We start from the raw sequence: 57,092 nt of genomic DNA on the forward strand, positions 1-57,092 counted from the left end.
ATTCATTTCCCACAACTGGCCGTTGGCGATGTAAGTGATTTTTTGTCCGTCCGGTGTCCATTTCACTTCGGATTCATTTACTGCCGTATTGGTAATTTGTACGGATTGGTTGTTGCTCAAATCCATGACATAAATATCGCTGTACGAGCGGTCTTCTTCCTTGTTGAAATAAGTTACCGTATACACCAACCTGGATTGGTCGGGAGAAAGGGAAACATTGCCGATTCTTCCGAATGACCATAACACTTCCGGAGTCATGACATCGGAAGTCAGTTTTTGCAGAGGTGTCTTGTAACTTTTACCTGCCGCTTCGGCTGCTTTTTTATTATCACAGGCCATAAGGGATAATAATAAGATTAAAACGGGATAAACAATGGGTTTCATATAAACTTTGTTGTTACTAGATTAGTCTTCCGTTATTTCGCCTTCCGGTTCATGATATTCGGAACCGTTCATGGCAGCGACGATTTTCTGCCGGATCTCGTCTGCCAGTTCCGGATTGTCCATAATCAGCTGGCGGACCGTTTCGCGTCCCTGTCCCAGTTTGCTGTCGCCGTATGAAAACCAGCTTCCGCTCTTCTTGATAATATTATACTCTACGCCCAAGTCCACGATCTCTCCGGAGATGGAGATGCCTTCTCCGTACATGATGTCGAATTCGGCTTTGCGGAAGGGGGGAGCTACTTTGTTCTTCACCACTTTCACGCGGGTGTGGTTGCCTAAAATATCCTCTCCGTCTTTGATAGGCCCGATTTTGCGTATGTCCAGACGTACAGAGGAGTAAAATTTCAAGGCGTTTCCACCGGTAGTTGTTTCCGGATTTCCGAACATAACGCCGATTTTGTCTCTTAACTGGTTGATAAAAATGCAGCAGGTGTTGGTCTTGCTGATTGTTCCGGTCAATTTCCGCAAAGCCTGGGACATCAAACGGGCTTGCAACCCCATGACGCTGTCGCCCATTTCACCTTCGATTTCAGCCTTGGGTGTCAGGGCGGCCACAGAGTCGATGACGATGATGTCGATAGCGGCGGATCGGATGAGCTGATCGGCGATTTCGAGTGCCTGCTCGCCGTTGTCCGGTTGGGAGATAAACAGATTCTCGGTGTCTACGCCCAATTTTTCGGCATAAGAACGGTCGAAAGCATGTTCCGCGTCGATGATGGCGGCAATGCCTCCCTGTTTTTGCGCTTCGGCGATAGCGTGTATCGCCAGCGTGGTTTTACCGGAAGATTCCGGTCCGTAAATCTCGATCACCCGGCCTTTGGGATATCCGCCTACGCCTAACGCCTTGTCCAGTGCGATAGAGCCGGAGGGGATAACCGGAATATCCTCCACTTCATTGTCACCCAATTTCATGATACTTCCTTTCCCGAAGTTCTTTTCGATTTTGTCGAGCGTTAATTGAAGTGCCTTTAATTTGTCCTGGTTAATTTCTTTTGAAGCCATTTCTACTTATTAATAATTTGGTTAACATGATTTTTCGTATCTACTTTCGTAATGATGTGCCGGATGACTCCTGCTTCATCGATGATAAAAGTGGTGCGCAGCACACCCATGTATTTTCGTCCGTACATGGACTTCTCCGCCCAGACGCCATAAGTTTCCAGTATCTTTTTCTCTGTATCTGCGATTAGATTAAAGGAGAGATTGTATTTCGCAATAAACTTCAGGTGCGAAGCGGGTGAGTCGGGACTGACACCGACGACTTCGTAGCCTGAGGCGGTCAGCTGTGCGTAATTGTCGTTCAGATTGCAGGCTTCTGCCGTGCAGCCCGACGTATTGTCCTTGGGATAAAAATAGAGTATCAGTTTTTTCCCTTTGTAATTATTCAGGGAAATTTTTTCCCCGTCCTGATTGATTCCCTCGAAATAGGGAGCTTTTTCGCCTTCTTTCAATAATGCCATGATGTGTAAATTATTGCAACATACCTTCTTCTGTTCCTAGGATAAAGAATCACCACCTCATACAAAAGTACGAATATTTTATTTGAAATCGATGGATGTGGAGAGAATACTTTAAATTGGAAGAAAAAAATCGACCATTTTACAGTACTCCGTTATAGGCGGAATAAAGTAAAATGGTCGTCAGTCGAATTTTTAAATACTTATTCTATGAGTATTTTGTCATTGAGATATATAAGAAATAATTTATTTTTTCCATTCTTGTGGAGTAATTTTGGAAATAATATAATTCCCGATTTTCCGTTCCATACCACTTCGAGTAGTAGGAATACCTGTTTTGGCTGCAATTTTTTGCTTTAATCCGCTAATTCCGATAGCTCTCTTCAATGAGAAACTCAAGCCTTTGATGAATGCCATGATTAATACGGTAAATTAATAATGAATAATTCGAATAAAATATTTTCTAATAATTGGTAAAGCACATATAACAATCCTAATATCATAACAACAGCAGGAATAAATCCCCACGGATTCATGGCTATTAATGCTTTAGATAATGCTGATACTAAAACAAAACCAATTCCTACGACAACAAAAATAATGACAGCCAGGGTAATACCTAATGATTCAAAAATGCCAAGTGAGAAAAATACATTTTCGTTTGCAGATAATAATTCTCGATAGATATATCCCTCAACTATTCTGCAATTATCATCTGTTGTAAAGCATTTTACCCATTTTGGATTCTCTGAATAATCGTCAATAACAACAGACTGTCCTGCCTTGACTTTACCTATTATCGGATAATTTTCTCCCATATCTTCCCTGATATTTATGCTTTTTATTGTGCTATCTCGTATAGTTGCCAATTTTAGATTTTCTCCTTTGATATTTGCCCAATTAAAAGATAATTTATCTCCTTTAAGTGTTTCTCGAATATAAAATGTATCAACAACCATTCCGGAAGGTTGTAATAAATGAAGATTCTCCATGTAATTATGATAATATGGAGAAGAATTTTTGCATTCAAATGTTGCAACTACACCTGGAATCCCATTACATTTTACATTTTTTTTCTTTTTTAATTTCAAAAATAGATTAGGATTTTTTTCTAATACTTCTGCATATATCTTTAATTTAGCATGATCACCAGGATAAATATATTTTGAAGCTGCATTAATTTCACGAGCATTCATACGTGATAAGAATTTCTTAACCTTACGACCATCATTACTACACGAGCTAAGTGAAATTACGCAACAAATGCAGATGAGTAATTTTATGAATATCAGTTTCATCTTGATTTTTTTTATTTGTTTTGGAATAATTATTTGAATAGTTTATAGAAGAGGTATTTCAAAGTACCGGTTCCTTTTAGTTTTTCTGGTTTATCCAAACTAATATAAATAGATTCTTCGTCGTATGGCAAAAGATAAATAGTCATCGAATCTTTTTCGAATATGTTAATTTTTAATCGAGTAATAGGTACTAAATAATGTATTTCTTGTTGACAAATTAAATCACTTCCGGATGTAAATCGTCCAAACATTTTAAAGCCCTTTTCTGCGTTTTTATTATTTTGTTCATAGTAATCACGTATTTTGTTTGCTTCCATTTCTTGAATAATTTGTTGAGAATTATCTACAATAACCTCTTTCCTGTTCTTTTTCAAAAAACGAATCGTTTCTTGATTATTAAATACTTTGTAAAGTCTAGTGTCGTCATTGCACATTCCTATATGAGTTCTCCATGTATGTTTGCAAGTAGGCACAATCCTTTGTAAATAGACTTCTTTTACGGATTTTACGACAGAATAATGTGGAGCAAAAATTTCTATTTTTCCTTGTCCATTACATTCTGGACAATTGATTTTACCATATCCTTGACATTCTGAACAATGTCCTGTTTTTATTCTTTTTTCACCGGAGGCATAATATCCATCTGTATATTGCTCGCGTCCGGAACCTCCGCATACGGGACATTTTATTTTCCCTTCTCCATTGCAATTTGTACACAATACATAAGGTTCTTCATATTGTCTTTTATTAACTACAGAAAATCTACATTCGCCTTCTAAGCCTTCCCTAAAATATTGATCATTATATGACTCCAAGAAATCAAGACAATAATCTATATTTTCTGGTGCATCGTTGATTACCGGAATCTCCTCATTTATGGTTTGTGTAAAAACATCCTTGTCACGTTTACAATAAGTATTTAAATAATAACTGACCAACATTTGACCTTGTTCTATTTCTGTCTTACGAATAATTTTGTCAAGAATATTGATAGTATGTCTTTGTTTCTTTCCTAATAAATTACCTTCTTTTAATAATGCTTCTTTTATTTGAGTGATTGATTCATTTTGTTGTGTATCAGTCGTATACGGTATTTCAATAATCCTATTCCTTGAAAATGCGTACCCTGGAATTTCCTTTAAATAAACCTTTTTCATAATACTTTATTTAATTGTTTTATTATTAAGATCTTATTTTTCTATCATATTGTTTGCTCAACAGTATTCTATGAATTTACTGAGAATCGGATACCAATAATCCCATGAAAACCCGCTGGAAGGGTGCTGGATTGGCAGCACGCTTATCTCGTGTCCGTCGCTTAGGAAGTATTTCCACGTTTCCACTTCCTCCGCTGATTGCACGATAATGCTATCGCCTTGCTGTCCGCATTGGGGAAGGGCGTTGTACAGGCGTTCGCTCCAGACTATCACCCCGTCCGGATGAAACTCCTCTAATATTTCGATGAATGGCTCTTGGGCTGCAATGTACTGTTCACGAGTAGGCTTTAGGCGGGGACCGCAGAGAGGCTCCTGGATATAATTGTAAAACATGATGGAATCCCAAAACTCCATTCTTTCCTCCTGCGATAATTCCCGTCCGAGCATGGCACGCTCAAATTTTGTGTAAGTGTTCATCCATCCCTTGCGTTCTACTTGAGGGTTTAGAAAATTATCCGCAACGATTTCGCTCGTAAAATTTTCTCCGCACGGATGATCTGCATAATGGCTTTCGCCCAACACCATGATTTTCCTGCCTTGAAAACCTTGTCGGTAGTTTTTGCCTACCCACGGTTTTAATTTGACATTTTTCATACTAATTAGTTATTTAGATTATAATTATTGCTCTTGTCCGCGATAAAGGCAGACAATTACTTCATTTAGATTATTCGTAGACATTTGTTTAAGTTTCCCCAGTTCCAAAGGAAAGCACGTGATTTAGCACACATAAAAAGAAGATGCGCAAAACTGCTGCTGTATTCCTATCAAACTACCAACATGAAAAAAAATAGTTTTTTCATTGTAAATGGTTTTGTATCTTCAATACCCGAAAAGAAGTGTGTTATTACATCAAAAGGAAAGCGCAGGTATTGTAAACCTATTTTAGATAGTGGGTTCTGACAAAACCTTGAAGATAAAACAAGTTACAAACCCACGCTATATGTACGTGAAATGAATCCATGCGCACATATAAACGCAAGTGAATCAACTCGTTCTCTCTTCTAAATTTGTCAGATTTACTATCAAGAACAAGTTTAAACGCTTCCGTTTAAAACTAATATGTCCGTCCATTTTTCAGATGAACAGCACAAATATAAATGTTTTGTTCCGGATAACAGATGAACGTGGAAAGAAAAATACCAATTCAGCGTTGAAATGCGGAGTATAAAGCAATCAGGAGAGTGGTGATGCTTCCGGTCAGAATGATGACGGAACAGTGCCGCAAGGGGTATGCAGGATGCAGTTTTTTATCGATGAATCGATTTAAAGCATATCGGTAAAGAGTGTATATAAGCAAGGCTCCGCTTAATCCGACGAGCATGCCTGCGAGCAGGTCTCCGGGATAATGTACGCCGATGTATATGCGTGAATAGGAGTTGAGGAACGCCCATGCCAAAATAAAAAAGCTCAAGAGTTTATTTTTGAATAGCAGCATGACGAAGAAGGACAGACCGAAAGAATTGGCGGCATGACAGGAGGGGAAGCCGTATCTTCCTCCGCGTTTCCCATGAACGATGTGTACTAATTCGGAAATGGGATTGTTTGGATTGGACGGGCGCATGCGTTCGACGAAGGGACGGATAAATGTAGCACAGACTTGGTCGGCATATACAATGGTTAGGGTGATGGCTATGACCGTAAATAAGGTTACTGTCGGACGGAAGTTTTTGCATATAACGTACAAAATGGCGGCATACATGGGTACCCATGTCAGTTTGGCCGTGAAAATCCACCAGAAAGAGTCTCCGTAGGAAGTGTACAGGCTATTTAGGAATAGAAAAATGTGCGTGTCGATATTTTGTAATGCTTCCAACATAGGTATATTGTATTTCCTGCTTAAAAGCCCACTTGAAAATACAAGTGGGCTGAAATAGGAAAACAGGTGTATTTTTTATTTCTTCTTCGTCGGTGCAGGTGCCAATAAATTTTGATTGATAATCTGTACCAGTTGTTCTTTCGGGCGTAAACCGGATAATAGGAACGGATCTCCTTTTTGAGGGATGAATACCATCAACGGAATGCTGGTTGCATTGAAAAGGCGTGCCAATTCTCTTTCTTTGTCCGTATCCACTTTGTATATCTGGAGTTTGTCTCCGTAATCCTGTTGTATTTCGGAAAGAATGGGAGCCAGGCGTTTGCAAGGACCGCACCAGGTGGCATATAAGTCGATGATGACGGGTTTTTTGCCGATGAATTTCCATTCCTTGTTTTCATCATAGTTCCAAATCAATTTTTTAAATTCCTGTGTGGTAAGTTCTTTTACCGCTTGGGCTTTTACAGAAAATCCAAGTCCGGAAATCATGACGATTAGCAGAAGTATGAATTTGTTTTTCATATGTGTGGTATTAGGTTTTTGTATTAACTTGTTTTCTTTCTGCAAAGATACGAATTAAAAATGAGAGTAAATCTTATTTCTGTTCGTATTTCTTTTCAAATAGCGTTTGATTTTTTTCACCCCATGCAATCATGGCATCCAGAATAGGAAGGAGTGATAAGCCCAATGGTGTGATTGTATATTCCGAACGGGGAGGCAGTTCCGGATAAATGGTTTTCTCCACCAGGCCGTCGTCTACCAATTCTTTTAATTGCAAATCCAACACACGTGGTGTGGCTTCGGGTAAGGCTTTGTGCAATTCATTCGGGCGCATGGGGGCATGGCGCAATTCGTCTAAAATGCAGGATTTCCATTTGGAATCTATCAGGCTCATTGTCAGTCGTAGCGGACAATTGAGATCTACGGGTATTTTTCTTTCGTACATGTTTTTTCGTTTTTACAGATACAAAGGTAGGTATAATTGTCCGGAATGGGGGTATATTGAAAAATTATTCGTATACCGAAAAATTTATCGGTACTTGTGTTAATAGATACTACCTTGTATTTTTGTAACGGAATTATAAAATACAGTATTATGAGAGATTCAATCAAAGAATATGAGGCAGTGCAAGAAGCTGCCATGAAGTTTGTCAAGAGTGTGGCAGAAGGTAATAGTAAGTATGCCCGCGAGTTGTTTACGGAGGATGCCGTGCTTTTCGGAATTCTTGACGGGAAGATGGAACGTGGTTCTATCGAACAGTTTTATCACAATGTCGATACCGTTAATGGCGGTGAAGCGTTTAAAGCGCGTATTGATGTGGTAACTGTTGAGGAGACGTTGGCTGTTGTTCGTGTTCTTGAAGAGGGATGGGGTGGTCGTATTGATTTTACCGATTACCTTTTGTTGTTGAAAATAGGTGGAGAATGGAAGTGTGTCGCCAAAGCGTATAATCAGAATTCAAATACCATTAAAAAATAGGAGAGTGAAATTATGAAGATAGTTGTTGTAACAGGAAGTCCTCGCAAGAATGGCAACAGTTTTGCCATGACCGATGCGTTTATTAAGAAGGCTGAATCGTGCGGGCATTCCGTGCAGCGGTTTGATGCTGCTTTTATGAATATTGGAGGGTGTCACGCTTGTGAGACTTGTTATAAAACGGGTAAAGCGTGCTCATTTGATGATGATTTCAATATTATAGCACCGGCTTTGCTTGAGGCTGATGCTGTGGTTTACACTATGCCTCTTTATTGGTATTCCATACCGGCACAGATTAAGGGTGTTATAGATCGCATTTTCTCGTTGGTCATAGGCGGTAAGAATGTGGCAGGCAAAAAGTGCGGGTTGATTGCTTGTTGCGAAGAGGAAGATGCTACTCTCATGGATGGAATACGGTTGCCTATAGAACGTTCGGCAGCACTGTTGAAATGGGAAATGGTGGGCGAGGTGCTTGTCTCCGGAGTATTCAAAGCGGGAGATATAAATAAGACGGATGGTTGTAAACAGGCGGAAGCCCTTGCGGAGAAGTTTTTTTAAATAATTTCAGTTTTTTATCTTTTTCATTATACTTTTGCCTCTCAAAGAATCTAAAATTTGCAGAGGTATGTTTGCATATCCGAATGCTAAAATTAACCTTGGTCTTTTTGTGACGGAGAAAAGACCGGACGGTTTCCATAATCTGGAATCCGTGTTTTATCCGCTATCCTTGTCGGATGTCTTGGAGGTTAATCGGACAGAGCAACCGCAAGGAGAGTGTGTGTTTCGGAATACGGGCATCTCTGTGGATTGTTCTGCCGAAAAGAATTTAGTAGTAAAAGCCTATAAGTTATTGGCGACAGCTTATGATTTACCGGCAGTGGAGGTGAAGTTGCATAAGGTGATTCCTTACGGAGCGGGACTGGGGGGAGGTTCTTCCGACGCGGCGTTTATGCTGAAAGTGGTAAATGAATATTTTGAGTTGGGTATTTCAGAGCGGGAGTTGATGACGTATGCCATGCAGCTGGGAAGTGACTGTGCTTATTTTATTCGGAGTACACCTGCTTTTGTCAGTGGACGGGGAGAGTTGCTGGAGGAAATAGATTTGTCGTTGAAGGCGTATAAAATCGTTCTTGTAAAGCCTGATTGCGGGGTGTCTACGGCAGAGGCTTATCAAGGAATTGTCCCGAAAAAGGCTCCGTTTGATTTGTATCATCTACCGGAGTTGCCACTGGAAGAGTGGGAGGGAAAGATTGGGAATGATTTTGAAAAAACGATTTTTGCTGTGCATCCGGAAATCCGTGAGGTGAAGCAGGCTTTGTATGAAGCGGGTGCTTTGTTCGCTTCTATGACTGGAAGCGGTTCCGCTGTGTATGGTATTTTTCCGGAGGATGTGAAGATTCCGGAGAATTTGAAAGGAAAGTTTATATGGGAAGAATAAACGAAATTATTAAATAAAATAAAACTATGAGAAGTAATTTGATTATGATATTGATAGGAATGGTGTCCGGATTTATGGGGATTATTCCTTTACTGCGGCAAAAAGCGGATAAATATTGGGTGTTTGCCTTGTTCCTTTTTTATTTCATGATGCCGTATGTGATATTTCATATTGCATTGCCGGGTGTGCAGTGGTGGCTAAAGGGAAGTATTGTCAGTCTGTTTTTGGTGCTTCCGTTGGTTATTGCTGCCGGTAGAGGTTATAAAAGATGCGTGTTCCCGATATTGATAACTTCTGTGTTAGTCGGTTTGTTTATAAGCCTTTTAGGGCATTATCTGTTATAATAGAATAGTGAGGGACAGCATGGTGGCTGTCCCTCTTGCTTGTATTGTTATTTTCGTACGGTCAGGGAGAAGATAACGGATGACAATCCTCCGAATATGAAGGCTAGTCCCGTCCAGATGATGATATTGAATATCCCGAATAACGGGTGAAAAATAATCAGGAATGCGAAAATAAGTGTCAGTATTCCCCCTGTCAATACCCATCCCCAGTTTGTTATTTTGTGTGTTTGCATTTGTGTGGACCAGCCGATAAAGTCAATGCCGAGGAACATGAGAATGAACCCGACGGCATAAGGTAGAATGTCTATGGCCCAGTTTAGGTTTGACAGGAAAATAAGTCCGATGATGAGGTCGATGATGCCCATGGCTAAGCTCCAGCCCCAGTTCTTTACTCTTTGATAGGAGGTGGCGTTTATGATTTCGCTGATACCGAAAAGAATAAACATGATGCAAAAATACATAGCTAAGGCGAAATAGGATTGTACGGGATGCCTGAATACCCATATACCGCAGAGTATAGACAATATACCTACAATAAGCATTAGCCACCAATACTTGTGACTTCTGTAATTTTCCATTGTTTCCATTATTTCTTGTTTTATAAGTTAATAATGGTTTTAACGCCGGAGAGGGAAAGAAGTTTATTTTTGAATGGAATTTAGGAAAAAGATATATCCTCTTTGAAAAGGAGTGATGAGGCCTTTTTAAAGAGGATATAACGAAGCTTGTATTATTTATTTCTGGATCAGATGTACGTCCATTTGCGGGAACGGGATGTTGATTCCTTCCTGAGAGAAGGTTTTGTAGACGTTCTCATTCATATCGAAGAATACACCCCAGTAATCCGCTGCGTTCACCCATGCCCGGACAACAATGTTTACGGAACTTTCTCCCAGAGAGGTCAGGGCGATGAAATGAGCCGGATCTTTTAAAATGCGTTGGTCTGCGGCAATCAGTTTGTCCAAAACGGCTTTGGCTTGGTCGTAGTTGTCGCCGTAAGCGATTCCGAATTCCCAGTCTACTCGGCGGATGGCTTCTTTGGAGTAGTTTTTGGTAATGCCGGTGGACAGTCCTCCGTTGGGGATGATGATGATTTTATTATCGGCGGTGGAGATAATGGTGTTGAATATCTGGATTTCCTTTACGGTACCGCTTTGTCCCTGTGCTTCAATGAAGTCTCCGACTTTGAAGGGTTTGAATAATAAAATCATTACTCCGCCTGCGAAGTTCTGCAGGGTTCCGCTTAATGCCATACCGATGGCGACACCGGCGGATGCGAAGAGGGCGATGAATGAGCTGGCTTCGACGCCTAATTTGCTGACAATGACAATAACCAGCAAGAGGTTAAGGGTGATTTTGAAAAAGCTTTTGACAAAAGAGGACAAAGAAGCCTCGGCGTGTCTTTTTTCCAGTATGGTTACTACCAGACGGTTGATTTTTCGGATGATCCAGCGGCCGATGATGAAAATGATGACTGCCCCTATTATTCTGGAACCGAAAGAGGTACCCAAATCGATGACTTTGTTTAGAAATACATCCCATGAAATGCTGGATGTCGCATTGAAGAGTTCTTTCATAATTATAAGATTTTTTGTTTGTTGGGTACAAAAGTAGGAAAAAACATGTCTTTTTGTCCTTTTCGCCAAATAATTGTATTTTTGTCGTCAGGCTAAGCGGGGAGGGCTTTGTGGGCGGCGGCTGAAATCATTTAAAGTTTGAAATAATGAGTATTGAAAGTTTATTGACGGCAAAGGTAATAGAAGCGGTAAAACAGTGTTACGGCGCAGCGGTGGAAGCAAAGGATATACAGTTGCAGCCGACACGCAAGGATTTTGCAGGCGATCTGACAGTGGTGGTTTTTCCGTTTACGCGTTATTCTCATAAGTCTCCGGAGGAAACCGGCAAGGAGCTGGGAGAGTATCTGAAGCAAAATATAGAGGAAGTACAGGATTACAATGTTATCAAAGGTTTTTTGAATGTAGTCATTTCTTCGGCTTACTGGCTGGGAATTTTGAATGAGGTGGCAGGCGAGGAGAGGTACGGTTATGCCAAGCAGGCCAGCGGGAAGAGCTATATGATAGAGTATTCTTCGCCGAATACCAACAAGCCTTTGCATCTGGGACATATCCGGAACAATTTGTTGGGCTGGTCGGTTTCCGAGATACAGAAAGCCAACGGGCATGAGGTGAAAATGGTGAATCTGGTGAATGACCGGGGAATCCATATCTGCAAAAGCATGATTGCCTGGCAGAAGTATGCGGAAGGGGCTACTCCCGAATCTACGGGGATGAAGGGGGACCATTTTGTCGGAGATTACTATGTCCGTTTTGACAAGGAGTATAAAGCTGAGATAAAGCAGTTGATGGAGCAGGGAATGGAGGAAGAGGAGGCTAAAAAGAGTGCGCCGATATTGCTGGAGGCACAGGAGATGCTTCGCAAATGGGAGGCGGGGGATGAGGCAACCGTAGCATTGTGGCGCAGGATGAACGATTGGGTGCTGAAAGGGTTCGATGAGACTTACCGGTTGATGGGGGTCGGGTTCGACAAGGTGTATTTTGAGTCCCAGACTTATAAGAAGGGGCGAGATATCGTGTTGAAAGGACTGGCGGACGGCGTATTGTATAAGAAAGATACGGGGAGTGTCTGGGCGGATCTGACCGGTGACGGACTGGACCATAAATTGTTGCTGCGGGACGACGGAACGTCCGTATATATGACTCAGGATATCGGGACTGCCTATGAGCGGTTCAATGAGTTCGATATGGATGAAATGATTTATGTGGTGGGGAATGAGCAGAATTACCATTTTCAGGTATTGTCGTTGATTTGCGGAAAATTGGGATTTTCGTGGGCGAATAAGATCAAGCACCTGTCTTACGGTATGGTGGAATTGCCGGAGGGCAAGATGAAATCGCGCGAGGGTACGGTGGTGGATGCCGACGACCTGATGCAGGAGATGATCAATACGGCACGTGCCACCTCGAAGGAGCTGGGGAAATTGGAGGGCTATACGGAGGCCGAGTCGGAAGAGGTGTACAGAAAAGTGGCTTTGGGGGCGTTGAAGTATTTTATACTGAAAGTGGACCCGAAGAAGACCATGATGTTCAATCCGAAAGAGTCCATCGATTTTAACGGAAATACGGGGCCTTTCATTCAATATACCTATGCCCGTATCCAGTCCATATTGCGCAAGGCGGTGGAAAACGGAACTGTCATTGGTGACAGCGATCTGCATATCACCATTTCGGACAAGGAGCAGGATCTGATTAAGTTGATCGCCAAATTGCCTGCGGTGGTGAAAGAAGCCGGAGATAATTACAGTCCTGCGCTGTTGGCAAATTATTCTTATGATTTGGCCAAGGAATTCAATCAGTTTTATCATGATTTTTCCATTTTGAAGGAGGAGGATGACAAGGTGCGCAATTTCCGTCTGTTATTGGCTAAAGAGTGCGGTACTGCCATTCGGAATGCGATGGGTATGTTGGGAATCGAGATGCCCGAAAGAATGTAAAATTAATGGTATGACGGGGATGACGAATGCGACCAATTACCACAGTCACTGTTCTTTTTGCGACGGGAATGCTCCGATGGAGGAGTTTGTCAAAGCCGCGATAGAGGCCGGTTTCATCGCTTACGGTTTTTCTTCCCACGCACCGCTGCCGTTTTCCGCCCGCTGGACATTGGCGAGGGAGGAGATGCCGGCTTATTTGGCGGAGTTTGAGCGGTTGAAACGGGAATATGAAGGAAAGATTGAACTATATGTCGGTCTGGAAATAGATTATCTGAACGAGGCGTCGAATCCGGCTTCTGTTTATTTTCAACAGCTTCCGTTGGATTTCCGGATAGGTTCCGTGCATTTGGTGTATGCTCCTGACGGAGAAATTGTGGATACGGATACCGGTGCGGAGAATTTTAAACGTCTTGTCGATGCGAATTTTCATGGAGATCTGAAAGCGCTGGTGGGAGCGTATTTCGAAGCGTCTATGCGAATGCTGGAGAAAGGCGGGTTCGATATAATCGGGCATACGAATAAAGTCTGGTATAATGCGGAGCAGTGCGAGACCGGAGTTACGGATTCGGCATGGTATCAAGCAAAATTGGCGGACCTGTTCGCTTTAATTGCGGAAACGGGAGCGATGGTGGAAATTAATACGAAGTATTTTCATCGGAACGGCAGTTTCTTCCCCAATGTAAAGGATTGGAAGTATATAAAGCGATGGAATTTGCCGATAGTTGTGAATTCGGATGTGCATTTCCCGGAATTGGTGAATGCAGGGCGTTCGGAGGCATTGAAATTATTGAAGGAAGCGGGATTCCGCACCGTCCGGCAATTGATGGGAGGGAAATGGCAGGAGGTGGAAATCGGGTGAGATATGATTTATTGTATATAAAGACATAATTTTATGAAGAAGACGATACATTATACAACGAAAGGAGTATGTTCGGTGTATATCGACATTACGGTGGAAGATGAGATTGTTCGGGACGTGTATTTTGAAGGGGGGTGCAACGGGAATCTGCAAGGAATTTCTGCACTGGTAAAGGGGATGAAGGTGGATGATGTGATTGCCCGTCTGGAAGGGATACACTGTGGCTATAAAGGCACTTCCTGTCCGGATCAGTTTGCCCGGGCTTTAAAGGAACTTAAATCGGAATGTTGATATGGAAAACGGATTTTCAGCGGAAGAAGCCCTGCGCAAAGCTGTGGAATGGGCGAAAGAGGCGGGACGGATCCAGCTGTCTTTTTTTCGGGGAAATGACCTGGGAGTAAGTACGAAATCGAATGTCTACGATGTGGTTACCCGGGTGGACAAAGAGTGTGAGGCCTATCTGTTAAAACAGATTGAATCCGTGTATCCGGGACATGCCGTTTTGGGGGAGGAAAGCGGAAAACACGAAGGAACGGGGGATTTTTGCTGGGTCATAGATCCGCTGGACGGTACGAATAATTACAGCCAGGGGCTTCCCGTGTTTACGGTTTCCATCGGACTGCAATATAAAAATGAAACGCTGCTGGGAGTCGTTTATGCGCCTTATTTCAACGAATTATATACGGCTTGTCGCGGACAAGGAGCTTTTCTGAATGACAAGCCTATCCGGGTCAGCAGCAAGGGCGATCTGGAGCATTCGGTATTGGGGACGGGATTCCCCTATGATAAGGATGTAAATCCGGATAACAACGTACGGAATGTCGCCAGTATTTTACCCCATTTGAGGGGATTGAGGCGGATGGGATCTGCTGCCTACGATCTTTGTTGTGTGGCTGCCGGTTTTCTTGACGGTTATTGGGAGTTCAGCCTGAATCTGTGGGATATGTGTGCCGGTGCACTGATTGTGGAAGAGGCCGGGGGAATCATCCGGCATTTCCGGCAGAACCGGAATATTTCGATTATAGCGGGAAATCCGCAATTGGTGGAGAAAATAGGGGAAAAAATTAAGTAATCTGTTTTACTTTTTGGTATGTGTAAATATTGTATTTGTTTTTTGTTGTGGTTAGTGTGTGTTGCAGTTCAAGCAGAACCATTGGGGAAAAATCCGACAGATGCGAATATCTACGGGCATGTGGTGGATAAACATTCCCGGGAGCATTTGCCTTTTATGACGATAGCATTGAAAGGGACGACTTTGGGTACGGCAACGGATGCTACGGGACATTATTTTTTGAGGAATTTGCCGGAAGGGAAGTTTGTTGTTGTTGTAACTGCTGTTGGTTATAAAACTCAAGAGCTGGAAGTGGATTTAAGGAAGGGAAAAACATTGGAGATTAATTTTGAAGTGGAGGAGGATCAGGTTTCTCTGGATGAGGTCGTGGTTTCGGCGAATCGAAATGAAACAACCCGTCGTCAGGCGCCGACATTGGTAAAAGTACTGGATTCAAAATTGTTTGAAACAACCAGTGCATCCTGTTTGGCAGAGGGATTAAACTTTCAGCCCGGAGTGAGGGTGGAAAATAATTGCCAGAATTGCGGTTTTCAACAAGTGCGAATAAATGGTCTGGATGGCCCTTATACGCAGATATTGATTGATTCACGTCCGGTATTTAGTGCTTTGAGCGGGGTATATGGTCTGGAACAGATACCGGCGAATATGATTGAACGGGTAGAGGTGATGCGTGGAGGAGGGAGTGCTTTGTTCGGCTCTTCAGCGATTGCCGGCACAATCAATGTAATAACGAAAGAACCGCAATATAATTCGGCACAGGTATCGCACGCAACTAATATGATAGGTGGGAAGTCGGTATTTGACAATGTGACTTCGTTGAATGCTTCGCTCGTCAATGATAACCATCGAGCGGGGATATATGTTTTTGCACAATCGCGTTTTCGTCCGGGATATGACCATGATGATGACGGATATACCGAATTACCGAAATTGAAGGGAAAAACAGTCGGGATGAGGTCATTTTTGAAAACCGGTACTTATACCCGTTTGACGGCAGAGTATCATTCTATACATGAGTTCCGGCGGGGTGGAAACTTGTTGGACAGACAACCCCATGAGGCTGATATTGCGGAACAGGTGGAGCATGATATTAATACGGGAGGATTGAAGTTTGATTATTTTGCACCTAATGAGCGTTTGCGTGTCAGTTTGTTTTCTTCGATGCAGCATATTGACCGCCATAGTTATTATGGTGTAAAACAAGATCCGAATGCATACGGAAAAACCAATGACTTGACTTATGTTGGCGGCGGACAGCTTTTTTATCATTTTAACCGGTTGTTATTTATGCCTTCTGACTTGACTGTTGGGGCAGAGTTTAATTATGACCAACTGGCGGACAGGATTAAAGGATACGGGCGGGATTTTTCCCAAACTACCCGGATTTATAGTGCCTTTTTACAGAATGAATGGAAGAATGAGAAATGGAGTTTCTTGTTGGGCGGGCGTCTGGATAAGCACAATATGCTCTCTAAAGCGATTTTTAGTCCCCGGGTGAATTTGCGTTTCAATCCGACTTCCGATTTAAATTTTCGGGTAAGTTATTCCGGAGGATTTCGGGCACCGCAGGCATTCGATGAAGATTTGCACATAGCGGCAGTCGGAGGGGATGTTGCTATTATTCAATTGGCGCCGGACTTGAAAGAAGAAAAATCGCGCAGTGTGAGTGTATCGGCGGATTTATATCATCGTTTCGGACAAGTGCAGGTGAACTTTTTGGCGGAAGGTTTTTATACGAATCTGAAAGATGTATTTGTACTGGAGGATATTAGCAAAGAAGATGGGATTATCACAAAAGAGCGGCGCAATGGTGCGGGTGCGGAAGTAATGGGAGTGAATCTGGAAGCCAGAGCGATATTTACCCGTTGGTTTGAATTGCAGGCAGGGGCAACCTTGCAGAAAAGCAGATACAAAGAGCCGGAGGTATGGAGTGAAAATCCGGAGGTTCCGGCAGAGAAGAAGATTTTTAGAACTCCGGATATATACGGATATTTTACAGCCTTGCTGAAGCCTTTGAAATCTTTTTCCGTTTCTTTGTCAGGTACGTATACTGGAGAAATGTTAGTGCAGCACATGGCGGGAGTGATAGAAACGGATAGGGCGGAGAAAACACCGGATTTTTTTGATTTGGAAATGAAGATGGCTTATGATATGCGATTGTCTAAAAGCCTTACCTTGCAATTGAACGCGGGAATACGCAATCTATTTGATGCTTACCAGAAAGATTTTGATTGCGGACCGGACCGGGATTCCGGATATATGTACGGTCCCGGCATGCCGCGGAGTTATTTTGCCGGTGTGAAACTGATGTTTTGATAGACATGTCCTAAAACATTTTTTGCCGAATTACGTTACGGTGAACAATGAAAATAAAAGGCCATGTCAATAAAAGAACGTTATTGGAACTATTCCCTGATTGTAATTATATTGTTATTGGGAACATTGATTTTCTTGAAAATCATACCCTTTTTAGGGGGAATACTGGGGGCATTGACCGTTTATATCCTCGTACGTCCTCAAATGATTTGGCTTAGCGAGCGAAAAAAATTTCGGCGTAGCTTTATGGCAATTCTGATATTGTGTGAGACAATCTTTTTCTTTTTGATACCTTTATCTTTGGTGATATGGTTGTTGATTACCAAATTGCAGGCAATCAACTTGCAGCCCCAAAATCTGTTGAACGGTATAGAAAACGTAGCCGATATGATTCGGGAGAAAACGGGATACGAATTATTGAGTAAGGGAAACGTCAGTACGATACTCTCGATTTTGCCTCGTTTCGGGCAGATGCTGATGGAGGGAATAACCAGTTTTGCCATTAACGTGCTTGTGATGCTTTTTGTACTTTACTTCATGTTGATAGGAGGGAAAAAAATGGAAAAATACGTCAATGGTATTTTGCCGTTTAACCGGGAAAACAAAAAAGACATATTGCAGGAATTTCACCGGGTAGTCCGTTCCAATGCGATAGGCGTGCCGTTATTGGCAGTCATTCAGGGAGGGGCTGCTATGCTGGGATACTTTATATTCGGGGTGCCCAGCGCATTTCTTTGGGGAGTACTTTCGTGTTTTGCAACTATAATACCGATTATTGGTACGGCTATTATTTGGATACCTCTGTTCCTGTACCTGGGAGCGATAGGACATTGGGGGAATGCGATAGGATTGGTTATTTACTCGGCCATCGTCATTGGAAACGTCGATAATCTGATTCGCGGGATACTTCAAAAAAAGATGGCGGATACACATCCGTTGGTAACCATTTTCGGTGTGGTTATCGGTTTATCTCTTTTCGGGTTTATGGGAGTTATTTTCGGACCGCTACTTTTGTCTCTTTTTATTCTTTGTGTAGAAATATTCAGAGAAGACTATCTGAAAAATTAACAATCATTCCACTTCGCTTATATCGAGTAAATTATTTAAAATAGCGTACACTGTCAAACCGGAAACAGATTTAATCCCTGTTTTGCGGCTGATATTCTTACGGTGGGTAATGACCGTATGAATTGAAATATGGTGCTCCTCTGCAATCTCTTTATTGATTTTCCCTTTGGCGACGGATACCAGAATTTCCTTTTCCCTTTCCGAAAGTTCGGCTGCATCCGGTTGTTCGGAAGATACCGTGGCTGTATTGGCAACCGATTCAATTTTCTTGATAATTTTATCCTTGCTATCCCGGATATCAATCGTTGTGTGGTAATGTTTTAAAACTTCCGGCTCGACATATTGGTAAACTAAAGCAATCAGGCTGCAACTCTCTGAAGAATCAAAAAGATCTTCGAGGCAATGCCGGTGTCTGAAATCTATGACGGCCGGATTTATAATGAGAATATTTGGATGAAGGCGGGTGATATGTTCGCTGTAATGTTCACAATCGGCAAAAACACCGATTATCTCAAAATCCTTGTAGGATTTTAGCAGTTCCTGCAAGCCCGTGGCAATAATAGCGGAAGGTTCAATCAGGATAATCTTGTATTTTTTATTTGTCATGATGTCTTTCCTGTTTTTGAACCAACGGAATCAATATTTTATCTTCGATAAGCGCATGCTTGTTCAAATCTTCCTCCAGCGAAAAAATATTGAACAGTATATCTGTTTTTTCAGATAATAACTCCGTGCCGGGCAAATACTTGATGATAATATTCTTCAAATCGTTCAGTTTCTCCTCGATATTCGTATGGTTTTCTTCAAAACTCTCAATTGAATAACCTGCTTTGGCCGCATCCTGTTCTATATTCAGAACATAAGGGAAAACCGTATTCTCTTCGTATTCAAAATGCTTGACAACTTCCTTCTTGTATTCTTCAAAAAAGCGGTCTAAAATATGGCGTTGTTTTACCGCGCCCTTCTCCGAGATGGTCGTCAATTGATGTTGGATAATTTGTATGCGGTTATTCAGATAATACGAATGGGAGCGTTGCAGATACAGAATCAGCTGTTTGATATCCACTTGATTCAACTCTTTTTCTCCGGGTAGATAATAACTGAAGGCATATACATTGCAAATCATGGTAAACAGTGTATCCGATATACCGTTTTGTTTGCAACATTCCTGTACGGATTTTTCTCCGAAACCTAAATTTAAACCAAATCGGGGAAGGAGTAAAAGCAACTTGTAATCCGTATGAATCAAGTCTGCCAACTTCATTTGAGGGGTAAAAAGAAACGTATCCATACCGTTGTATTTATTTTCAGGCCTCTAAATTAGAAGATACGGATGATATCCGCAATCCCCATTTATGATGAATTTTACAATTATTCATATTCAATTGAAAAGGAAACTTTAAAAGAAAAGCGGCCGTATATCGGGAAACTTTAAATAATAAATAATATGAATTACGGTATAAGTGTTTTATTTCGGGCAATCCCTGTCATGATGGCACTCATCTGCTTTTTTCTCGGGGGATTTATTTTTACGTACGGAAACGATGCGGCGCGTGAAGTGGCCGGCCCTGTCGTATTCTTTTTGGGGGCAATATGTCTGGCGTTGTATGCGACAGCCGCGATAATTATCCGGCAGCTGATTCATAAATTTCATACCCTTCAGAAATATCTTATTCCTTGTTTCGGGTACGCAGTCGCCTTGACGACTTTCATACTGGGACTTTGGATTATGAGACAAGGCACGAGCAATTACCTTCTTTCCGGTCATGTCGTATGCGGTATTGCTTTGATAGCGGCATGTGTCTCTACAGCGGCCACCTCTTCGACCAAATTCTATTTGATACCCGTGAACTCCGCTTCAACCGGTAAAGACATCAACAAAGAAGGTTTTTCCAAAGGCACCGAACGTCTGTTGATAACCCTTACCGTATTATTTTCCCTGACGGCGTGGATATGGTGTATTGTATTACTTTCCCGGAGTTCCTGGGGAACAGTGTATTTCGTAGCCGGAACAGTCATGGGAGGATTAGCTTGCATCTGTTCCAGTTTAATCGCTTTGGTGGCAAGTATTTCCCGGCAAATTCGGAATGATTACGGAGGAAGAGACCGGTGTAACTGGCCTAAAGTCGTATTCTTTTTCGGAACGCTTGCTTTTGTGTGGGGACTGCTTGTCGTATTGACCAAAGTGGGAGAGGTTGCCCATACAACCGGATTCATTATGCTGGGCTTAGGACTTGTCTGTTTCAGTATATCCAGCAAAGTATTGTTATTGGCAAAAGTTTGGAAGCAACAGTTCGCCCTGGCAAACCGTATCCCTTTGATACCGGTCATGACCGCGCTTTTCTGTCTTTTCACGGCGGCCTACCTCTTTGAAGCGGGCACGATAAATAACGCCTACTTCGTACCGGCGAGGGTATTGGCGGGCTTGGGGGCCATCTGTTTCTGTCTTTTCTCTATCGTTAGCATATTGGAAAGCGGAACTTCAAAAAAATAACACAGCCAATCCGCCCGCAGGCTTGGCATTGTTTCCAACTTCCACTATCTTTGTCCACGGATAAGGACTTTTAGTATGGAAAACAAACCCCTTGCGGAGCGGATGCGCCCTAAAACTCTGGATGATTATATCGGGCAGAAACATTTAGTGGGAGAAGGCAAAGTATTGCGCAAAATGATAGAATCGGGCGCAATCTCCTCGTTTATCCTGTGGGGGCCTCCGGGAGTCGGCAAAACCACTCTGGCCATGATTATAGCCGAACAACTGCAACGGCCGTTTTATGTATTGAGCGCTGTTAGTTCCGGAGTGAAGGAAGTAAGGGAAGTTATTCAAAAAGCCGAAAATCAGCGTTTTTTCAACACGCCAAATCCCATATTATTCATCGATGAAATTCATCGTTTTTCCAAAGCGCAGCAAGATTCCTTGTTGGCTGCGGTGGAAAAAGGAACGGTTACCCTTATTGGTGCGACCACCGAAAATCCTTCTTTTGAAGTCATATCCCCGTTGTTATCGCGTTGTCAGGTATATGTTTTGAAAGCGTTGGAAAAAAATGACCTGGAAGAATTAATCGAATTGGCGCTGACACGTGACTATTATCTGAAAGAAAAGAAAATCACCGTCAAAGAGAAAGAAGCGCTCATCTCCTTTAGCGGGGGAGACGCCCGGAAACTTCTGAACATACTGGACTTGGTCATTCACGCCCAGCGTTCGGAGGAAATCGTTATTGACAATGAAACGGTCCGAAAAGAATTGCAGGAAAATCCCCTGATGTATGACAAAGACGGAGAGCAGCACTACGATATCATCTCTGCCATGATAAAATCCATTCGGGGAAGCGACCCCAATGCGGCTCTTTACTACATGGCACGGATGCTTGAAGGGGGAGAAGACCCGAAATTCATTGCCCGGCGTTTGATTATTTCCGCTTCGGAAGACATCGGATTGGCCAATCCGAATGCCATGCTGATAGCCAACGCCTGCTTTGAAGCCGTGCACAAAATCGGTATGCCCGAGGCGCGCATCCCTCTTTCCGAATGTTTAATCTACTTGGCAACTTCACCCAAAAGCAACTCCGCCTATCTGGCGATAGGGGAAGCCATGGCTTTGGTGAGGCAGACGGGTAACATACAGGTACCTTTGTATTTGCGGAATGCTCCCACCAAGTTAATGAAAGAGCTGAATTACGGCAAAGACTATAAATATGCGCATGATTTCCCCGGCAATTTTGTCGAACAGGAATACATGCCCGAAGAATTGAAAAACAACATATTTTATCAACCGCAAAACAATGCCCAGGAATCGAAAATACTGGAGCGGTTGAAAATATGGTGGAAAAAGAAATACAAATAAACGATAGGATATAACACATACATCATGAATATCATTGAAAAAACGGCAAATTCGGAAATGTTCTTCCTTTTGGCAGGGCCTTGTGTCATAGAAGGGGAAGAAATGGCGCTTCAGATAGCGGAACATGTGGTACGCTTGACTGAAAAATGGAATATACCCTATGTGTTTAAAGGGTCATTTAAAAAAGCCAACCGTTCGCGTTTGGACTCCTTTACGGGCATCGGAGATAAAAAAGCCCTGGAAATACTGGCGAAGGTAAAACGGGAATTCAACATACCGGTAGTTACCGACATACACAGTCCCGAAGACGCCCTCATGGCGGCGGAATACGTGGATGTATTGCAGGTACCGGCATTCCTGTGTCGTCAGACCGACCTGCTGGTTGCGGCAGCCCGCACGGGAAAAACCGTAAACATCAAGAAAGGGCAATTCCTTTCCCCCGAATCCATGCGTTTTGCTGTAGACAAAGTACGTGAATCGGGCAATGAAGCGGTTATGGTAACGGAGCGGGGAACCACTTTCGGTTATCAGGACTTGGTCGTAGATTACCGGGGAATCCAAATCATGCAGCAGGCATGTGGGTGTCCGGTAGTTGTCGATATTACGCACTCATTGCAACAGCCCAACCAGACATCGGGTGTCACCGGCGGACAACCGGCACTGATAGAAACCATTGCCAAAGCGGGCATAGCGGTCGGCGCTGACGGAATCTTCCTGGAAACCCATCCTAATCCGTCTGTAGCCAAATCGGACGGCGCCAACATGCTTCGTTTGGATTTATTGGCAGGTCTTTTGGAAAAACTGGTGCGTATCCGCCAAGCCGTATTATAAAAGAAAAGGACTGAAATATGAAGGGAAATCAAGTAGAAGAAGGAAATATTGTTATTTACGGTGCACGTGAGCACAATCTTAAAAATATAGATCTGACTATTCCCCGTAATAGTCTGACCGTGATAACCGGATTGAGCGGAAGCGGAAAATCTTCCCTTGCTTTTGATACGATTTATGCGGAAGGACAAAGGCGCTACATGGAGACTTTTTCCGTATATGCCCGGCAATTCATGGGAGGATTGGAACGTCCGGACGTGGATAAGATTACCGGATTGAGTCCGGTTATCTCCATAGAACAGAGAACAGTCAATAAAAATCCCCGTTCTACTGTCGGCACTACGACCGAAATTTATGACTTCCTGCGTCTGTTGTATGCCCGGGCGGGAGAGGCATACTCTTATGAAACGGGGAAGAGAATGGTGAAATACAGCGATGAGAAAATCGTCGAATTGATACAGAGTGATTTTGTCGGCAAAAAAATACTCTTGTTGGCACCGGTTGTAAAAGGACGAAAGGGAAACTATAAAGAACTGTTTGACAACCTGCGCAAGAAAGGTTTCCAATTGGCACGCATAGACGGAGAATTGCGTGAAATTACGTACGGGTTGAGCGTTGATCGCTACAAAATTCACGTCATAGAACTCGTTGTGGATAAAATGATTGTGGACAACCTGGATGTTAAGCGTTTGAAAAACTCGGTCGCGATGGCCATGAAGAGCGGTAAGGGGGTGATGATGGTGAAAGACTACGAGAGCGACGAGATGAAATTTTACAGCCGGAACCTGATGTGTCCCGATACCGGTATTTCATATAAAGACCCTGCTCCGCACTCTTTTTCATTCAACTCTCCGCACGGAGCCTGCCCCAAATGCAAAGGGTTGGGGTATATTACGGCCGTTGATTTGGATAAAATTGTGCCGGACAAATCATTGTCCATTTATGAGGGAGGCATCCTGCCTTTGGGGAAATACAAAAACGGCATCCTCTTTTGGCAGATAGATACAGTGTTGAAAAAATGCGGGGCGGACTTGAAAACCCCGATTGAAGACCTCTCCGAGGAGGCTTTGACAAACGTACTCTACGGGTATCCCGGCCAGTTCCGGCTTGAAAACAAAGAATTGGGCGTGATGTCCAACAGTCTCTATACTTTTGAGGGTATCATAAAATACATCATGATGCAGGAGGAAAACACTACCTCCAAAAAAGCGAACAAATGGGCGGAACAATTTGTGAAAGTTGTAAAATGTGATGCCTGCAACGGGCAACGGTTGAACCGGGAAGCCTTGCATTTCAGGATTGCGGGGAAAAACATTGCCGAATTGGCGGACATGGAATTGGGAGATCTGTATGCCTGGATATGCGAAGTGGAAAAAAATCTGGAGGAAAAACAGAAGCGGATAGCCGGAGAAATATTTAAAGAAATACGCACCCGCCTGAAATTTTTGCTGGATGTCGGATTGGAATACCTGTCATTGAACAGATACTCCATGACCTTAAGCGGCGGAGAATCCCAGCGCATCCGTCTGGCAACCCAAATAGGCTCGCAATTGGTCAATGTACTTTATATCCTGGATGAACCCAGTATTGGATTACACCAAAAGGATAACCGGAAACTGATTCGTTCCCTGCAACAGTTGAGGGACAATGGCAATTCCGTCATTGTTGTCGAACACGACAAGGAAATGATGGAAAATGCGGACTACATCGTTGATATGGGGCCGAAAGCCGGAAGGAAAGGCGGGGAAATCATGGCAATCGGCACTGTTGATGAAATCCGGAAAAGTAACAGCCTGACAGCCCAATACCTTAACGGGGAAAAAGAGATACGGGTTCCGGAAGTGCGCAGGACAGGAAACGGGAATTTTTTAACCTTAAAAGGGTGTTCCGGAAACAATCTGAAAAACGTAAATATAGCGATACCTCTGGGAATGCTGGTATGTGTGACCGGAGTAAGCGGGAGCGGCAAATCCTCTTTGATAAACGGTACCCTGCGCCCGATATTGCGGGAGAAATTTTATCGTTCCGTCGAAGCTCCCTTGCCGTACAAGAAAATAGAAGGCATTGAAAATATTGATAAAATCGTTGTCGTAGACCAAAGTCCGTTGGGGCGTACGCCGCGTTCAAATCCCGCCACTTATACCAATATGTTTACGGACATACGGAAAATATTTGAAAAACTGCCTGAATCGCAAATCAGAGGGTATGACGCTACGCGGTTTTCTTTCAACCTCCAGGGAGGGCGTTGTGAAGCATGCAAGGGGGCAGGCGTGAAAACCATTGAAATGAATTTCCTGCCGGATGTTTATATGCATTGTGATGCCTGTGACGGTAAACGCTATAATCGGGAAACCTTGGAAGTAAGATATAAGGGAAAATCCATAGGCGATGTCCTGAACATGACAATCAATCAGGCGGTGGAATTTTTTGAAAACGTTCCTTTTCTGCAACAGAAATTGAAAATGTTGCAGGATATCGGCTTGGGATATATCCAGCTGGGACAGCAATCAACCACCTTGAGCGGGGGCGAATCGCAGCGGATAAAACTGGCGGCGGAATTGTCGAAAAAAGAGACGGGCAAAACATTGTACATTCTGGATGAACCTACGACGGGATTGCACTTTGAAGATATCAGAATACTGTTGGATGTTATACAGAAATTGGTAGACATGGGGAACTCGGTCATCATTATCGAGCACAACCTGGATGTAATCAAAGTAGCGGATTACCTGATAGACATGGGACCTGGCGGAGGAAAAGAGGGAGGGACCGTTGTTTGCAAAGGAACCCCGGAGCAGGTGGCTAAAAATGAAAAATCGGAAACCGGCAAATACCTTAAAGACCTTCTGTAGTCCATACGGAACGGGGTAATCTTTTTTCTCTATTAAACTTTTTTCTTTATATTTGTGACGCTATGGTGGTGAGAACCACCATAGCGGACATATTGTTTTTGAAGCGTTTAGTTTTATCCTTAGATAGAAAACGGCCAATTTTCAGCGCAAAAGGATAAACAGTACAAACGTTCATGCTTGCCGTATATATTCTCTATATACCCGGCTAAGCGTGGGTAACTGTTTATTTTTGCGCGGGTGCTTGGCCGTACCTCTATCTAGATAAACTAAAGTTCCCACGCTTTTTTATTGTTATTAACCCACCTTTCCGGGGACTTTCAAGGTGCTAAGTAATTTCTTGGTATGAAAAAATTAAGTAGGTGTGCCGGATTACGGGTGTCGTTTCTGCTTCTTTCCGTAATGGTTCTTTCCGGTCTGTTTTCTCCGCCCGTGTTCGGAAACAACATCCGGGTGGACGGTAAAACGCGTGTTATCGGCTTTTCGGGCGATACGGCGGTTATTGAGGTGTATCTCCGCTGGGATAATTCGTGGCGGGATGATTTCAACTGGGACGCCGCATGGGTGTTCTTTAAATTTAAAAAGCGGGGCTTGGAAAATCCGTGGCAGCATGCGTATTTGGGCTCTTCGGGGCATGTGTTGAGCCCGGCGGCCGGTAATGAAGACGGCGGTTACGCTTACATGGTCGGTACGAACAGCAGTAAGGTAAATGGATTGTATGTGATGCGTGAGAGGATTTCGGAGGGAAATGTGAGTGTACGGTTGCAAGCGAAATGGCCATTAAAGGGTACGGGATTAACCCGTTCGGATTTTGGCGAGGATTTCAGCAAGATATATGTTGCCGTTCATGCTATTGAAATGGTGTATGTTCCGTATGGGGCATATTACTTAGGGGATGCGTATTCCAACAAGAGCTTTGCGGTAGGGGGTACGGAGGCCGTAGTGATAGATACCGAGGCAGCAATGACGCTTTCGGCGAAAGACGGTATGTCGAATGTTTCTCTTTCGGCTTCCTATCCGAAAGGGTATGCGGGTTTCTATATCATGAAATACGAGACAAGCCAGGAGCAGTACGCGGAGTTTTTGAATTCTTTGACGTTGGCACAGCAAAAGGCGAGAGTTGAGAATAATGATTTTGCCAATATGAAGCGGGGGGATTATGTGTTTGGAAACCTCCACACTCCAAACTGCCGGAACGGCATCGTATTTATTGAGCAGAGACAACCGAATACGCCTGCCGTATTCGGTAATAATCTGAATCCTGCCAATGATTTATTTTCCGTAGATGATGGACAGACGCTCGCATGCAATTACATGAGTATAGAGGATATGATTGCTTATTGCAGTTGGAGCGGATTGCGTCCGATGAGTGAATTGGAGTATGAAAAGGCCTGCCGGCGGTTTTATCCCCAAGTGCCTGATCAAGGGGAGTATGCGTGGAATACGAACAGTGGCATTAATCAACTGAATGGATTAAGCGATTTAAACTACCGTGGCGACCAACGGGAGCAGGCGCTAAGCTATTTAAAGAATGTAAATAGCGGTACAAGTAACAGTATTAATGGGCCGGTACGTTGTGGACTGTTTGCCACATCGGCTACCAATCAGACCCAAGCGGGCGCCACGTATTGGGCAGTGATGGAAATGAGCGGGAATTTAAAGGAGTTATGTGCCAATGTAAACTACACGAATCTAAACGGTGGTAGTTGCGGTACGGGTGTTTATAACGCCAGTTTGTGGGATAAAACAGCCAGCAAATACGGTGTTCGGGGAGGTGGTTTTAATAGTGCGGATGAATTATTGCGGACTTCGGACAGGACGGAAGCGACAGATTATTTCACAAGCGTTACGCAACGGGACAGTACGGTGGGATTCCGGGGAGTATATAATCTTTCCGGTATCAAAATAGACGGTGGAAAGATAAGCGCCCCGACAACGGGATGCTGGAGCGGTTCGGATATTACCAATACGCAGGAGGCTTCTTGTCCTGATTTTCCCGATTTACGGTTTCAATATACTTGGTACGTGAAAAAGCCCGGAGAGGCTAAATTTGACATTATTTCTGATGCCAGCGGTGTGTCACTGAAGTACACTAATTTTGTAAATAACGGTACCACTACTGTTACGTATCAATTCAAGCGTATGGGAATTTGTGCTGTGGGCATTGCTGAAAGCAACATTGTGACCGTAAATATACTGCCGAAACCTTTCGCCAAATCGGTTTATACTTTCAATGCGGGGAGCTCTGTTACGCTGACACCACAATATTGGGGCACAAACAGCTCTGCTGTATGGACCTTGGACGGTGCTCCGTCGTGGGCATACGTATCCGGCAAGACCTCCACGTCGTTGACGATAGCAGGTGGACTGGCTTGTGTGAATTTCACGGTGAGGGCAAAGTTGGCAGCGTGTCCTTCGGATGAGTTCTCTGCGAGAGTTGAGATTGACGGAACATTTCCTTACCGAGGGTATATGGATAGTGTCAAGTTGATGGCAGGTAAATATAAGATGGAGTGTTGGGGAGCACAAGGTGGAACAGGATTTTACGGTAATGGTTCTTCACGAGGTGGGTATGGTGGTTATGCTCAAGGAATTGCCAACTTGAATGCTGTAACTACCTATTATGTTTATGTCGGAGGGCAAGGAGGTACAAGCTATACCAAAACCGGAGGAGCCGGCGGGTGGAACGGAGGAGGAAGTGGTGGTAGTGATGAATCTCCCAATGTCGGAGCTGGCGGTGGAGGTGGAACGGATATACGGCTTGGAGGAAAGGCTTTGTCTAATCGAGTTATGGTAGCTGGAGGTGGCGGCGGAGGTTCTGGAAATTATGGAATCGGTGGTAGCGGTGGAGGTACCAGTGGAGGATATGGACAACGGTATACTACGACAACGGCCACTTCTCCGGGTACCCAAACATCCGGTTATGCCTTAGGGTATGGTGGAAGTGGAACTTATGGCGGAAGCAATATGACAGGAACAGGCGGTGGTGGAGGCGGATACTATGGCGGTTATGGTGCTGGAGCTGGTCCTAAAGGTGGCAGTAGATACGGAGTTGGAGGTGGTGGCGGTTCTGGGTATGTTAATACCGGAATCTTCAGTGATCCCTCTATGTCCAATGGTGCAAGAAGCGGAAACGGCCAAGTTAAGATTACACCGCAGAATTAAAACTAAAAAATAGGATAATGGAGCAGTGGAAAAACCATTTTTTCCACTGTTCTATTTTTGCCAATTTTTTACTCCCCAAAATAAAGGATATGTTTTCTACTCAAAAAGAGTATGTTTTTGATGCAAAAAGAGCCTCTTTTTGTACTAAAAAGAGTCTCTTTTTTTCAAAGGAAGTATCCATTTTCAATGAACGCCTGCAAAAAAAAACAAATAAGTATCTGATATTAAAAATATTAGCAATCATATTTAGATACATCCGGCTTAATGACCAAACCCGTTATTTTTAAACCTATTGTTTTGCTATCGAAAACCTATCGTTTTTGCCTCAAAAACGATAGGTTTTTAACATGAAAACGATAGGTTTTATTTTTCTTATTCTATCAGTTCAAAACCGAAAGGGGAAGATGCCTGTGGTTCTTGTGGCTCTTGAGGTTCTTTGGGCTTTTCCTGTTCTGCGTCAGCGGTAGGTGTCGTTACTTTGAGAAGATCTTCGGTGCTAATGGCAAGGTCGTCGCCGATGTACTCCGGTATTTCATCTTCCTGAATGTCGGCGGGAGTTTCTTCAGGGGTTGTTTCTTCCAAATTTATCTCTTCCGGATTTGTATTCTCCGATACAGGAATTTCCGGGGTTTCAATCCGGCTTGTTTCCTCCGGAGCCGTAGCTTCCGGTGTTTCAATATCCGATTCCAGTACGGAAGGCAGTTCGTTTTCTTGCGGAATGTTCACTGGCAACGGGATATTTTCAATGCTTTCGGTAACTTCCGGCGTGGGAGCAGGTAGCTCTGCCGTTAGTTCCGCATCTTCCGTGAGTGTTTCGTTTTCACAGCGTAATACTCTGCCGGGGTATTTTTCAAGTAAGTCGTATTGGTGGGTGGCGATAATCACCGTTGTTCCCGCCCTGCATATATCTTGCAGTAATTCTATCAGGCGATAAGAAGTCTCTGGGTCGATGTTTCCGGTAGGTTCGTCGGCCAATATAAGGGGAGGGGCATTCAAAAGGGCACGGGCTAAAACGATACGTTGTTGTTCTCCGCCGGAAAGCTCGTGCGGCATTTTGAATTTTTTGCTTTGCATCTCGACTTTTTGCAAAACAGATTCAATTCGTTCCTGAATGGCTTTTTTGTTCCAACCCGTTGCCCGCAGTACAAATTCCAGATTGGCGTATACGCTGCGGTCGGTGAGCAGCTTGAAATCCTGAAAGACGATGCCGCATTTCCTCCGGAGGGCTGGGATTTGAGATTTTTTTATCTTTTGCAGTTGAAAGCCGGCAACTTCTATTTTTCCGTAATCCAACGGCAATTCGGCGTAAAGCGTTTTCAGAAAAGAGCTTTTCCCGCTTCCTACCTTTCCGATAAGGTAGATGAATTCACCGTTTTTTATCTCCAGATTTACGTTTTTGAGAATGGTGTTCTTTTGCTGGCGTATAACGGCATTTTCGGTCTTTATGATGATTTCTGACATAGTCTTGGCTGGATTATTTTAGTTCTTTCAACCCTTTTATCGTATCGACGGGAGAGGCGGAATGAAATACGAAACTTCCGGCTACCAATGCGTCCGCACCCGCTTCTATCAGTCGTGCGCCGGTTTCGTTATTGACACCTCCGTCCACTTCTATGAGGGCGCGGCTGTCGGTTTCCCGTATCAGTTGCCGCAGTTGCCGTACTTTATTCACCGAGTGTTCGATAAAGGACTGCCCCCCGAATCCGGGATTGACACTCATGATTAACACAACGTCCAGTTCGGGAAGTATATCTTCCAGCAATCGTACGGGGGAGTGCGGATTGAGCGCTACGCCGGCTTGCATGCCGCACGCTTTTATCTGCTGTATCGTCCGGTGCAGATGGGTACTTGCCTCCAGGTGTACGGTCAGTATGTCCGCGCCGCATTGACGGAATTGTTCGATGTACCTTTCGGGTTGAACAATCATCAGGTGGACATCCAGCGGTTTTTGCGCTTTTGTCTTGATTTGGGATATGATGGACATACCGTAGGAAATATTCGGAACGAATACGCCGTCCATGACGTCTATATGAAACCAGTCGGCCTCGCTGTTGTTCACCGTTTCAATGTCTTGTGACAGATGCAGGAAATCGGCGGATAAAAGGGAAGGAGATATGATAACTCCCATAGTTTGAAAAATTAAAGTAATATTCGGGACATTAGCCTGTCCAACTAACAAAAGTAGTTTTTTCTTTGTTTATTTTCAAATTTGTATTTCCGATTATTTGTACCAGCCGGCATACATGGAGTAAGCATTGACGATTCTTTCCACTTCGCCTTTGAGTAATTCGGGGCCCACTTCTTTGATTTTCTTGGCGGGGATGCCTGCGTAAATCCATCCGGATTCAACAACTGTCCCTTTGGTGACCACACTTCCGGCTGCCACAATCGTATTGCTTTCAACGACAACATTGTCCAGTATCACGGCTCCCATGCCGATGAGCACGTTGTCGTGAATCGTACAGCCGTGTACCACGGCGTTGTGGGCAATGGATACATTGTTGCCGATGGTGGTCGGGTATTTTTGGTACGTGGCGTGGATGGTGGCGTTATCCTGTATATTGACTTTGTTGCCGATTCTGATATAGTGCACGTCTCCCCGAAGGACGGCTCCGAACCATACGCTGCAATCGTCACCCATTTCCACATCCCCGATAATTGCCGCATTGTCTGCGAGGAAACAGTTTTTGCCGAATTTCGGCGTATGTCCGTTAAGTTCTTTTATTATAGCCATAGTGTATGTATTAAAATGATACACCGAAAGTACGAAATTTCCGGGAATAATAATGAATTTTATCTCATTTCATTTATTTAAGTTTTCTTCTGAAACAGCTTTTATTGCCGGTGCGTAAAATCCGTTGAATTTAAAATGAAACGCCATGAGTATTATTAAAAGAAATAGTGAATTACGGCCTTTTTATTCGACGCTGCTGGATGAATTTCTGAATACGGGCAACTGGCCTGCACAGATGAATCAAAACATGAATATTCCCGCGCTGAATGTAAGGGAGGATGAAGAATCGCTGATGCTGGATATTCGTATTCCCGGCATGAAAAAGGAAGATATAAAACTGGATTATAATGACGGACTCCTTACGATTTCGGGGGAAAGCCGTGAGGAAAAAGAAGAAGAGGAGAAAGGAAAAGGTAAATATTTGAGAAAAGAATTCACTTCTTATTCATTTAAAAGAACGATCGAACTGCCTGAGGAGAAGTACAATGTAGCGGAGGCGAAAGCCTCTTATAGAGATGGGATTCTTGAGGTTTCCATGCCCAAGAATAAGGAGATGAAGAAGTTACAGAAGACAATTGAGGTGAAGTAGGTGGTTTGATTTTAGTGGTCGGTCGGTTTTTCGGAACCGGCCGATTTTTTTTGAGATTTATTTGGAAATGTCTTTTATAAAATATTATCTTTGCATCGTAAAAGAGAGATATATGCGAAAATAGCTCAGTTGGTAGAGCACGACCTTGCCAAGGTCGGGGTCGCGGGTTCGAGTCCCGTTTTTCGCTCTTAGAACCGGATATTGGATTCGGTTTTATTTTTTAAAATGAATGCGACAATAGCTCAGTTGGTAGAGCGTTGGCTTCCCAAGCCGAAGGTCGCGGGTTCGAGTCCCGTTTGTCGCTCCTCTGAATTTCAAGGAGTTACTATTAAAGTGACTCCTTTTATCCATTTTTAAGGGGCAGTTTTCATAAAAAAATATAATTATTTACCTGTTTGTTATGGATATTGTTTTGGCAAACAATTTTATTTCTATATTTGTATCATCAAACTGACACAGGCCATGGAAAAGAAAAAATCATATTCACAGACATTTGTCGTAAAAAAAACATCGGCTACTCTTGTTGATTTTTTCAACAAATTACGCGAACAAAAAATGGCTAAAATTGAAGAATTGCGTAGTAAGAAAGATATCTACTTCCCGGCTTCTTCTACGAAATGAAAATAACATATCCTATAAGTGATAATTTAGGAAATGATTATCTTGTACGTATAGAAGATTTTCAGAATTTACCTGACGATATAATAAGAGAGCTTGGAAACATTAAAATCTTAGACATTACACTCGAACGTGTATCAGGAGAGGGACATACAGATTTAAATGTATTATCAAAAATATCAATATTTATAGCCGGTGTTTTATTGGACAATGAAAACGCCATCCTTTATTTCTATTGTGATGACGTACACGAAATAAAGCGCAGGAATATGGATATATCTCCTCAAAAATACAGAAATGACCTTTTTTCGGCAATGTTCCAAAGATGTATAAAAATAAATTTATTACCAAGGTATAGTAGACACTACAATAACGGCGCATGCAGACAGAGATATATACATGCATCTAATAGCGAGAGAATGTCATATGGGGCAAGTAAATTACATACGTGCAACTATTGAGCATCTTTCTCAGAAATAGTAAAGCCTTGAGAAGCTTGCATTATATTAAGATTTCGGGAATGAAAGCAAATACACCGTTTGATTGTCTGGTTCAATATTGACAATAAAAAAACGAAATCCATTTTCATGAATTTCGCTCCTTGTAGCGGGGGCCAGATTCGAACCGACGACCTTTGGGTTATGAGCCCAACGAGCTACCACTGCTCCACCCCGCAATATATTCAAATGGGAATATCCCCTTTTGACGCTGCAAATATAGACTGTTTTTTTTATTTGTGCAAAATTATTTGTCGTTTTTTTTGTCAAAAGGCGGAAAGTTATTTTCCGGATTTTGTTGTATTTTTGTGTAAGAGAGTAACGGATTATTTATTAAAGTAAGTGAATATGGAGTTTATAGCGGAATATAATCTTACCGGGTTGGTGATAGGTATTTGTACATTTTTGATTATTGGCTTTTTTCATCCGGTAGTTATTAAGTGTGAATATTATTTCGGTACCCGTTGCTGGTGGGTGTTTCTGGTGTTGGGAATCTTGGGAGTGGTAGCGGCGCTATGGGTGCGCGATGTACTGTTTTCTTCTTTATGGGGGGTATTTGCTTTTTCTTCTTTCTGGACGATATTGGAGATTTTTGAACAGAAGGGGCGGGTGAAGAAGGGGTGGTTTCCCATGAACCCGAAACGAAAAGCGGATTATGACGATTAGATAAAAAAGGAATGCGATGGAAGATGTGCTAAATAAAATGAATGAATTGTGCAAAGGTACGTTGGTCGAATGGTTGGGAATGAAGTTTACGGATTTTAAGGAAGGGTGCCTGATCATGACTATGCCGATAGACCATCGTACATGCAGGCCGGACGGTGCGTTAAACGGAGGCGCGAATATGGCGTTGGCGGAAACGGCAAGCGGAGCTTTGAGTTTGCTGTCGGTAGAGCCGGAATTGCAGTTTAAGGTTTACGGTATCGAGATAAACGGAAATCATGTCAGAAGGGCGGAAGGGAAGTATGTCACCGCCTGTGCGGAGTTTATCCACAAGGGAAGGCGGACGCATGTGGTGAAAGTGGAAATCCGGGATGAATACGGTACGTTGGTGACGGTAAGCCGGGTAACGAATATTGTTGCCGGATGATTGTTTAATAATAAAGGATGGAAAATTAATTCCATCCTTTATTTATAATTATTGTAGCTGTTATTTCAATCCCCGGCGTTTAAGTAAAGGTTCTATGGAGGGTTCTTTTCCCCTGAACGCGGTATACAGTTTCATGGCCTCTTCGCTGCCTCCTTTGGCAAGGATGCGATGAAAGCCTTCCGCCTTTTCCGGATTGAATACATCGCCTGTTTCTTTAAATGCTTCAAAAGCGTCGGCATCCAGAACTTCCGCCCATGTATAAGCGTAATAGCCTGCCGAATAACCTCCGTCAAAGATATGGGAGAAATAAGTACTGCGGTAACGTACGGTTATTTCCGGTATCAATCCTAATTTATCGAGGGTTTGTTTTTCAAATTTCTCCACATCAATGGGGTCTGTGGTGGAAACGGTGTGATAAGCCATGTCTAATAAAGCGGCAGCCATAAATTCCGTAGTTGCAAATCCCTGGTTGAAATGGCTGCTTTTTTGCAGTTTGTCGATAAGGTGTTGCGGAATGGGTTCCCCTGTTTTATAATGGCGTGCATATACTTTCAAAACCTCCGGGTCAGCAGCCCAGTTTTCCATTATCTGTGAGGGGAGTTCCACGAAATCATGTACGACATTTGTTCCGGCTACGCTCGGGTAATCGACTTGTGAAAGCAGACCGTGCAGGGCATGTCCGAATTCATGGAAGAGGGTTTGCGCTTCCTCGAATGTCAGCAGGGAGGGTGTTTCTCCGGTAGGTTTGGTGAAATTACATACATTGGTGATAACCGGAGTCATACCCAGTAATCCCGATTCAGAGCGGAAAGCATCCATCCAGGCTCCCTGGCCTTTGCTGGGACGGGGGAAGTAGTCCGCATAAAAAATACCGATGTGTTTTCCGTCCGCACCTTTCACTTCGTAGGCGATAGCATCGGGGTGGGGTAAGGGCAAATCCGTACGTTGCGAGAAAGTAATGCCGTATAGTTTGTTGGCGGTATAAAAGGCACCTTCTCTTACTTTATCCAAGGGGAAGTATTGACGCAATTCGTTTTCATCCAAACCGTATTCGGCTTGTTTTACTTTTTCGGCATAATAGCGCCAATCCCATGGCTGTAATTTGAATTTTCCTCCCGTGCGGGTAATCATGGACTGCAATTTCTGGGCTTCTTTTTTAGCAACGGGAAGGGCTGCTTCCCAAATCTTGTTGCATAACTCGTACACATTGGCGGGATTTTTTGCCATGTTTTGTTCCAGAACATAACTGGCATAGTCGGGAAATCCGAGTAATTGGGCTTTTTCAAGTCTTAATGCAACCAGTTGGCTGATAATCACTTTGTTGTCATATTCATTATTGTGGTTGCCTCTGGTTGTGTAAGCTTTGTATATTTCTTCACGCAAAGCCCGGTTGTCCGCATATTGAAGAAACGGCATGATACTGGGATTGTGGAGTGTAAATACCCATTTCCCTTCCATGCCTGCCTCCTTGGCGGTTTCGGCCGCAGTAGAGATTACACCTTCCGGAAGACCGGACAGGTCTTGTTCATTTTCAATAACCAATTGGTAATTATTGGTCTCTTTTAAAAGATTATTTCCGAATTTCAAGGCAAGAATAGAGAGTTCTCCGTTGATTTGTTTCAGACGTTCCTTTTCTTTTTCGGAAAGATTGGCACCGCCCCGCACAAAATCTTTATAGTATTTTTCCAAAACCAATAGTTGTTCGGTGCTTAGATTTTCTTTGTCTTTATTTTCGTATACGGTTTTGATTCGTTCAAATAATTTTTCGTTAAGATTGATACCGTCGGTATGCTCCGATAATAAAGGTGCCACTTCTTCCGCGATTGCCTGCATGGAATCATTGGTGTGTGCTGCCTGCAGGTTAAAAAAGACAGCCGCTACTTTATTTAATAACTGGCCGGATTTTTCGAGGGCTTCCACTGTATTGGCAAAAGTGGGGGCTTCCGTATTGTCGGTAATGGCTTTTATCTCCTGTTGCTGTTGGCGGATACCTTCTTTAAAAGCGGGAAGGTAATGGCTGTTTTGGATTAGATGGAAAGGCGGTACACCGTGTGGCGTGTCAAATTCCTTCAAAAAAGGATTGGTTTGATTGGTTACGCTCTGGCAGGCTTGGATCATAAGGCTTGCTAAACAAATTAAATAAGTGATTTTTTTCATATAAATAGTAGATTAAGAGCTTCAAAAGTATATATTTTTTTCATTTTTTTCGTAGAATATTTGATATTGTGAATAAAAAGCGCTTAATTTGCATCCTGTTTGGAAAGCGTATATAAAAAATTATTGAGAGATGTCAAGAATTTGTCAAATAACCGGAAAAAAGGCGATGGTCGGAAATCATGTATCTCACTCTAAAAGAAGAGTGAAAAGATCTTTCTCCATCAACTTGTTTAAAAGAAATTTTTATTGGCCTGAAGAAGACAGATGGATTCGTTTGAATGTATCGGCTGCCGGGCTTCGTCTAATTAATAAAAAAGGCTTGAATGCATGTTTGAAAGAAGCTACTGAAGCCGGATTGATTAAGAATGTTTAAAATCACTGAAGATGGCAAAGAAAAGCAAAGGAAACAGAGTACAGGTGATTCTTGAGTGTACAGAACATAAAGAATCCGGAATGCCGGGAACTTCACGGTATATTACTACCAAAAACAGAAAGAATACTCCCGAAAGATTGGAATTGCGTAAATACAATCCTATATTGAAGAAAGTTACTTTACACAGAGAAATTAAATAATTCAGACTATGGCAAAGAAGGTAGTTGCAACATTGAAGACCGGTGACGGTCGTGGATACGCCAAAGTGATTAAAATGGTAAAGTCACCGAAAACAGGTGCTTATACTTTCAAAGAGCAAATGGTAACCACGGATGAGGTTAAAGCATTTTTGAAGAAATAATTTAGTTTGACCTTATATGAAGCCCCTTTCGAGGGGCTTTTTTTTTGTTGTCTATATATAAGTGATTATCACGTGTTTATGGATAAAATGAAATATTTTTGAAAAATAATTCGGATTTTTGTAACCCTCTCTGTTTTTTCTCCGTTAAAGTAGGTGTAAATGATGATTGAAAGTTATGATTTTATTTAGCTGTTATTTAGATTAGATTATTTAGCACACACCACAGGGAGGGGATAGCTTTTGAAAACAAGCTGATTTTCGGAAAGTTCTTTAAATATTGGAATGCGGACTTCGGGACACTATTACACCACGCACATACACACCACACAGACGCACGCACACATACATACAACATCTTTTCATCGTCCCTCGTTATTCCGATTTAAAGAGCTCACGGGAATGCCTCCCAATTTTTTTTGAAACAATTGAAAGACTGTTCGGAGTGCCGGACGGTTTTTTATTTTTTGTGGAATCTTCGATGTAAAGGCTAAAATATTACTTTTGTCCGGAATTTTAAATGAAATCAATAAGAGTATATGAAGAAACATCCTTTGAAAGAGTGGATATTGGCAACACGGCCGTGGTCCTTCCCAGCATCGGCGATGCCGGTTATTGTAACGTGGGTTTATTTGTATGGGCTGCATGCCGGTGTAAATTGGGAGAATGGAATATGGGCATTGGTAAATATCGTCCTGTTTCATGCAGCGGGGAATGTGTGGAGTGATTATTTTGATTATCGCAAGGGTGTGGATACGGTGGATACTTTCGGTGCAACGACATTGACGTCCGGTAAATTTTCTCCCGGCGAGATTTTTTCTTTGGGATTGGGGCTGCTGGGAGTAGCAGTATTGTTGGGTGTGGGATTGTTGATTCGTACAGGCCTTCCGCTATTATGGATTGGTTTGGGGGGAATTTTTTGTACACTGTTATATCCTTTTTTTAAATACCGGGCATTGGGAGATGTGATTATCTTTATGGCTTATGCCTTGTTGCCGTCTTGGGGAACTTCGTATGTAATTCTTGGATTTATAGATATGCAGGTATATTGGGTTGCAGTACCTATCGGTTTGATTACGGTAGCGATATTGCATGCGAACAATACCCGGGATGTCGTGACAGATGTACAGGCTGGAATTAAAACATTTGCAATCTGTACGGGATATTCGGTGGCCCGGAGAGTGTATGCGGTAGAAATTCTTTTTTCATTTGTATGGATAGGGATAGGGATTGTCATGGGGTATTTTTCATGGTGGACCCTGTTAGTCATGGTTGTTTTCCCGCTTGCCTGGGGAAATGTTAGATTGATGTTATCCTCTGCGCGGGAAGAGGTGGGGAATATTGCGCATTTGGATGAAAAAACAGCTCAATTGCAATTGGCATTCAGTAGTGTACTTTCTCTGGCGTTACTTGTATCAATCTGGTTGGCATGAAAAAATTGATTTTTGCTCTTATCGTAGCGGCGGTTTTGTGGACAATCATGTTTTCTCCGTGGACGGCATGCTATATTAATTTTTGGTGGATGATGGCATTTTCCGCCGTATTGTTGGCACTCTATACAACGTGGGTAAATCCGACGTGGTGGCGTTCTTTAAAATGGAAAATATCGGAAATAGGGTGGGGTGTTGTTATTGCAGCTGTGTTGTGGGGGATATTTTGGACGGGCAATTGGATAGCTTCACGGATATTTGATTTTGCTTCTTCTCAAGTGGATTCAATTTACGGAATGAAAGCCGGAGAATCTTCCTGGTTGTTGGCGGTATTATTGCTTCTGTTGATAGGTCCTGCCGAGGAGATTTTCTGGCGAGGATACATACAGCGTACATTGTCGGCGTTTTGGAATCCTAACGTGGGATTTATCGTGGCTACTTTTTTATATGCTTCCGTGCATGTGGCCTCATGCAACTTTATGCTGGTAATGGCGGCATTGGTGGCAGGAGGAGTGTGGGGACTTTGCTATCGTCTATTTCCAAATCATTTGGGAGCACTCATTATTTCACATGCCTTGTGGGATGTTGCAGTATTTCTCGTTTTCCCGATTTGATTATTGCGGTTTGATTCTTTCTTCAAGTTTAAACATCTCATCCCGAAGACGGGCGGCTTCCAGAAAATCCTGTTCTTTTGCAGCCTTTTGCATAGCGCTTCTTGTTTTCTGAATCATTTTCTCTATTTCCTCCCGGCTCATATAAGCGGTTACAGGGTCGGCAACCATATTGTCATAGTGTTCTTCTTCTATGTAAGCGTGTGTTTGCTTGGTTAGAGCCGAATCCGTGGACTTATGGATTTGTTTGGGAATAATATGATGCTTGGCATTGTATTTCAACTGCTTTTCCCGGCGGTAGTTGGTCTCGTCTATCGTTTCCTGCATAGATCGGGTAATATGGTCGGCATACATAATTACCTTGCCTTCCACATTCCGGGCAGCACGTCCGGCGGTCTGAACCAGTGAACGGGTAGAACGGAGAAAACCCTCCTTGTCGGCGTCTAATATGGCAACAAGGGATACTTCCGGCAAATCCAGTCCCTCACGGAGCAGATTTACTCCAACCAACACATCAATAATTCCTTTTCTAAGATTTTCCAAGATTTTAACTCGTTCAAGCGTATCTACATCCGAATGGATATATTGGCATTTTATACCCATGCGGTCCAGATACTTGCTTAACTCTTCCGCCATTTTCTTCGTTAGGGTGGTTACTAACGTTCTTTCTTGTAATTCAATACGTTTCTGAATCTCATTTATTAAATGGTCAATCTGATTCAGGGAAGGAACAACTTCGATAATGGGATCGGGAATACCGGTCGGGCGAATAATCTGTTCAACAACAACCCCGTTGCTTTTTCCCAGCTCATAATCGGCGGGGGTGGCACTGATATAAACAGTTTGCGGTGTCAGGCTTTCAAACTCGTCGAATGTCAGAGGGCGGTTGTCGAATGCTGCCGGAAGACGGAAACCGTATTCTACCAATGTCTGCTTCCGGGCATGGTCTCCTCCGTACATCGCACGGATTTGGGGAACCGTTACATGCGATTCGTCGATGACCATTAAAAAATCCTTCGGGAAATAATCCAGCAAGCAGAATGGGCGTATGCCGGCTTTGCGTCCGTCAAAATAACGGGAATAATTCTCAATACCTGGACAATACCCCAACTCCCGTATCATCTCTACGTCATAGCGCACGCGTTCATCCAGACGTTTGGCTTCAAGATGCTTGCCGATTTCCTTCAGATAGGCCACCTGAAGTTCCCGGTCCTGTTCAATATCTATAATGGCTTGTGTTATTGTCGCTTTATCCGTGACAAACAGATTGGCGGGATAAATATCCAATTCTTCAAAGGGTTCAATGCTTTTGCCGCTTTGGGGCTCAAACGAACTGATTCTGTCGATTTCATCATCCCAAAATTCAATGCGATAGGCGACACCGTCATAAGTTTCAATAGCGGGGAATATATCCACCGTTTCCCCTTTGGCCCGGAAGCAGCCCCGTTTAAATTCAAGCTCGTTATTGGCATACAAAGCGTCTACCAAATTGCGGAGCAATTGATTCCGGTTGATTCTCATCCCTTTTTTTAAGTGAATGATGTTTGAGCCAAAAGCCCGCGGATCGGCCATACCATACAGACAGGAAACGGAAGACACGACGACGATGTCCCGGCGTCCGGATAAAAGGGAGGCGGTTGTGCGTAAGCGCAGCTTGTCAATTTCGTCGTTGATAGCCAAATCTTTTTCGATATAGGTGTCTGTCGTAGGTAAATAGGCTTCCGGTTGGTAATAATCGTAATACGAAACGAAATACTCCACCGCATTTTCCGGGAAAAAAGATTTGAACTCCCCGTATAGCTGGGCGGCTAATGTCTTGTTATGGCTTAAGACCAATGTAGGGCGGTTGATTTCATTGATTACATTGGCGATGGTGAATGTTTTTCCTGACCCGGTTACTCCCAATAATACTTGAGAAGAAATATTATTTAATATTCCTTCTTTCAATTGCCGAATAGCTTCCGGCTGGTCGCCTGTCGGGCAGAATTCCGAAGTCAGTTTAAATTTCATTGTTAAAGTTTACTCATAAATTTTACGGGGTCGATGATAAAACGGTCGTGGGTGGCTGTACCGATTACGCCGGATTCATCATGTGCTTCCAGCTCAAAACGGATTCGTCTGCCGTCCACTTCTGTGACAGTTGCCCTGCAATGCACGTTCTTTCCGACAGCAGTAGCTTTGATATGCTTGGCGTTAATTTCAATGCCGACACTGTCTTTTCCGCTTTCCAACTCATTCTCGATACATTTCATCGCTGTATTCTCCATCAGGGCAATCATGGCGGGGGTGGCGAATACGTTTAACTTTCCGGAACCATATACGGCGGCTGTATCTTTTAGTTCTACGGTAATAGATTGTGAATAACTTAATCCTGGTTGCAACATGTGGTGGTATTTAAAATTCCGACGTAAAATGGAAAATCAGTTTCTTATAGTTTTCCTGTGCCATTTGCAGCATATATTGGGAATCAGCCAGAAAAACGTCCCTTCCTTGCTTGTCCTGGGCCATATACTGGGCTTTGTGCTTCTTGAAATCCGCCAATTCGGCGGCGTCCAGCGCCTCAATCCAACAGGCCTTGTAAAGATTTACCGACTCCCAGCGACAGGAAGCGCCGTACTCGTGGAGCAGGCGGTATTCGATTACCTCGAATTGCAGGGCACCTACCGTGCCGATGATCTTGCGGCCGTTGAACTGGTTCGTAAAAAGCTGCGCCACGCCTTCGTCCATCAGTTGGTCGATACCCTTCGCCAATTGCTTGGACTTCATCGGGTCCGCATTCTCGATATATTTGAACAGTTCGGGCGAAAAACTCGGAATACCTTTGAAATGGAGTTTTTCACCTTCGGTGAGGGTATCGCCGATTTTAAAAGTTCCGGTATCGTGAAGACCGATAATATCACCCGGATAAGCCTCGTCAATCACGGACTTCTTTGAAGCCATGAAAGCCGTCGGCGTCGAAAACTTGAGCATCTTGCCGTTGCGCACGTGCAGATAATTCGTATTTCGCCGGAATATCCCCGAACATATTTTCACGAAAGCGATGCGGTCCCGGTGGTTGGGATCCATATTGGCATGGATTTTAAACACGAAGCCCGTAAACTTTTCCTCTTCGGCATGCACGGTTCTTTCTTCCGTTTCGCGGGGAAGCGGAGAGGGCGCCAGCTCGATGAAACAGTCCAGCAATTCCTTGATACCGAAATTGTTCAAAGCCGAACCGAAGAAAACGGGAGCCACTTCGGCATTCAGATACTCCTGGCGGTTTAAGGCAGGGTATACGCCCGTAATGAGTTCCAGATTGGCATGAAGGGTGGCGGCATCCCGCTCCCCGATGTATTTGACGAATTCGGGAGAATCCAGGTCCTTGATTTCTATCCCTTCCGGCAACGTCTGACCGCCGGAATTAAACAGGTAAAGCCCCTTGTGGTAAATATTGTACACCCCTTTGAACGTGTCACCGTTGCCGATAGGCCAGCTCAGCGGATTCACGCTGATTTGCAGCTCTTTCTCTATCTCGTCCAGCAAATCGAACGGGTCCTGCGACGGGCGATCCAGCTTGTTGATAAAGACAATGACCGGCGTTTTGCGCATCCGGCACACCTGCATGAGCTTTCGGGTCTGGGTCTCCACACCTTTGGCGGCGTCGATGACGATAATGACACTGTCGCAAGCCGTCAGCGTCCGGAACGTATCCTCCGCGAAATCCTGGTGACCGGGAGTATCCAGAATATTGATTTTGACATCGTTGTACTCGAACCCCATGACCGACGTCGCCACAGAAATACCGCGCTGCCGCTCGATTTCCATAAAATCGGACGTCGCAGTCTTCTTTATCTTGTTGGATTTTACAGCCCCGGCGACGTGTATCGCTCCTCCGAACAGCAGGAGCTTCTCCGTCAAAGTCGTTTTACCCGCATCCGGATGGCTGATGATACCGAATGTTCTTCTTCGCTGAATTTCTTCTTTAAATCCCATGTATCTTATATTCTGTTTGAAATGCCTGCAAAGATACGAATAAGCGAGAGCAAAAGCAAGTTTACTTGCCTCGTTGCTAATAACGCAGGTATTTCTTTGTGGTTAATTGTGGGAAACTTATAGAAAACAACTATTTTTCACAGGTTCAACACCTCTATTCCAATTCTATAAAGTGCTTATAAAGCGCTTACAAAGTGCTTATAAAGTGCTTTGAGAAGCACTTTATAAGGATTTTATTTGGATTTTTATAAGTTTCTATGCTATCTTTATAGAATTGATATAGAATTGTTATATAGTGGAAATATGCAGGCAACCTGTTTGAAAAGGTCTGCCAATCTTAAACCAAAGCCGAATTTCCTGTGATAACAACGTATTGTTTTTGAAACAGTATTTTCTGCAACAGACAAAATCGATTTTCTCCTTCGGGCTAAAGAAGCTGGTTTTTTCATAAGACTTTTTTATTATAATTTGTGAGGACTTTCGCCCTTTTAAGGGGTATTTTTTCGTTTATTCCAGAGATTTTGCGTAAGTTTGCGATGTTGTGGCAGGGAGAACTGCCGTAATTGAAATATTATTTTGAAGCGTTTAGCTTTATCCTTGAAGAAAAAACGACCAATTTTTAATATCGAAGGATAAGCAGTATAAACGTTCATGCTTGCCGTATATACATTCGTGCTATATACAGGTTAAGCGTGGGTAACTGTTTATTTCGATATGGGTGCTTGGTCGTACCTTTCTTCAGATAAACTAAAGTTCCCACGCTTTCTTTTTGTTATAAACCCACCTTTCCGGGAGCTTTCAAGGTGATAAGTATTTCTTGATATGAAAAAATTAATCAAGTGTGCCGGAAGGCGACATGTGTTTATTTTGTCGCTCTTTCTTGTTGTAATGATTTTTTCCGGTTTGTTTTCTCCGCCCGTTCACGGAAACAACATCCGTATAACGGGTAAACCCCGTGTTGTCAATATTGTCGGCGACACGGCCTTTGTAGAACTGAATCTCTCGTGGGACAATTCCTGGCGGGATGATTTCAATTGGGACGCTGCGTGGGTGTTCCTTAAGTACAAAAAGCGGGGCATCACCGAACCCTGGCATCACGGCTACCTTGCCCGTGCAGGACACGAAGCTATGCCCCAAAGCGGAAATGAAGGCGGCAACTACTCCTTCATGTTTGGTCAAACAGGCTCGGGCAGTAGCGCCAAAGTCACCGGCGTATTTCTTATGCGGGATGAAATCTCCGACGGTAATGTCAGTGTCCGGGCTCGGCTTAAATGGCTGTTCAAAACCAACACGAAGAAAACGCTTACCGCCGCCGACTTCGGTGATAAACTGGATAAAATATACGTCGCCGTCCATGCTGTTGAAATGGTTTATATTCCCTACGGCAGTTATTACCTCGGTGACAATTATTCGGCATACAGTTTTGCACTATCGGGCAAATCTCCCTGCCTTATAGATTCGGAAGCGGCAGTGACTCTGAATACTGTTAATCCAACATCTACTTCTGTCACATTGCCCGCCGCCTTTCCCAAAGGGTATGCCGGATTCTATATCATGAAATACGAGACGAGCCAGGAACAGTATATGGAGTTCTTGAATTCCTTGACGCTAACACAACAGAAAGCGCACGTGGCAAACAATGATTTTGCCAATATGCAACGCGGAGACTATGTTTTCGGAGCAACCGGCTCTCCGAGTTGGAGGAACGGTATCGTGTTTATCGAGCAAAAGGGAGAAGACGGGCCCGCCGTATTCGGTAACAATCTCAACCCGGCAAACGACCTTTTCTCTAAGGATGACGGGCAGATTGTCGCCTGTAATTACCTCTCCCCTTACGATATGTTGGCATATTGCGATTGGAGCGGACTGCGTCCCATGAGTGAATTGGAATACGAGAAGGCATGCCGCCGACCGTATCCCCAAATTCCGGAAGAAGGAGAATACGCCTGGAACAGCAACAGCAGTGTCAATCCCCTGACCGACGAATCCGATTTGCTTTATCCTGGAGATGAACGGGAACAATCCGTTAATAAAAACCACAACGTAAACAGTGGATTCATTCTCGACGGTCCTGTACGGTGCGGAATGTTCGCTACCTCCTCCACCAATCAATCCCAATCCGGCGCCACTTACTGGGGCGTCATGGAGATGGGGGGAAATGTAAGTGAAATGTGTTATGTCGCAACAAGCTCCGGAAAAGGATTTGTTGCCACTAATCTTTCCTATTCCCACGGAGACGGAGAATTGAATGCCGACGGCTCGACAAATATTTCCACCAGTTATTGGCCGACCGCTGTGGCAGCATTTGGCTTGCGGGGTGGAGACTATCGCGATGAGGAGAAGCTATTGCAGACTTCCGACCGAACAAGAGCTCAAGGGGCTACTTTTTCCTCCATTACCTCAAGGGGTTCTCGTTATGGTTTCCGCGGGGTATACGGTCTTTCGGGCATCAATATCAACGGCGGGAAAATAAGTGCTCCGACAACAGGATGTTGGAGCGGCTCGGATCTAACCAATACGCAAGAGGCGTCTTGTCCGGATTTCCCCGATATACGTTTTCAATACACCTGGTACGTGAAAAAGCCGGGAGAATCGAAATTTGATATTATTTCTGATGCCAGCGGTGTGTCGCTGAAGTACACTAATTTTGTAAATAATGGAACCACTACTGTAACGTATCAGTTTAAGCGGGTGGCTACCTGTGCCGTAGGTATTGCAGAAAGCAACACCGTGAGCATTAACATACTGCCGAAACCATTCGCTAAATCGGTTTATACTTTCAATGCGGGAAGTTCTGTTACACTTACCCAATATTGGGGTACAAACAGTTCTGCCGTATGGACTTTGGATGGCGCACCGTCGTGGGCATACGTATCGGGCAAGACCTCCAATTCGTTGACAATAGCAGGTGGACTGGCCTGTGTGAATTTCACCATAAGGACAAAGCTGTCGGCGTGTCCTTCGGATGAGTTTTCTGCGAGAGTGGAGATTGATGGAACATTTCCTTACCGAGGCCACATGGACAGTGTTAAACTGGCGGCAGGAAAATACAAAATGGAGTGTTGGGGAGCAAAAGGAGCGACAGGATACGCAAACTCACAATCTGCTCGAGGAGGGTACGGTGGATATGCTCAGGGAACAGCAAATTTAAATGCTATTACTACCTATTATGTCTATGTCGGAGGGCAAGGCAGTGGTAGTTCAACAAAAACAGGAGGTGCTGGAGGATGGAACGGTGGAGGTACCGGAGGAAACGATGAAACTGCTGGTAATGTCGGAGGAGGTGGAGGAGGTGCCACAGATATACGTCTGATAAAAGGGGATTGGAATAATTCTAATAGTTTGAAGTCCCGTATCATGGTTGCCGGAGGTGGCGGGGGAGGTTGTGGTCATGGTGGAGCTGCTTATGGTGGTCACGGAGGGGGTACCAGCGGAGGATATGGGGAAAGTAAAACAGAGGTAAACGTTATAACTCCAGGAACGCAAACTTCCGGTTATGCATTTGGTTACGGAGGTACAGGTAGCTATGGCGGAAGTAGTAGTTCCGGTGGAGGTGGTGGAGGTGGTGGATACTATGGAGGATACGGTGCTGCAAAGAACAAAGGTGGGGGCGGAGGTTCCGGATACGTTAATACCGGAATCTTCAGTAATTCTTCCATGTCCAACGGTGTGAGACAGAGTGATGGCCAAGTCAAGATTACACCGCAGAATTAAAAGTAAAAAATAGGATAATGGAGCAGTGGAAAAATGGTTTTTCCACTGTTCTATTTTTATCAATTTTTTTACTTCAAAAAATAAAGGATATGTTTTCTATTCAAAAAGAGTATGTTTTTGATGCAAAAAGAGGCTCTTTTTGTACTAAAAAGAGCCTCTTTTTTTCAAACGGAGTATTCATTTTCAATGAACGCCTGCAAAAAATAAATAAGTATCTGATATTAAAAATATTAGCAACCACATTTAGGCACATCCGGCTTAATGACCAAACCCGTTATTTTTAAACCTATCATTTTGCTACCGAAAACCTATCGTTTTTGCCTCAAAAACGATAGGTTTTTAACATGAAAACGATAGGTTTTTAAAAAAGGTGTATTTATTAGCCGAAAAGACATACGATTTCATGATGAAAAATCAAAGAGGTTAAAAAGATGAATTCGCTGGGTCAAATGTGTGGGATAGGTTAAAATTTCTCCGGCAAATTAAAAAGTTGAAGAGTTAAAAGGGTTGAAAGGAGTGCTTTTTTTCAACCCTTTTTGCATTTTGCTTTTTAGGAAAGTGGACAGAAGATGTGGATTTGTCGCAAATAATTTATATTTTTGCGACAAAATAGGGTGGTATGACAAGTATTGAGGATAATATATTGTCGGCGATTAAAGAAAAAGGAAGGGGAAGTATATTTTTCCCATCTGATTTTACATCGTATGGTGAAACCAAGTCCATAGGTAAAGGTCTTGAACGCTTGACAGTCAAAGGTGATATTGTCAGATTGGCAAGAGGGATTTATACTTATCCTGAAATAGACACAGAATTGGGGCTTGGCGTTCTGATGCCTTCGATAGAGCAGATAGCCGAAACGATAGCTCGCAGGGATAAGGCTCGTATTGTTCCAACAGGTATTTACGCCATGAACAGGTTGGGTATTTCCACTCAAGTGCCGATGAATTTTGTTTATCTGACAGACGGTGCACCTCGAAAAGTAAATTTGGGTAACGGGCGTTCAATACAGTTCAAATACACAACTCCCAAAAATTTATCTTTTACAAATTATCTTGCCATGCTTGTCACATTCGCTTTAAAAGAGATAGGACGTGAAAATGTAACGGAAGACATGACCGGGCAAATAAAACAGGTTATCTTAAAGGAAGATAAGAATAAAGTGCTGGCAGATCTCGAATTGATGCCGGCATGGATAAGAACGATAATAAAACAGGCGTATGAGTAACTATTTTCAGCTTTCGATAGATAATCAACGCCGGGTATTGAGTCAAGTCGCCAATCAGACATTTTTGCCGGTGCAGGCGGTTGAAAAAGATTTGTGGGTTACGACGTTATTGCAATTGGTGTTCACATTGTCTTTTGCTGATAAACTCATATTCAAAGGAGGTACGTCTTTGAGCAAAGTGTGGCATCTGATAGAAAGGTTTTCAGAGGACATAGATCTGGCTGTTGACCGTTCACTTTTTGGGCTGGAGGGTGACTTGACCAAGAAACAAATAAAGCAACTTCGCAAGGCGTCATCCCTATTTGTGAAAGAAGACTTCAGCAAAGAGCTGCAAACAGCAATGGAACAATACGGTTTAGGGACACTTTGTTCATTAGAAGTGCAGCCTGATGGCGAAGGTGACAATACCTATCCCGAACCTCGAAAGCTGTTTGTGAAATACAAAAGTGTATGGGAGGAACCGCTTGAGTACCTGTCGCCGGTGGTGATGCTGGAGATAGGGGCAAGGTCTCTGATCGAACCCAACGAACAGGCGAATATTAAGAGCATAGTGGAGGAATTATTCCCAACGATTCAGACAACGCTGGCAGATAGTCGGGTTTCCACAGCACTTCCGAGTAAGACTTTTCTGGAGAAAGCATTTCTGCTTCATGAACTGTTTTCGGTGGAAGGACATGGGAGCGAAGCCGGACGAAAATCGAGGCATCTCTATGACTTGTACAGAATGATGGATAAGGATTTCGCCGTTGCAGCTGTTAAAGATGATAAACTTTGGGAATCTATTCGGCATCATAGGGAGATATTTACGAGCGTAAATGGTATGGATTATACTCCGGATGTTCGCAAACGTCTTACGCTTGTACCGCGTGCAGATATAAGAGAGGCCTGGGAATCGGATTATAACAGTATGAGTTCGTCAATGATTTTTGGCGAGAAGCTGTCTTTCTCCCGACTTCTGGAAAGAATGGAAGAACTGGGAAATAGATTTAAACAGCCGGTGAGGGACAGTTAAGCTTGAGGATTTTACTTTTCGGTCTTTTCAACTTTTTTTGTACCTTTGCAAACTTGAATACGTTTATAGGAAGAAGGTTTTAGAACTTGAGTCTATGAAATATATAGGTGCACATGTTCATGTTACGGGAGGGGTGGAAAATGCTCCCGTGAATGCGGAGGCTATCGGTGCCAAGGCTTTTGCTTTGTTTACGAAGAATCAACGGCAATGGACGGCGGCCGCTTATACGGATAAGAATATTTCGCTTTTTAAAGAACGTTGCCGGGAATACGGTTACAGTCCGAAGCATATTTTGCCTCATGACAGTTATCTGATAAATCTGGGTAATCCGGATGCCGAGGGGCTGGAGAAGTCCAGGACGGCTTTTCTGGATGAGATGAAGCGGTGCGAGCAGTTGGGACTGGAATTATTGAATTTTCATCCGGGAAGCAGTCTGAAGAAGATTTCTGATGAAGCCTGTTTAGAGCGGATTGCCGAGTCCATTAACCAGACTTTGGAGCAGACGCGGGGTGTATGTGCCGTTATTGAGAATACGGCGGGACAGGGTTCTAATATGGGATATACTTTTGAGCAGATAGCCTATATCATCGAGCGGGTGGAGGATAAAGACCGCGTGGGGGTCTGTATCGATACCTGCCATACGTTTGCCGCCGGATATGATCTTTCGACGGAATCGGGATTTGTGGAGACGTTCGACCATTTTGACGAGGTTATCGGTTTTAAATATCTGAAAGGTATGCATCTGAACGACTCGAAGAAGGGAGTTGGCTCGCATGTGGACCGGCACGAGTGTATCGGCAAGGGGATGATCGGGCTTACGGCGTTCCGGATGATTATGCATGACAGCCGTTTCGACGATATGCCATTGATTCTGGAAACTCCCGAGGAAGAGGGTTGGGCGGAAGAGATTAAGATGCTTTACGCTTTATGAAACGCATCGGTCTGTTGTCAGACACCCATGGGTGGCTGGAGCCTAAATTAATGGAGTTCTTTAAAGATTGCGACGAGGTATGGCATTGCGGGGACATTGGCGATGTGTCGGTGGCGGACGATTTGGCCGCCCGTTTTCATTTGCGTGCCGTGTACGGGAATATTGATGGGGGAGTGTTGCGGCGTATGTTCCGGGAGACGGAGGTTTTCGAGAGCGAGGGAGTGAAAGTGCTGATGACGCACATCGGAGGGTATCCCGGACGGTACGATATGCGTATAAAACCATTGTTATTGGCAGAGAGACCTCGGCTTTTCGTATGCGGACATTCGCATATTGCCAAAGTGATGTATGATAAGAAGTTGAATTGTCTGCACATAAACCCGGGGGCTGCCGGCAGGTATGGTTTCCATAAAGTGAGAACGGCTGTCCGGTTTGTCTTGGAACAGGGGAATATAAAGGATTTGGAATTAGTAGAGTACGAAAAAAATAAAATATAGAAAATATGATGAGACGATTGATTATTTTAAGCATGGTTTTGTTCGGAATTTTGCGAATCGGGCAGGCTCAGAATAACAATAATGCAGTACGGGAACAAACGTTGAAATACCAGCGTTTAATGGCGTTGATTGATGCTTTTTATGTGGATACTGTCAATCTGCCTAAATTGACAGAGGATGCCATTGTGAAAGTGCTTTCAGACCTTGATCCTCATTCTGTGTATATTTCCAAGGAGGAAATGGAAGATATGAATGAACCGTTGGAGGGTGGATTTTACGGTATCGGTATACAGTTTTCGTTATTGAGGGACACTTTGATGGTGGTTTCTGTGGTTCCGGGCGGGCCATCAGAGAAAGTCGGCCTGTTGGACGGAGACCGTATTGTGGAGGTTAATGGTGAGAATATTGCCGGAGTGAAGTTAAGCAATTCAGCCGTACGCAAGAAACTGAAAGGAGAGAAGGGGACATTGGTACGGATTAAGGTATTGCGTAACGGGGAGTTGTTGGATTTCGACATTATCCGCGACAAGATTCCTATTCACAGTGTAGATGCGGCTTATATGTTGGATAAAACGGTAGGTTATATTAAAATTTCCCGTTTTTCCGCCAATACGATAGAAGAATTTGAAACAGCTCTTCGGGATTTGCAGAACGAAGGCATGCGTGATTTGATACTGGATTTGCAAGGCAATTCGGGCGGATACATGGGAGCAGCCATTGGTATAGGTGACAACTTTTTGGATGACAAGAAAATGATTGTATATACCGATGGGATGGCTTCAGCCAAAAGAGAGGAGTATTCTACCTCCAAAGGATTATTGAAAAACGGACGGGTCGTGGTATTGATTGACGGCAGTTCCGCATCAGCCAGTGAGATTGTGGCGGGAGCCGTACAGGATTGGGACCGGGGAGTAATTGTCGGTAGACGCTCTTTCGGCAAAGGATTGGTGCAGCGCCAATACCCCTTGACGGACGGAACGATGGTTCGTTTGACAACGGCTCATTATTATACACCTTCCGGACGTTGTATTCAGAAGCCTTATAAGGATGAAAATTACCGGGCGGAAGTCTATGACCGGTATAGCAACGGGGAGTTGCTTTCCGCTGACAGCATCCAGGTTAATGATTCGTTGCTGTATTATACCAAGTTGAAAAAAAGGGTTGTGTACGGTGGCGGAGGTATTATTCCGGATATTTTCGTACCGATAGATACGGGGGTGAATTACGCTTATTTTAACCGGCTTATCGGAAAGAGTGTTGTCGGACAATACATCAATAATTATGTGGATAAGAATCGGGCGGAATTGAAGAGCAAATATCCCGACTTTAAGAAATTCAGAAAGAGTTATGAAGTTACCGATGCGATGATACGGGAAATCGTGGAAGAAGGAGTGAAGGCGGGTGTGCCGGAAGATGAGAAGCTGCTTACTCCGGTTATTCCTGTCATGAAATTGCAGATAAAAGCTTTGATTGCCCAGAATCTGTGGGGAATGAATGAAATGTATATTCTGATGAACGAGGACAACAAAATCATGCGTGAGGCGTTGAATGCTCTGCATGACGGAAGGTATGAAAAGGTGATGGAAGGTTAATGAACCCTTTCAACTTTTATTGCCTGAATGTCCGGGCTGTGAGTATTTCGGCATGGGACAGGTATTGTGGCAGATATTGAGGAAGGTTGGCACGGATAGGGCAGATATCTATTCCGCCGCGTCGGGTATATAGGCATCCTACCATTAATATTTCCGGATGATAAAAATCAGTGAGGCGTTTGAATACCATTTCGCAGATTTCTTCGTGGAAATGGTTTTCGTTGCGTATTGAGACAATGTATTTTAGCAATGACATTCTATTCGGCAGGCGCGGAGCTTTCATTCGGATATAGATGCTTCCCCAGTCGGGCTGGGTGGTAATCTTGCAATTGCTTTTCAATAAATGGCTGCCTATTTTTAATTCTTTTTCCGACTCTTGGGAGTTTTTTTCGGTCAGGTAAGCCGGATGTTCCTGATAAATGGAAAAACGGATGTTTTCCGCTTCGGGGTTTTCTTCCAGGATTTCATAATCACTAAAATCAAACGGTGACAGAGTAGGGAGGGCTGTATGAAAACAGACCTCTGTTTGAGTTTGTAGCAGGGTGTTTAAATCCTGTTTAACCCGTTCGGTGAATAGGGTAATACCTTCTTGGGGTGTATCGCCGAAAGGTGTCATGTTCATGGACCCCAGATAGAGTTTTAGCGATTTGCTTTCCACTAGAAACGGATTGCTTGAAGGATAAACGATTTTCAAAACACCGCAGACGGGCAGACCTTTATTGGTAATGAATCCGGCTTCGTAGGCATGCCAGCTGTCGTAACCGCAAAAAAGGCTTTCCGGAGCGTCGATGCCGTATGTTTCACGGTTCAGTTTCCGGGGAACTTTCACCAATATTTCCGGACAGTAGGATTTCGGATAAGCCACCTTTTTTCCTAGAAGTGCCGCTTCATTCATAACTCTTCAGCTTTTAAAAATTCTGCATTTGATAGAGTTTGGTATAAATCCCGTTCAATTGCAATAATTCTTCATGCGTGCCTCTTTCCACGATTTCCCCTTCATGGAAAACGCAAATCAGATGGGCATTTTTAATCGTGGAAAGGCGGTGGGCGATGACAATGGACGTGCGGTTGCGCATGAGGTTGTCCAAAGCCTCTTGTACTAGCTTTTCGGATTCGGTATCCAAAGCGGATGTGGCTTCGTCCAATATCATGATGGGCGGATTCTTCAAGACGGCCCTGGCGATACTTAACCGTTGCCGCTGTCCGCCGCTTAATTTGCTTCCCCGGTCTCCGATAACGGTTTGGTAACCGTGTTCCGTCTGTATGATAAAATCGTGGGCGTTAGCAATTTTAGCTGCATTTTCTACGGCTTCCTGGGTTGCGTTATCCACACCGAAAGCGATATTGTTGTAAATAGTATCGTTGAAAAGGATAGGGTCCTGGTTCACATTGCCCATAAGTTCTCTTAAATCGTAAAAAGCAAGATGTTTGATATTTGTATCGTCAATACAGATTTCCCCTTCGTTTACATCGTAAAAACGCGGCAGCAGGTCTACAAATGTACTTTTTCCCGAACCGGACTGACCGACCAGAGCGATAGTCTGACCTTTGGGAATTGTTAGATTGATATTTTTGAGGACGGCTTGGTTTTCGGTATAAGCGAAACTTACATTTTTATACTGAATAGCGTGTTTAAATTCCTTTATACTTACGGGGTTTGGGGATTCCAAAATGGAGGATTCCGCTTTCAGAATATCGTCGATACGGTCCATTGCCGCCAATCCTTTCTGGATGCTGTAATAGGCATTGGTCAGATTCTTTGCCGGGTTGATGATGGAATAGAAGAGAGCGATGTAAGCGATAAATTCCGGAGCGGTGAGCGAACCTGTGTTATTTAAGATAAGTGTTCCGCCAAACCACAGTACCAGTACGATAACGACTGTGCCTAAAAACTCACTCATCGGGTGAGCTAAAGAACGTCTCCGCATAAGGCGGTTTTGAATGCGACGGTAAGATTCGTTTTCGTCTGAAAACTTCCGGTTGATTTTATCTTCCGCATTGAAAGCCTTGATAATGCGCAGACCGGACAAGGTTTCTTCCATGAGGGAGAGGATTTCTCCCATTTTGTTTTGTCCTTCTCTTGAATGGCGTTTCAGATTCTTGCCGACCTTGCCGATTAGTGTTCCCATAATTGGCAGCATGATAAAGACGAAAAGTGTCAGTTGCCAGCTCATAAAAAGCATGGTGGAAAGGTATACCAGGATGAGTATCGGACTTTGGAAGAACATATCCAGCGAACTCATGACCGACGCTTCTACTTCCTGCACGTCTCCCGTCATGCGGGAAATGATGTCTCCTTTGCGTTCTTCCGAAAAGAAGGGAAGAGGCAGGGAAAGGATTTTCCCGAATATCTTTTTACGGATGTCTCGTACTACTCCATTGCGGATGTAGATAGTTTCGTAGGCGCCTAAATAAGCAAAACCCGTTTTCAGTGCCGTGGCAAGAATCGCGATAATACCCACAAAAAGCAGGGTACTCGCCGGGCCGAAGCTGTCCCGCGCTATCGTAATCTGGTAGTAAAACAGGTGTTTCAGCGTCTGAATATCAAGAGCGAAAGGCACCTGTTCCGTCACATCGGGTTGCGTACCGAACAGAATGCCCAGCACAGGGGCAAGCATTGCAATGGAAAGAGTACCGAATACGGCATGTAAAATATTATACAGGACGCTCTTTATAACCCGAAATTTATAAGGAGGAATAAAGCGTCTCAGAATAAAGATGAAATCACGCATACGTAAGATATTAATGAGCCTTTACATCCCGGTGTAATTGGACGGCGTAATCTGTTTCAGCTTGTTTTTGAGTTCTTCGGGAACCTCCAGCGTATCAATAAATTCTGCAATAGACTCCTGGGTAATCTTGCTGTTTGTGCGGGTAAGGGCTTTCAGTGCCTCATACGGATTGGGATACCCCTCGCGACGAAGTACGGTTTGAATGGCTTCCGCCACGACTGCCCAGTTTTTTTCTAAATCTCGCTCGATGGCTTCTTTATTGATGATAAGTTTGTTTAAACCTTTGAGCGTTGATTTGACGGCAATCAAGGTATGGGCTAACGGTACACCGATATTTCTCAATACGGTTGAATCCGTTAAATCCCGTTGTAGGCGGGAAATGGGTAACTTGTCGCTCAAATGTTCAAAAAGGGCGTTGGCGATGCCTAAATTTCCTTCCGAATTTTCAAAATCAATCGGATTTACTTTGTGGGGCATGGCGGAAGAACCAACTTCGCCTGCCTTGATTTTTTGTTTAAAATAAGACATGGAAATATACGTCCATATATCCCTGTCTAAATCTATGATAATCGTGTTAATTCGGCGCAAATTGTCAAAAAGGGCGGCAAAATTGTCGTAATTCGATATTTGTGTCGTATAACTCTCTCTTTCCAGTTGTAATTGGTTAGTCAGAAACCGGTTGCTGAATTCCACCCAGTCAATCTCCGGAAATGCTACGTGGTGTGCGTTGAAGTTACCCGTTGCTCCTCCGAATTTACCTGAAATAGCTACTTTCTTCAACAACTCGACCTGATGACTCAATCGGTATGAAAACACTTTTATCTCTTTTCCAAGACGGGTGGGAGAAGCCGGTTGCCCGTGTGTCTTTGCCAGCATCGGAATATCTTTCCATTCATCGGCCAGTTCCTCTAATTTCGTCAATAGTTCATGAATGGCGGGGTAATATACGTCATGCACCGCATCCCGGAAAGAACAGGGAATAGCGGTATTGTTTATATCCTGGGAGGTCAGCCCGAAATGGATGAATTCTTTGTAAGTGTGTAAATTCAGTTCGTTGAATTTATCTTTGATAAAATATTCAACCGCCTTGACATCGTGGTTGGTCACCTGTTCCGTATCTTTCACTTTTTGGGCATCTTCCACGGTGAAATTCAGGTAAATTTCGCGTAAATGGGGAAAAAGACTGCTGTCGAACTGTTTCAATTGCGGCAAAGGAAGCTCACACAAAGCAATGAAATATTCGATTTCCACCATAACCCGATATCGGATAAGGGCGCTTTCCGAAAAATAATTTGCCAGATTTTCAACTTTGTCTCTATAACGTCCGTCGATGGGCGAAATAGCTGTGAGTGGTTGCATAGAAATGATAATTTAATGATTTCGCTTACAAAAATAGCAAAAGATTTTTCAAAACACATATTCGGGGCTTGAAAATAAAGTGTACTTTTGAAAAACAAATGCATACAATTATACCCATGAATTTCTTTTGTGCCATCGGGCTTTACGGCAAAGCCTTTGAAATATTGTTCAGCCCCGGATTCCGGCGTTTTCTCCTTTTTCCTGTTTTGCTTATCCTGTTACTTTTTATCGGTGGTAATTTCCTGGTCGGCTGGGCCGTTGATGGTCTCTACAGACTGATACAGGGGTATATTGCTTCTTGGATGGAAGGAGTGTCCTGGATTTTCATTAAAATACTTTTGAAGATACTTTATTTTTATCTCTTCCTTACTTTTGGCGGTTATATATTGCTTATCGTTATGTCGCCCGTTTATTCATGGTTGTCCGAGCGGACGGAAAACCGGCTTACCGGAAGAAAATACCCTTTCCGGATGGGGGTGTTTTTACGTCAGGTGGGGAGGGGCATATTGATAGTGCTTCGCAATATGTTGTGGCAGCTATTTTTTTATATACTATTCTTTCTCCTCTCGTTTATTCCGGTATTGGGGCTTCTTTCTCCCTT

56 protein-coding genes, 3 tRNA genes and 1 pseudogene (2 of these 60 running past the window's edge) are annotated in these 57,092 nt (G+C 43.5%); 35 read left to right on the forward strand and 25 right to left on the reverse strand.

Annotated features, from left to right (window positions below; translation table 11 throughout):
- The 10 genes from dpp5 to NFR61_RS00800 all read right to left on the reverse strand — a co-directional run.
- Positions 1–384, reverse strand: the start of a protein-coding gene (gene dpp5 / locus NFR61_RS00755) for a dipeptidyl-peptidase Dpp5 (RefSeq protein WP_251619832.1). 1,695 nt of this gene lie to the left of the window's left edge; 384 of the gene's 2,079 nt are visible here — the first part of the coding sequence; its start codon is at positions 382–384; its stop codon lies beyond the left edge, outside the window.
- Positions 385–405: 21 nt separating this feature from the next.
- Positions 406–1,446, reverse strand: a complete 1,041-nt coding sequence (gene recA / locus NFR61_RS00760; protein WP_251619833.1) for a recombinase RecA — start codon at positions 1,444–1,446, stop codon at positions 406–408.
- A 2-nt stretch (positions 1,447–1,448) separates the two neighbouring features.
- Positions 1,449–1,904, reverse strand: a complete 456-nt coding sequence (bcp, locus tag NFR61_RS00765; protein ID WP_251619834.1) for a thioredoxin-dependent thiol peroxidase — start codon at positions 1,902–1,904, stop codon at positions 1,449–1,451.
- Positions 1,905–2,147: 243 nt separating this feature from the next.
- A complete protein-coding gene (locus NFR61_RS00770) occupies positions 2,148–2,318 on the reverse strand; it encodes a hypothetical protein (protein WP_251619835.1) in 171 nt (56 codons plus the stop codon).
- Between the two features lie 2 nt (positions 2,319–2,320).
- Positions 2,321–3,199, reverse strand: coding sequence for an SH3 domain-containing protein (locus tag NFR61_RS00775; protein WP_251619836.1), 879 nt, complete (start codon positions 3,197–3,199; stop codon positions 2,321–2,323).
- Between the two features lie 29 nt (positions 3,200–3,228).
- The gene (locus NFR61_RS00780; protein WP_251619837.1) at positions 3,229–4,356 is read right to left on the reverse strand and encodes a DnaJ-like cysteine-rich domain-containing protein; all 1,128 of its coding nucleotides are present in this window, start codon (positions 4,354–4,356) and stop codon (positions 3,229–3,231) included.
- A gap of 57 nt (positions 4,357–4,413) precedes the next feature.
- Positions 4,414–5,010: a hypothetical protein gene (locus NFR61_RS00785; protein ID WP_251619838.1), complete on the reverse strand. Its 597-nt coding sequence runs from the start codon at positions 5,008–5,010 to the stop codon at positions 4,414–4,416.
- A 550-nt stretch (positions 5,011–5,560) separates the two neighbouring features.
- On the reverse strand, positions 5,561–6,232 hold the full coding sequence (locus NFR61_RS00790; RefSeq protein WP_251619839.1) for a phosphatase PAP2 family protein: 672 nt from the start codon (positions 6,230–6,232) through the stop codon (positions 5,561–5,563).
- A 75-nt stretch (positions 6,233–6,307) separates the two neighbouring features.
- The gene (locus NFR61_RS00795) at positions 6,308–6,751 is read right to left on the reverse strand and encodes a thioredoxin family protein (protein WP_251619840.1); all 444 of its coding nucleotides are present in this window, start codon (positions 6,749–6,751) and stop codon (positions 6,308–6,310) included.
- 73 nt (positions 6,752–6,824) lie between these two features.
- Positions 6,825–7,175 carry a winged helix-turn-helix transcriptional regulator gene (locus tag NFR61_RS00800; protein ID WP_251619841.1) on the reverse strand — a complete coding sequence of 117 codons (351 nt, stop codon included), beginning with the start codon at positions 7,173–7,175 and terminating at the stop codon, positions 6,825–6,827.
- A 150-nt stretch (positions 7,176–7,325) separates the two neighbouring features.
- Between NFR61_RS00800 and NFR61_RS00805 the strand changes: the two genes are divergently transcribed.
- From NFR61_RS00805 to NFR61_RS00820, 4 genes are all read left to right on the forward strand, one after another.
- Positions 7,326–7,709, forward strand: a complete 384-nt coding sequence (locus NFR61_RS00805) for a nuclear transport factor 2 family protein (protein ID WP_251619842.1) — start codon at positions 7,326–7,328, stop codon at positions 7,707–7,709.
- A 12-nt stretch (positions 7,710–7,721) separates the two neighbouring features.
- Positions 7,722–8,264: a flavodoxin family protein gene (locus NFR61_RS00810; RefSeq protein ID WP_251619843.1), complete on the forward strand. Its 543-nt coding sequence runs from the start codon at positions 7,722–7,724 to the stop codon at positions 8,262–8,264.
- A 67-nt stretch (positions 8,265–8,331) separates the two neighbouring features.
- Entirely contained in the window at positions 8,332–9,144 is an 813-nt protein-coding gene (gene ispE, locus NFR61_RS00815; protein WP_251619844.1) for a 4-(cytidine 5'-diphospho)-2-C-methyl-D-erythritol kinase, read from the forward strand.
- 26 nt (positions 9,145–9,170) lie between these two features.
- Entirely contained in the window at positions 9,171–9,488 is a 318-nt protein-coding gene (locus NFR61_RS00820) for a hypothetical protein (protein ID WP_251619845.1), read from the forward strand.
- A gap of 47 nt (positions 9,489–9,535) precedes the next feature.
- On the opposite strand, the gene NFR61_RS00825 is transcribed toward NFR61_RS00820, so the two are convergent.
- A complete protein-coding gene (locus NFR61_RS00825) occupies positions 9,536–10,075 on the reverse strand; it encodes an HdeD family acid-resistance protein (RefSeq protein WP_251619846.1) in 540 nt (179 codons plus the stop codon).
- Between the two features lie 147 nt (positions 10,076–10,222).
- A complete protein-coding gene (locus tag NFR61_RS00830) occupies positions 10,223–11,065 on the reverse strand; it encodes a mechanosensitive ion channel family protein (protein ID WP_251619847.1) in 843 nt (280 codons plus the stop codon).
- 146 nt (positions 11,066–11,211) lie between these two features.
- On the opposite strand from NFR61_RS00830, the gene argS reads away from it, so the two are divergent.
- The 6 genes from argS to NFR61_RS00860 all read left to right on the forward strand — a co-directional run bounded on the left by argS (position 11,212) and on the right by NFR61_RS00860 (position 18,314).
- On the forward strand, positions 11,212–12,999 hold the full coding sequence (argS, locus tag NFR61_RS00835) for an arginine--tRNA ligase (protein WP_251619848.1): 1,788 nt from the start codon (positions 11,212–11,214) through the stop codon (positions 12,997–12,999).
- Between the two features lie 19 nt (positions 13,000–13,018).
- Positions 13,019–13,858, forward strand: a complete 840-nt coding sequence (locus tag NFR61_RS00840; protein ID WP_251619981.1) for a histidinol-phosphatase — start codon at positions 13,019–13,021, stop codon at positions 13,856–13,858.
- 33 nt (positions 13,859–13,891) lie between these two features.
- Complete coding sequence (locus tag NFR61_RS00845; protein WP_251619849.1) at positions 13,892–14,149, forward strand: TIGR03905 family TSCPD domain-containing protein; 258 nt, start codon at positions 13,892–13,894, stop codon at positions 14,147–14,149.
- Between the two features lies 1 nt (position 14,150).
- Positions 14,151–14,930: an inositol monophosphatase family protein gene (locus NFR61_RS00850; protein WP_251619850.1), complete on the forward strand. Its 780-nt coding sequence runs from the start codon at positions 14,151–14,153 to the stop codon at positions 14,928–14,930.
- An 18-nt stretch (positions 14,931–14,948) separates the two neighbouring features.
- On the forward strand, positions 14,949–17,246 hold the full coding sequence (locus tag NFR61_RS00855) for a TonB-dependent receptor (RefSeq protein WP_251619851.1): 2,298 nt from the start codon (positions 14,949–14,951) through the stop codon (positions 17,244–17,246).
- A gap of 63 nt (positions 17,247–17,309) precedes the next feature.
- The gene (locus NFR61_RS00860) at positions 17,310–18,314 is read left to right on the forward strand and encodes an AI-2E family transporter (protein ID WP_251619852.1); all 1,005 of its coding nucleotides are present in this window, start codon (positions 17,310–17,312) and stop codon (positions 18,312–18,314) included.
- 3 nt (positions 18,315–18,317) lie between these two features.
- Here NFR61_RS00860 and NFR61_RS00865 read toward each other — a convergent pair whose 3' ends face one another.
- Together NFR61_RS00865 and NFR61_RS00870 are read right to left on the reverse strand one after the other, a co-directional pair.
- Positions 18,318–18,920 carry a response regulator transcription factor gene (locus tag NFR61_RS00865; RefSeq protein WP_251619853.1) on the reverse strand — a complete coding sequence of 201 codons (603 nt, stop codon included), beginning with the start codon at positions 18,918–18,920 and terminating at the stop codon, positions 18,318–18,320.
- Entirely contained in the window at positions 18,910–19,605 is a 696-nt protein-coding gene (locus NFR61_RS00870) for a hemerythrin domain-containing protein (RefSeq protein ID WP_251619854.1), read from the reverse strand. Before NFR61_RS00870 ends, NFR61_RS00865 begins: the two co-directional genes overlap by 11 nt.
- Positions 19,606–19,761: 156 nt before the next feature.
- Between NFR61_RS00870 and NFR61_RS00875 the strand changes: the two genes are divergently transcribed.
- The 5 genes from NFR61_RS00875 to NFR61_RS00895 all read left to right on the forward strand — a co-directional run bounded on the left by NFR61_RS00875 (position 19,762) and on the right by NFR61_RS00895 (position 29,000).
- Positions 19,762–20,808 (forward strand): DUF2776 domain-containing protein, encoded by a 1,047-nt coding sequence (locus NFR61_RS00875; RefSeq protein ID WP_251619855.1) that lies wholly within the window; start codon positions 19,762–19,764, stop codon positions 20,806–20,808.
- Positions 20,809–20,883: 75 nt separating this feature from the next.
- Positions 20,884–22,158 carry a replication-associated recombination protein A gene (locus NFR61_RS00880; protein ID WP_251619856.1) on the forward strand — a complete coding sequence of 425 codons (1,275 nt, stop codon included), beginning with the start codon at positions 20,884–20,886 and terminating at the stop codon, positions 22,156–22,158.
- A gap of 24 nt (positions 22,159–22,182) precedes the next feature.
- Complete coding sequence (gene kdsA / locus NFR61_RS00885; RefSeq protein ID WP_251619857.1) at positions 22,183–22,989, forward strand: 3-deoxy-8-phosphooctulonate synthase; 807 nt, start codon at positions 22,183–22,185, stop codon at positions 22,987–22,989.
- 17 nt (positions 22,990–23,006) lie between these two features.
- Positions 23,007–25,838 (forward strand): excinuclease ABC subunit UvrA, encoded by a 2,832-nt coding sequence (uvrA, locus tag NFR61_RS00890; protein ID WP_251619858.1) that lies wholly within the window; start codon positions 23,007–23,009, stop codon positions 25,836–25,838.
- 342 nt (positions 25,839–26,180) lie between these two features.
- Entirely contained in the window at positions 26,181–29,000 is a 2,820-nt protein-coding gene (locus NFR61_RS00895; protein ID WP_251619859.1) for a glycine-rich protein, read from the forward strand.
- A gap of 738 nt (positions 29,001–29,738) precedes the next feature.
- Here NFR61_RS00895 and NFR61_RS00900 read toward each other — a convergent pair.
- From NFR61_RS00900 to NFR61_RS00910, 3 genes and pseudogenes are all read right to left on the reverse strand, one after another.
- Positions 29,739–30,461 (reverse strand): annotated as a pseudogene (locus NFR61_RS00900) (cell division ATP-binding protein FtsE); the annotation flags it as partial.
- Positions 30,462–30,474: 13 nt separating this feature from the next.
- Entirely contained in the window at positions 30,475–31,128 is a 654-nt protein-coding gene (gene rpe, locus NFR61_RS00905; protein ID WP_251619860.1) for a ribulose-phosphate 3-epimerase, read from the reverse strand.
- A 93-nt stretch (positions 31,129–31,221) separates the two neighbouring features.
- Complete coding sequence (locus NFR61_RS00910; RefSeq protein WP_251619861.1) at positions 31,222–31,734, reverse strand: gamma carbonic anhydrase family protein; 513 nt, start codon at positions 31,732–31,734, stop codon at positions 31,222–31,224.
- Positions 31,735–31,879: 145 nt separating this feature from the next.
- Here NFR61_RS00910 and NFR61_RS00915 point away from each other — a divergent pair, with 145 nt between their 5' ends.
- The 5 genes from NFR61_RS00915 to NFR61_RS00935 all read left to right on the forward strand — a co-directional run bounded on the left by NFR61_RS00915 (position 31,880) and on the right by NFR61_RS00935 (position 33,402).
- A complete protein-coding gene (locus tag NFR61_RS00915) occupies positions 31,880–32,323 on the forward strand; it encodes an Hsp20/alpha crystallin family protein (protein WP_251619862.1) in 444 nt (147 codons plus the stop codon).
- 114 nt (positions 32,324–32,437) lie between these two features.
- Positions 32,438–32,510, forward strand: a tRNA-Gly gene (locus NFR61_RS00920).
- 44 nt (positions 32,511–32,554) lie between these two features.
- Positions 32,555–32,627 (forward strand) — tRNA-Gly (locus NFR61_RS00925).
- Between the two features lie 158 nt (positions 32,628–32,785).
- Positions 32,786–32,944, forward strand: a complete 159-nt coding sequence (locus NFR61_RS00930) for a hypothetical protein (RefSeq protein WP_251619863.1) — start codon at positions 32,786–32,788, stop codon at positions 32,942–32,944.
- Positions 32,941–33,402, forward strand: a complete 462-nt coding sequence (locus NFR61_RS00935; protein ID WP_251619864.1) for a hypothetical protein — start codon at positions 32,941–32,943, stop codon at positions 33,400–33,402. Before NFR61_RS00930 ends, NFR61_RS00935 begins: the two co-directional genes overlap by 4 nt.
- A gap of 143 nt (positions 33,403–33,545) precedes the next feature.
- Here NFR61_RS00935 and NFR61_RS00940 read toward each other — a convergent pair.
- Positions 33,546–33,617: transfer RNA gene (locus tag NFR61_RS00940), tRNA-Met, on the reverse strand.
- A 169-nt stretch (positions 33,618–33,786) separates the two neighbouring features.
- Here NFR61_RS00940 and NFR61_RS00945 point away from each other — a divergent pair.
- Positions 33,787–34,104, forward strand: coding sequence for a DUF4491 family protein (locus NFR61_RS00945; RefSeq protein WP_251619865.1), 318 nt, complete (start codon positions 33,787–33,789; stop codon positions 34,102–34,104).
- A 16-nt stretch (positions 34,105–34,120) separates the two neighbouring features.
- On the forward strand, positions 34,121–34,528 hold the full coding sequence (locus NFR61_RS00950; RefSeq protein ID WP_251619866.1) for a PaaI family thioesterase: 408 nt from the start codon (positions 34,121–34,123) through the stop codon (positions 34,526–34,528).
- A gap of 60 nt (positions 34,529–34,588) precedes the next feature.
- On the opposite strand, the gene NFR61_RS00955 is transcribed toward NFR61_RS00950, so the two are convergent.
- Positions 34,589–36,685 carry a M3 family metallopeptidase gene (locus NFR61_RS00955; RefSeq protein ID WP_251619867.1) on the reverse strand — a complete coding sequence of 699 codons (2,097 nt, stop codon included), beginning with the start codon at positions 36,683–36,685 and terminating at the stop codon, positions 34,589–34,591.
- Positions 36,686–36,815: 130 nt separating this feature from the next.
- Here NFR61_RS00955 and rpmB point away from each other — a divergent pair, with 130 nt between their 5' ends.
- From rpmB to NFR61_RS00980, 5 genes are all read left to right on the forward strand, one after another.
- Positions 36,816–37,058, forward strand: a complete 243-nt coding sequence (gene rpmB, locus NFR61_RS00960; RefSeq protein WP_251619868.1) for a 50S ribosomal protein L28 — start codon at positions 36,816–36,818, stop codon at positions 37,056–37,058.
- A gap of 11 nt (positions 37,059–37,069) precedes the next feature.
- On the forward strand, positions 37,070–37,258 hold the full coding sequence (gene rpmG / locus NFR61_RS00965) for a 50S ribosomal protein L33 (protein WP_251619869.1): 189 nt from the start codon (positions 37,070–37,072) through the stop codon (positions 37,256–37,258).
- An 8-nt stretch (positions 37,259–37,266) separates the two neighbouring features.
- The gene (locus NFR61_RS00970) at positions 37,267–37,419 is read left to right on the forward strand and encodes a DUF4295 domain-containing protein (protein WP_251619870.1); all 153 of its coding nucleotides are present in this window, start codon (positions 37,267–37,269) and stop codon (positions 37,417–37,419) included.
- A 536-nt stretch (positions 37,420–37,955) separates the two neighbouring features.
- Positions 37,956–38,849 carry a prenyltransferase gene (locus tag NFR61_RS00975; protein ID WP_251619871.1) on the forward strand — a complete coding sequence of 298 codons (894 nt, stop codon included), beginning with the start codon at positions 37,956–37,958 and terminating at the stop codon, positions 38,847–38,849.
- Positions 38,846–39,460: a CPBP family intramembrane glutamic endopeptidase gene (locus NFR61_RS00980; RefSeq protein WP_251619872.1), complete on the forward strand. Its 615-nt coding sequence runs from the start codon at positions 38,846–38,848 to the stop codon at positions 39,458–39,460. The genes NFR61_RS00975 and NFR61_RS00980 overlap by 4 nt, the downstream gene beginning before the upstream one ends.
- Here the strand turns inward: NFR61_RS00980 and uvrB are convergent, their stop codons facing one another.
- The 3 genes from uvrB to NFR61_RS00995 are packed head-to-tail and all read right to left on the reverse strand — an operon-like array spanning position 39,461 to position 43,429.
- A complete protein-coding gene (gene uvrB, locus NFR61_RS00985) occupies positions 39,461–41,467 on the reverse strand; it encodes an excinuclease ABC subunit UvrB (RefSeq protein WP_251619873.1) in 2,007 nt (668 codons plus the stop codon).
- 2 nt (positions 41,468–41,469) lie between these two features.
- Positions 41,470–41,841: a thioesterase family protein gene (locus NFR61_RS00990; protein ID WP_251619874.1), complete on the reverse strand. Its 372-nt coding sequence runs from the start codon at positions 41,839–41,841 to the stop codon at positions 41,470–41,472.
- A gap of 10 nt (positions 41,842–41,851) precedes the next feature.
- Positions 41,852–43,429, reverse strand: coding sequence for a peptide chain release factor 3 (locus tag NFR61_RS00995; RefSeq protein WP_251619875.1), 1,578 nt, complete (start codon positions 43,427–43,429; stop codon positions 41,852–41,854).
- A gap of 822 nt (positions 43,430–44,251) precedes the next feature.
- Between NFR61_RS00995 and NFR61_RS01000 the strand changes: the two genes are divergently transcribed.
- The 7 genes from NFR61_RS01000 to NFR61_RS01030 all read left to right on the forward strand — a co-directional run bounded on the left by NFR61_RS01000 (position 44,252) and on the right by NFR61_RS01030 (position 52,400).
- Positions 44,252–47,143 (forward strand): glycine-rich protein, encoded by a 2,892-nt coding sequence (locus NFR61_RS01000; RefSeq protein ID WP_251619876.1) that lies wholly within the window; start codon positions 44,252–44,254, stop codon positions 47,141–47,143.
- Positions 47,144–47,160: 17 nt separating this feature from the next.
- A complete protein-coding gene (locus NFR61_RS01005) occupies positions 47,161–47,427 on the forward strand; it encodes a hypothetical protein (protein ID WP_251619877.1) in 267 nt (88 codons plus the stop codon).
- 335 nt (positions 47,428–47,762) lie between these two features.
- Positions 47,763–48,368 carry a DUF6088 family protein gene (locus NFR61_RS01010; protein ID WP_251619878.1) on the forward strand — a complete coding sequence of 202 codons (606 nt, stop codon included), beginning with the start codon at positions 47,763–47,765 and terminating at the stop codon, positions 48,366–48,368.
- The gene (locus NFR61_RS01015; RefSeq protein ID WP_251619879.1) at positions 48,361–49,380 is read left to right on the forward strand and encodes a nucleotidyl transferase AbiEii/AbiGii toxin family protein; all 1,020 of its coding nucleotides are present in this window, start codon (positions 48,361–48,363) and stop codon (positions 49,378–49,380) included. The genes NFR61_RS01010 and NFR61_RS01015 overlap by 8 nt, the downstream gene beginning before the upstream one ends.
- A gap of 94 nt (positions 49,381–49,474) precedes the next feature.
- The gene (gene nfo, locus NFR61_RS01020) at positions 49,475–50,311 is read left to right on the forward strand and encodes a deoxyribonuclease IV (RefSeq protein ID WP_251619880.1); all 837 of its coding nucleotides are present in this window, start codon (positions 49,475–49,477) and stop codon (positions 50,309–50,311) included.
- Complete coding sequence (locus NFR61_RS01025) at positions 50,308–50,808, forward strand: metallophosphoesterase family protein (protein ID WP_251619881.1); 501 nt, start codon at positions 50,308–50,310, stop codon at positions 50,806–50,808. The genes nfo and NFR61_RS01025 overlap by 4 nt, the downstream gene beginning before the upstream one ends.
- 5 nt (positions 50,809–50,813) lie before the next feature.
- On the forward strand, positions 50,814–52,400 hold the full coding sequence (locus NFR61_RS01030) for a S41 family peptidase (protein WP_251619882.1): 1,587 nt from the start codon (positions 50,814–50,816) through the stop codon (positions 52,398–52,400).
- Positions 52,401–52,416: 16 nt separating this feature from the next.
- Here NFR61_RS01030 and NFR61_RS01035 read toward each other — a convergent pair whose 3' ends face one another.
- From NFR61_RS01035 to purB, 3 genes are read right to left on the reverse strand one after another with little or no spacing between them, the layout of a single operon-like run.
- On the reverse strand, positions 52,417–53,295 hold the full coding sequence (locus NFR61_RS01035) for an NADPH-dependent 7-cyano-7-deazaguanine reductase QueF (RefSeq protein ID WP_251619883.1): 879 nt from the start codon (positions 53,293–53,295) through the stop codon (positions 52,417–52,419).
- A gap of 13 nt (positions 53,296–53,308) precedes the next feature.
- Positions 53,309–55,132 (reverse strand): ABC transporter ATP-binding protein, encoded by a 1,824-nt coding sequence (locus tag NFR61_RS01040; protein ID WP_251619884.1) that lies wholly within the window; start codon positions 55,130–55,132, stop codon positions 53,309–53,311.
- A 21-nt stretch (positions 55,133–55,153) separates the two neighbouring features.
- Positions 55,154–56,491 carry an adenylosuccinate lyase gene (gene purB, locus NFR61_RS01045; RefSeq protein ID WP_251619885.1) on the reverse strand — a complete coding sequence of 446 codons (1,338 nt, stop codon included), beginning with the start codon at positions 56,489–56,491 and terminating at the stop codon, positions 55,154–55,156.
- Positions 56,492–56,589: 98 nt separating this feature from the next.
- Between purB and NFR61_RS01050 the strand changes: the two genes are divergently transcribed.
- Positions 56,590–57,092: the 5' portion of an EI24 domain-containing protein gene (locus NFR61_RS01050; RefSeq protein WP_251619886.1), read on the forward strand. It continues 274 nt past the right edge of the window; only the first 503 of its 777 coding nucleotides appear in the window; it begins with the start codon at positions 56,590–56,592; the stop codon falls past the right edge of the window.

It is taken from the genome of Odoribacter lunatus (assembly GCF_943193135.1).
Classification (GTDB): Bacteria; Bacteroidota; Bacteroidia; order Bacteroidales; family Marinifilaceae; genus Culturomica; species Culturomica lunata.

Bases quoted from the DNA above. Each gene is read 5' to 3' on its own strand.
- recA (WP_251619833.1), bottom strand. From the start codon at position 1,446: ATGGCTTCAAAAGAAATTAACCAGGACAAATTAAAGGCACTTCAATTA.
- bcp (WP_251619834.1), bottom strand. From the start codon at position 1,904: ATGGCATTATTGAAAGAAGGCGAAAAAGCTCCCTATTTCGAGGGAATC.
- NFR61_RS00770 (WP_251619835.1), bottom strand. From the start codon at position 2,318: ATGGCATTCATCAAAGGCTTGAGTTTCTCATTGAAGAGAGCTATCGGA.
- NFR61_RS00775 (WP_251619836.1), bottom strand. From the start codon at position 3,199: ATGAAACTGATATTCATAAAATTACTCATCTGCATTTGTTGCGTAATT.
- NFR61_RS00780 (WP_251619837.1), bottom strand. From the start codon at position 4,356: ATGAAAAAGGTTTATTTAAAGGAAATTCCAGGGTACGCATTTTCAAGG.
- NFR61_RS00785 (WP_251619838.1), bottom strand. From the start codon at position 5,010: ATGAAAAATGTCAAATTAAAACCGTGGGTAGGCAAAAACTACCGACAA.
- NFR61_RS00790 (WP_251619839.1), bottom strand. From the start codon at position 6,232: ATGTTGGAAGCATTACAAAATATCGACACGCACATTTTTCTATTCCTA.
- NFR61_RS00795 (WP_251619840.1), bottom strand. From the start codon at position 6,751: ATGAAAAACAAATTCATACTTCTGCTAATCGTCATGATTTCCGGACTT.
- NFR61_RS00800 (WP_251619841.1), bottom strand. From the start codon at position 7,175: ATGTACGAAAGAAAAATACCCGTAGATCTCAATTGTCCGCTACGACTG.
- NFR61_RS00805 (WP_251619842.1), top strand. From the start codon at position 7,326: ATGAGAGATTCAATCAAAGAATATGAGGCAGTGCAAGAAGCTGCCATG.
- NFR61_RS00810 (WP_251619843.1), top strand. From the start codon at position 7,722: ATGAAGATAGTTGTTGTAACAGGAAGTCCTCGCAAGAATGGCAACAGT.
- ispE (WP_251619844.1), top strand. From the start codon at position 8,332: ATGTTTGCATATCCGAATGCTAAAATTAACCTTGGTCTTTTTGTGACG.
- NFR61_RS00820 (WP_251619845.1), top strand. From the start codon at position 9,171: ATGAGAAGTAATTTGATTATGATATTGATAGGAATGGTGTCCGGATTT.
- NFR61_RS00825 (WP_251619846.1), bottom strand. From the start codon at position 10,075: ATGGAAACAATGGAAAATTACAGAAGTCACAAGTATTGGTGGCTAATG.
- NFR61_RS00830 (WP_251619847.1), bottom strand. From the start codon at position 11,065: ATGAAAGAACTCTTCAATGCGACATCCAGCATTTCATGGGATGTATTT.
- argS (WP_251619848.1), top strand. From the start codon at position 11,212: ATGAGTATTGAAAGTTTATTGACGGCAAAGGTAATAGAAGCGGTAAAA.
- NFR61_RS00840 (WP_251619981.1), top strand. From the start codon at position 13,019: ATGACGAATGCGACCAATTACCACAGTCACTGTTCTTTTTGCGACGGG.
- NFR61_RS00845 (WP_251619849.1), top strand. From the start codon at position 13,892: ATGAAGAAGACGATACATTATACAACGAAAGGAGTATGTTCGGTGTAT.
- NFR61_RS00850 (WP_251619850.1), top strand. From the start codon at position 14,151: ATGGAAAACGGATTTTCAGCGGAAGAAGCCCTGCGCAAAGCTGTGGAA.
- NFR61_RS00855 (WP_251619851.1), top strand. From the start codon at position 14,949: ATGTGTAAATATTGTATTTGTTTTTTGTTGTGGTTAGTGTGTGTTGCA.
- NFR61_RS00860 (WP_251619852.1), top strand. From the start codon at position 17,310: ATGTCAATAAAAGAACGTTATTGGAACTATTCCCTGATTGTAATTATA.
- NFR61_RS00865 (WP_251619853.1), bottom strand. From the start codon at position 18,920: ATGACAAATAAAAAATACAAGATTATCCTGATTGAACCTTCCGCTATT.
- NFR61_RS00870 (WP_251619854.1), bottom strand. From the start codon at position 19,605: ATGGATACGTTTCTTTTTACCCCTCAAATGAAGTTGGCAGACTTGATT.
- NFR61_RS00875 (WP_251619855.1), top strand. From the start codon at position 19,762: ATGAATTACGGTATAAGTGTTTTATTTCGGGCAATCCCTGTCATGATG.
- NFR61_RS00880 (WP_251619856.1), top strand. From the start codon at position 20,884: ATGGAAAACAAACCCCTTGCGGAGCGGATGCGCCCTAAAACTCTGGAT.
- kdsA (WP_251619857.1), top strand. From the start codon at position 22,183: ATGAATATCATTGAAAAAACGGCAAATTCGGAAATGTTCTTCCTTTTG.
- uvrA (WP_251619858.1), top strand. From the start codon at position 23,007: ATGAAGGGAAATCAAGTAGAAGAAGGAAATATTGTTATTTACGGTGCA.
- NFR61_RS00895 (WP_251619859.1), top strand. From the start codon at position 26,181: ATGAAAAAATTAAGTAGGTGTGCCGGATTACGGGTGTCGTTTCTGCTT.
- rpe (WP_251619860.1), bottom strand. From the start codon at position 31,128: ATGGGAGTTATCATATCTCCTTCCCTTTTATCCGCCGATTTCCTGCAT.
- NFR61_RS00910 (WP_251619861.1), bottom strand. From the start codon at position 31,734: ATGGCTATAATAAAAGAACTTAACGGACATACGCCGAAATTCGGCAAA.
- NFR61_RS00915 (WP_251619862.1), top strand. From the start codon at position 31,880: ATGAGTATTATTAAAAGAAATAGTGAATTACGGCCTTTTTATTCGACG.
- NFR61_RS00930 (WP_251619863.1), top strand. From the start codon at position 32,786: ATGGAAAAGAAAAAATCATATTCACAGACATTTGTCGTAAAAAAAACA.
- NFR61_RS00935 (WP_251619864.1), top strand. From the start codon at position 32,941: ATGAAAATAACATATCCTATAAGTGATAATTTAGGAAATGATTATCTT.
- NFR61_RS00945 (WP_251619865.1), top strand. From the start codon at position 33,787: ATGGAGTTTATAGCGGAATATAATCTTACCGGGTTGGTGATAGGTATT.
- NFR61_RS00950 (WP_251619866.1), top strand. From the start codon at position 34,121: ATGGAAGATGTGCTAAATAAAATGAATGAATTGTGCAAAGGTACGTTG.
- NFR61_RS00955 (WP_251619867.1), bottom strand. From the start codon at position 36,685: ATGAAAAAAATCACTTATTTAATTTGTTTAGCAAGCCTTATGATCCAA.
- rpmB (WP_251619868.1), top strand. From the start codon at position 36,816: ATGTCAAGAATTTGTCAAATAACCGGAAAAAAGGCGATGGTCGGAAAT.
- rpmG (WP_251619869.1), top strand. From the start codon at position 37,070: ATGGCAAAGAAAAGCAAAGGAAACAGAGTACAGGTGATTCTTGAGTGT.
- NFR61_RS00970 (WP_251619870.1), top strand. From the start codon at position 37,267: ATGGCAAAGAAGGTAGTTGCAACATTGAAGACCGGTGACGGTCGTGGA.
- NFR61_RS00975 (WP_251619871.1), top strand. From the start codon at position 37,956: ATGAAGAAACATCCTTTGAAAGAGTGGATATTGGCAACACGGCCGTGG.
- NFR61_RS00980 (WP_251619872.1), top strand. From the start codon at position 38,846: ATGAAAAAATTGATTTTTGCTCTTATCGTAGCGGCGGTTTTGTGGACA.
- uvrB (WP_251619873.1), bottom strand. From the start codon at position 41,467: ATGAAATTTAAACTGACTTCGGAATTCTGCCCGACAGGCGACCAGCCG.
- NFR61_RS00990 (WP_251619874.1), bottom strand. From the start codon at position 41,841: ATGTTGCAACCAGGATTAAGTTATTCACAATCTATTACCGTAGAACTA.
- NFR61_RS00995 (WP_251619875.1), bottom strand. From the start codon at position 43,429: ATGGGATTTAAAGAAGAAATTCAGCGAAGAAGAACATTCGGTATCATC.
- NFR61_RS01000 (WP_251619876.1), top strand. From the start codon at position 44,252: ATGAAAAAATTAATCAAGTGTGCCGGAAGGCGACATGTGTTTATTTTG.
- NFR61_RS01005 (WP_251619877.1), top strand. From the start codon at position 47,161: ATGGAGCAGTGGAAAAATGGTTTTTCCACTGTTCTATTTTTATCAATT.
- NFR61_RS01010 (WP_251619878.1), top strand. From the start codon at position 47,763: ATGACAAGTATTGAGGATAATATATTGTCGGCGATTAAAGAAAAAGGA.
- NFR61_RS01015 (WP_251619879.1), top strand. From the start codon at position 48,361: ATGAGTAACTATTTTCAGCTTTCGATAGATAATCAACGCCGGGTATTG.
- nfo (WP_251619880.1), top strand. From the start codon at position 49,475: ATGAAATATATAGGTGCACATGTTCATGTTACGGGAGGGGTGGAAAAT.
- NFR61_RS01025 (WP_251619881.1), top strand. From the start codon at position 50,308: ATGAAACGCATCGGTCTGTTGTCAGACACCCATGGGTGGCTGGAGCCT.
- NFR61_RS01030 (WP_251619882.1), top strand. From the start codon at position 50,814: ATGATGAGACGATTGATTATTTTAAGCATGGTTTTGTTCGGAATTTTG.
- NFR61_RS01035 (WP_251619883.1), bottom strand. From the start codon at position 53,295: ATGAATGAAGCGGCACTTCTAGGAAAAAAGGTGGCTTATCCGAAATCC.
- NFR61_RS01040 (WP_251619884.1), bottom strand. From the start codon at position 55,132: ATGCGTGATTTCATCTTTATTCTGAGACGCTTTATTCCTCCTTATAAA.
- purB (WP_251619885.1), bottom strand. From the start codon at position 56,491: ATGCAACCACTCACAGCTATTTCGCCCATCGACGGACGTTATAGAGAC.